We start from the raw sequence: 56388 nt of genomic DNA, 5'->3' as shown, positions 1-56388 counted from the left end.
CCGACTGCCAGCCGCGCGGTCTCCGACGCGCGCCGGAGGGCTGCGATGGAGACATCGGTGGAATGCGCGTACCCCGCCACATCGCCGTTGACCGCGCGCAGGCCAAAACCTTCGGAAGCGTCATAGCTGGCGCTGCGCAGCCGCCCGTCATCAAAGACCAGCGCCTCGGACTTGCGCCGCTCGGCGAAGATCTCGCCATCCTCCGCCCCATCCAGCGCGGCCCGCAGCAGCGGCAGCGCCTCGTCTTCCGGCAGCACAGTTTCGAAGGGGCGGAAGGCAGGGTTTTCCATGGTGCAGAGCTCCGGTTTTTTTGATCTGAGCCAAGAAAGCGACGGTTTGACGCTTGCCTGCCTCTTTATCTGTACGGAGGAATATGATTTTAAGCGCCCTCAAAGACAACGGGGCTATTGCGTTTTGCGGAATCATTGATTCCCCGCCGCGCGGTGCCGCAGTAACAATGCGATCAACCGATCAGGACAAGATATGAAGAACGCTTTGATGCTTTCGGGCCTGTTTGCCGGCCTGTCCAGCCTTCCCGCCATGGCGCAGGAAAGCCTTGAGATTATTGGCGCGCCCACGGACGGCGAAATGGGTTTTCAGCCGGCGGCGACCTCGCTGGCCGAAGGGCTTCAGCGGCTCGACTACATGATTCTGGTGATCATCACCGCAATCTGCATCTTTGTTGCCGGCCTGCTGCTGTACGCCATCGTGCGCTACAACCGCCGCGCCAACCCGACGCCGGCCAAGTACAGCCATTATACCCCGATCGAGATCGCCTGGACCGTGATCCCGATCCTGATCCTGGTGTTCATCGGCTCCTTCTCCCTGCCGCAGCTGTTTGCGCAGCAGGAAATCCCGGAAGGCGATATCAACATCAAGGTGACCGGCTACCAATGGTACTGGGGCTATGAGTACACCGACCACGAGTTCGGCTTCGAAAGCTTCCTGCTGCCCAAAGACAAGCTGGAAGAGAACGGCTACTCTCAGGACGAATACCTGCTGGCCACCGACACCGCCGTCGTCGTGCCCTCGGGCAAGACCGTGGTGATGCAGGTGACCGCGGCCGACGTGATCCATTCCTGGACCATCCCGGCGTTCGGCGTGAAGCAGGACGGCGTCCCGGGCCGTCTGGCGGAACTGTGGTTCCGGGTCGAAGAGGGCAAGGAAGGCATCTACTTCGGCCAGTGCTCCGAGCTGTGCGGCAAGGATCACGCCTACATGCCGATCACCGTGAAGGTGGTGACCCAGGCAGAATACGACGCCTGGCTGCAGGGCGCGATCGAGGAATACGCGGGCATCCCGCAGTCTTACCAGGTCGCCTCGAACTAAGACCGGCCGTGCCCGTGCCGTCTTGGCCCGGGCCAACTGCCCATGAATCTGAGGGTGCGCAGCTGCTGCGCACCCGGCTGCCGCTAAAGGGATCGAGATGAGCGACGCAAGCATCAACGCGAGCCAAGTGAGTGAAAACGAGGCCGGCTTCGGCGATTACTTCGCCCTGCTGAAGCCGCGTGTCATGTCGCTGGTCGTGTTCACCGCGCTTGTCGGCCTGCTGGCCGCACCGGTGAGCGTGCATCCGGTGATCGGCTTTGCCGCGATCCTGTTCATCGCCATCGGCGGCGGCGCCTCCGGCGCGCTCAACATGTGGTGGGACGCCGACATCGACCGGGTGATGAAGCGCACTAAATCGCGCCCGATTCCGGCCGGCAAGGTAGAGCCGGGCGAGGCGATGGTGCTGGGTCTCGCGCTCTCGGGCCTGTCGGTGATCATGCTGGCGCTGGCCGCCAACGTCTTTGCAGGTGCGTTTCTGGCCTTCACCATTTTCTTCTACGTGGTGGTCTACACAATGTGGCTGAAGCGGGCGACGCCGCAGAACATCGTGATCGGCGGCGCCGCGGGCGCCTTCCCGCCGGTGATCGGCTGGGTTGCCGCCACCGGCTCGATGGCGGTGGAGCCCTGGCTGATGTTCGCGCTTACCTTCATGTGGACGCCGCCGCATTTCTGGGCGCTGGCGCTGTTCATGCGCTCGGACTACGACGACGCGGGCGTGCCGATGCTGACCGTGACCCACGGCCGCCGCTCCACCCGCGTGCATATCCTGGTCTATACCGTGCTGCTGGCGCTGCTGGCGGTGGGCACCGCGTTTTCCGGCATCGGGGGCCCGGTCTACCTGGCCGTGGCGGTGGTGCTGAACGCGCTGTTCCTGCAGGGCGCCGTGAAGATCTGGCGCCGCAACGAGGACGACAGCGAAGCCGACAACTTCAAGGTGGAGCGCAATTTCTTCAAGCTGTCGCTGCTCTACCTGTTCCTGCACTTCGGCGCGATCCTGGCCGAAGCGCTGCTGAAGCCCTACGGGCTTGGGGGGTGGTAAGATGGCTTTGCGCAAGGACCATGACCTGCACAAGCGCCGCTTCGGCCGCAACATGGGCGTGGGCGTGCTGCTCGCTGCCTTCGTTGTGCTGATCCTGGCCCTGACCATGGTCAAGGTCACGTCGAGCGGCTTCAGTTTCCCCGGCAAAGGCGACGGCAGCGGCAGCGAAACCCGGACGGAGCAGAACTGATGGCATTCAATGCACCGCAGAAGACCGCCGCAAAGCTGGCAGGCGTCGTCGTGCTGATGGGCGGCCTCGCCTGGGCCTCGGTCCCTCTTTACGACTGGTTCTGCCGGGTAACCGGCTTCGGCGGCGTCACCGGCGTGGCCGAGCAGGGTTCGGACACGATCCTGGAGCAGACCATCAAGATCCGCTTCGACGCCTCCAAGGAGCGCGGCATGCCCTGGGAGTTCAAGCCGGTGCAGCGCGAGATGGAAGTGCGCATCGGCGAGACCGGGCTGGCCTTTTACGAGGCCTACAACCCCACCGACCGCGTGGTGGCCGGGACGGCGTCCTACAACGTGACGCCCTACCAGGCCGGCGGGTTCTTCGAGAAAATTGCCTGCTTCTGCTTCGGGGAGCAGGTGCTGCAGCCGGGCGAGCGGGTGCAGATGCCCGTGACCTTCTTTGTCGATCCGGAAATCGTCGACGACCGGGACGCCAAATATGTGCACACGATCACTCTGTCGTACACGTTTTACGAAACCGATCTGCCCGAGGGTGTTGCCGCCCTCGACGCCGGCGCGGATGCCGGCGCAGATCCAACCACGAACTAGGCCGCTAGGTAGGGACACTTAAATGGCGCACGCAAAAAATCACGATTATCACATTCTGCCGCCGTCGATCTGGCCGCTGGCCGCTTCGGCAGGCACTTTTGTCATGCTGCTGGGCGCGGTGCTCTGGATGAAGGGCATGACCGCCTGGCCGTTCTGGATCGGCTTTGTCGCAGTGCTCTACGCGGCCTTTGCCTGGTGGTCCGAAGTGGTCGCCGAAAGCCGCCAGGGCGACCACACGCCTGTCGTGCGCATCGGCCTGCGCTACGGCTTCATTCTCTTCGTGATGTCCGAGGTGATGTTCTTCTTCGCCTGGTTCTGGTCGTTCTTCAAACACGCCATGTACCCGATGGAGACCTACACCGGCAGCGAGTACATCCCGCCGGAAATCTACGCGGTCGATCCCTTCCACCTGCCGCTGATCAACACGCTGATCCTGCTGCTGTCCGGCTGTGCCGTCACCTGGGCGCACCACGCGCTGGTGCACAACAACGACCGCAAGTCGCTGATCCAGGGCCTGGCCATCGGTATCGCGCTTGGCGTCGCCTTCACCTTCCTGCAGGGCTATGAGTACGCCCACCTTCTGCACGAGGGCTGGAAGTTCGGCGAGGACGAGTTCTACTCGAACTTCTTCATGGCCACCGGCTTCCACGGCTTCCACGTCATCATCGGCACCATCTTCCTGACCGTCTGCCTGATCCGCGCGATGAAGGGCGATTTCACCCCCGAGCAGCACGTCGGCTTCGAAGCCGCCGCCTGGTACTGGCACTTCGTCGACGTGGTCTGGCTGTTCCTGTTCTTCGCCGTCTACATCTGGGGCACCTCCGGCCTGTAAGGGGCGGTTTGTACCGGGTACATGTTTGCGGTTGAATATCGGCGGACATGACGTATCACACGGGGCGCGCAGGCAAGGGCTTGCGCGCCCCAGTTCTTTCTAGCGGAGCGGCCCGGATGCGGCGTGTCATCTTCCTTCTGGTCATCGGCGGCCTGGGCCTGGCGGCGCTCCTTGGCCTCGGCGGCTGGCAGCTCCAGCGCAAGGCCTGGAAGGAAGGCATCCTCGCCACCATCGAGGCGCGCATTGCCGCCGAACCCGCCGCGGGCCTGCCCGCCGCGCTGGACCCGGAAGCGGACAAGTACACTCCGGTGCGGCTGACCGGCCAGATCGGGGAGGAGGAACTGCATGTGCTGATCTCCTTCAAGGAGGATGGCGCGGGCTACCGGGTGATCTCCCCGTTCACGCTCGAGGACGGCCGCCGCATCCTGCTGGACCGCGGCTTCATCCCGGCCGCCGCCAAGGACGCCGCCCGCCGCGCGGGCCCCGCCACGGTGGAAGCCAATCTGCACTGGCCGGACGAGACCGACAGCTACACGCCGGCGCCGGACGTGGACGGCAACATCTGGTACGCCCGCGACGCTGCCCGCATGGCTGCGGAACTGGGGACAGAGCCGGTGATGGCGGTACTGCGCAGCGCGCCGCAGTGGCAGGACGCCGCCGTGCCGGCAGGGCAGGGCGCTCCGCGTCCGGTGCCGGTCAGCACCGCCGCCATCCCCAATGACCACTTGCAATATGCGATCACCTGGTTTTCGCTGGCCTTCATCTGGGCCGCGATGACCCTCTATTTCCTGCGGCGCAGCCGCACCCAATCTTGAGAGCTGAGGCGATGAAATACATCTCGACCCGGGGCCAGGCGCCCGAGCTGACCTTCGAAGACGCCATGCTGACGGGGCTGGCCCGCGACGGCGGCCTCTACGTGCCGGCCGAAATCCCGCAGATGTCCCATGACGATATCGCCGCACTGGCCGGGCTCTCCTACGAGGAAACCGCGTTCCGGGTGATGCGCCCCTTCCTCGGCGACTGCTTCACCGATGACGAATTCCGCGGCATCATCGCCAAGGCCTACGCCCCCTTCGGCCACGCCGCCCGTGCCCCGCTGAAGCAGCTGGCGCCCAACCACTTCCTGCTGGAGCTGTTCCACGGGCCGACGCTCGCCTTCAAGGACTTCGCGATGCAGCTCATCGGCCATCTGTTCCAGGCCGCGCTCAAGCGGCGCGGCGAGCGGGTGACCATCGCGGGCGCCACCTCGGGAGACACCGGTTCCGCCGCGATCGAGGCCTTCCGCGGGCTCGATGCGGTCGACGTCTTCATCCTCTTCCCGCATGGCCGCGTTTCCGAGGTGCAGCGCCGCCAGATGACCACGCCCGAAGACGCCAACGTCCACGCGCTCGCCGTCGATGGCGATTTCGACGATTGCCAGGCCGCGGTGAAGGACATGTTCAACGACTTCGCCTTCCGCGACGAGGTGAAGCTCGCGGGCGTGAACTCGATCAACTTCGCCCGCGTGCTGGCGCAGGTGGTCTACTACTTCTCCGCCGCCGTCAGCCTCGGCGCGCCCGCCCGCAAGGTCAGCTTCACCGTGCCCACCGGCAACTTCGGCGACATCTTTGCTGGCTACATCGCCAAGCGCATGGGCCTGCCGATCGAGCAGCTGGTGGTCGCCACCAACCAGAACGACATCCTGCACCGCTGCCTCTCCGGGCAGGGCTACTTCAAGGGCGAAACCATCCCCTCGATCTCGCCCTCGATGGACATTCAGGTGTCCTCGAACTTCGAACGCGCCCTGTTCTACGCCTATGGCGAGGACGGCAGCGCGGTGGCCCAGTTGATGGACGAGCTGAAATCCGGCGGCGGCTTCAATGTCTCGCAGGGCGCTATGGAAGCCCTGCGCGAGACCTACGCCTCCGGCCGCGCCTCGGAAGAAGAAACGCTTGCCACCATCAAATCCGAGGTCGAAGCCTCGGGCGAGCTTCTGTGCCCGCATGGCGCCGTCGGCGTGAAGGTCGCGAATGAGCACCGCCATGCGGACGTCCCGATGGTGACGCTCGCCACCGCGCACCCCGCGAAATTCCCCGCCGCGGTCGAAGACGCCAGCGGCATCCATCCGCCCCTTCCCCCGCGCATGTCTGATCTGTATGAGAAGCCGGAACGGGTGACCCGGATCGCCAACGACCTGGCCGCCCTCGAGGATCACATCAGAAAGCACATCGCGCATTGACAGTACAGCAGCACACTCTCGCCAACGGCTTCCGCATCGTCTCCGAGCACATGCCGGGGCTGGAATCGGCCGCCATCGGGATCTGGGTCACCGCCGGCGGCCGCCACGAGCGGATCGAGCAGAACGGCATCGCCCATTTCCTGGAGCACATGGCGTTCAAGGGCACGAAAACCCGCACGGCACTCGAGATCGCCGAGGCGATCGAGGACGTGGGCGGCTACATCAACGCCTATACCAGCCGCGAGGTCACGGCCTATTACGCGCGGGTGCTGAAGGACGACGTGGCGCTGGCGCTCGACGTGATCGGCGACATCCTGTTGAACCCGGTCTTCGACGGCCGCGAGATCGAGGTCGAACGCGGCGTGATCCTGCAGGAGATCGGCCAGGCGCTCGACACCCCGGATGACGTGATCTTCGACTGGCTGCAGGAGGAATGCTACCGCGATCAGCCGCTCGGCCGCACCATCCTCGGCCCCGCGGAGCGCGTCAGAAGCTTCTCCCGCGAGGATCTCGAGGGCTTCGTCAAGCAGCACTACGGCCCCGGCCAGATGATCCTGTCGGCGGCCGGCGCGGTCGATCACGACGAACTGGTGAAACTGGCAGAGCGGATGTTCGGCCATCTTGAGCCGCGCCCCGGCAGCGATGCCGAAGGCGCCCGCTTCACAGGCGGCGAGGCGCGCCGCGACAAGGACCTCGAACAGGCTCATTTCGCGCTCGCCTTCGAAGGCCCGGGCTACCGGGACGATGCGGTCTACACCGCGCAGATCTACGCGGGCGCCCTTGGCGGCGGCATGTCCTCGCGGCTGTTCCAGGAGGTGCGCGAGAAGCGCGGCCTCTGCTACACGATCTTTGCCCAGGCAGGGTCTTATGCCGATACCGGCTCGGTAACGATCTATGCCGGCACCTCGGGCGAACAGCTCGGCGAGCTCGCGGGAATCACCATCGACGAGATGAAGCGCGCTGCCGGGGACATGAGTGCCGCGGAAGTTGAGCGCGCCCGCGCGCAGATGAAGGCGGGGATGCTGATGGGTCTGGAAAGCCCCTCCAACCGGGCCGAGCGGCTGGCGCGGCTGGTGCAGATCTGGGGCAAGGTGCCCGAGCTCGAGCAGACCATCGCCCGGATCGACGCGGTGAGCCTCAGGGACGTGCGCGAAATGGCCGAAGCCATGGCCGCGAGCTCCCCGGCGGCACTGGCGCTTTACGGCCCGCTTGCCAAGGCGCCCTCGCTTGCCGCTCTGCAGGAGAGGCGCACCGCCTGATGCTGCTCAGCCGTCCGAAGGTCGCCATTGAAACCGAACGCCTGACCCTCAGGCCGCCGGTGCATGGCGACTTTCACGCCTGGGCGGGCCTGCGGCTCAACAGCCAGGCGTATCTGACGCCCTGGGAGCCCGGCTGGGCCGCCGACCACCTCAGCCGCAAGTCCTTTACCAACCGCGTTTACTGGGCACGCCGCTCGGTGACCTCGGGCACGGCGCTGCCACTGTTTCTGATCCGGCGCGAGGATCAGGTGCTGGTCGGGGCAATCACCCTCGACAACATCCGCCGCGGCCCGGCACAGGCGGGCACGCTCGGCTACTGGACCGGGCAGCCCTACGCCCGACATGGCTACATGCGCGAGGCGATCGGCGCAGTGGTGCACCACGCTTTCACCAAGCTGGACCTCAGCCGGATCGAGGCCGCCTGCCTGCCGGAAAATTCCGCTTCGCGCGGTCTGCTGGAGAAATCCGGCTTTAAATACGAGGGTGTCGCGCAGAGCTATCTTCAGATCAACGGCCGCTGGCGCACCCACGTGCTCTACGCCGCGCTGCGCCACGACCGCCGCGGCCGCACCCAGGCAGGGTAGGGCAGCAGCGGCCTGCCGGGCCCGGCGGGCCCCGCATCCGCAGCGGCATCGTCCTTAATCATCCTTGTCCCGACACGCGGGTTTCCCGCGGTCAGCCCAACTTCATCGCCAGCAAGCAGGGAACCGGCCGGTCACCGTATTGGTCTGCTTCCGCTCAGGAAGAATTGGGCCTCAGGCCTGTGTTCCCCAGTGCGGGATTAGGCCTGAGGCCGCGGCGCACCCCAAGGCGGTTTGCGCCTTTGCCCCGTCAGGCAGGATGCAGCCTGCCGCCGTGCCGCCCTGCGGGCGCAGGGAAGCCTTCCCGTCCCGGCCCTCAGGCCTTTCACGTGACAGCGGGCCTTGGCGCCCTAAAACTCCTGCATGCGCCATTTCCTCTCTGCCCTCGCTCTTCTCGCCGCCGGCCTCCTCTTCACCGCCGCCGCCGCACAGGAGCGCCGCGCGAGCCATTGCATCGCCCTGGCTGGCAGCGCACCGGGGCTGCAATACCTCCGTCCCGCAAGCTGGCAGGAGCCCGTCGGCGCACACCATCTGCGCATACGCTATCTCGGCCATGCCTCTTTCCTGCTGCAGACCGAGGACGGGCTGAACATCGTCACCGACTACACCGGCTTCATCGGCACCGCGCCGGTGATCCCCGATGTGGTCACCATGAACCACGCCCATGAGACCCACTGGACGGCGCATCCCGACCCGGCAATCCCGCACGTTCTGCGCGGCTGGGGGCCGTTCGGCGAGGGGATCGAGCACCACCTCGACCTCGGCAGCGTGCTGATCCGCAATGTCTCCACCGATATCCGCTCCCGCTACGGCGGGGTGGAGCCCCTGGGCAACTCGATCTTCGTTTTCGAGGCCGCGGGGCTCTGCATCGGCCACCTCGGCCACTTGCACCACGTGCCGACGCCCGCGCAATACGCAGCCCTCGGGCGCATGGACGTGGTGATGGCGGCGGTGGATGGCGGCACCACGCTGCCGCTCGACCAGATGATGGAGGTGCTGGCCCGGCTGCGCGCCTCGGTGGTGATCCCGATGCACTGGTTCGGAGACTATACGCTGCAGCGATTCCTCAGCGAGGCGGGCGAAGTCTTTCCGGTGGTGAATGAGGGCGCCTCGGACCTGGAGATTTCTCTGCGCAGCCTGCCCGAGCGGCCGCAGATCGTGGTGCTGCGGCCCCGGTACCTCACTGCGGAGGAGTGAGGCGTCCTGTCCGGTTCTTCCCGGCGACCGCGGCGCGGCAGCTTGATTGCTGTCTCTAGCCCAAGCCTAGCCCCGCCACTTGCTGCCGTCTGCCATCCGGCAAAAGGCCCTTGGCCGGCCAGCCCTTAGCGAATGCCCCGGCGCATGCCGCCGGGTCCGGGACCGGACCAGGCCCGCATGTGCTGTCCGGTCTCCGCAGTTCTCGGCCTCAGGCCAGCCCCTTGCCAGCCGCACCGCTTTTGGCCATGGATAACCCATGACCCGCAGCCCGAAACCCTCCGCCCTCGCGAACCGCTCCGGCGCACCGGAGCCCGCAGCCCCGGCCTCCGCCCGCTCCGCCGCCCCGCCGCCGCTGAACCCGGCCGGCCCGGAGTTTGCTGCCCGCTTCTCCGGGCGCCTGCCCGAGGGCGTCCTGCGCCAGCCCGAGCCGCGCTTCCTGGAAGAGCCGCGCGGCCGCTACCGCGGCCAGGCCGGGCTCGTGGCGCTGCCGCAGACGGTGGAGCAGGCGGCACTGATCCTGCGCGAAGCCAATGCCGCGCTGGTGCCGGTGGTGCCTTACGGCGGCGGCACCGGGCTCGTCGGCGGCCAGGTGATGCCGGACGGCCCGGCGCCGCTGGTGCTGGGGCTCGAACGCATGGCGGCGATCCGCGCCGTGCACGCGCAGGAGAACGTGCTGATCGCCGAGGCCGGCGCCATCCTCGCCGATGTGCAGGCCGCCGCGGAAGCCGCAGACCGGCTGTTCCCGCTCTCGCTGGCGGCCGAGGGCTCGGCCCGGATCGGCGGCAACCTCGCGACCAACGCGGGCGGGGTGGGCGTGCTGCGCTACGGCAACGCCCGCGATCTCTGCCTCGGGCTGGAGGCGGTGCTGCCCACGGGCGATATCTGGCACGGGCTGACCCGGCTGAGAAAGGACAACACCGGCTATGACCTCAGAAACCTGCTGATCGGGTCCGAAGGCACGCTGGGGGTGATCACGGCTGCGGCGCTGAAACTCGCGCCGGTGCCGGCAGCGCAGGGCACGGCTCTGCTCGCCGTGCGCGATCCCGCAGCGGCGTTGGAGCTGCTGGCGCGCGCCCGCGATCAGCTGGGCGAGGCGGTGAGCGCCTTCGAGCTCATGCACCGCCAGGGGCTCGAGTTCCTGGCCGAGACTTTGCCGCAGGTGCGCCAGCCCTTCGCCGTAGCGCCGGAATGGTGCGTTCTGGTGGAACTGGGACTGCCGCGCGGCCTCGACCCAGAGGCGGCGCTGGCAGCGCTGTTCGAGGCGGGCGAGGCGGCGGGCCTGGTCTCGGACGGGGTGATCGCGCAATCCGGCGCCCAGCGGCAGGAGCTCTGGACGGTGCGCGAGCACATCCCGCTGGCCAACAAGGCGATCGGATCCGTGTCGAGCCACGACATCTCGCTGCCGCTGTCGGAAATCCCCGCCTTCATAGAGTCCGGCCCAAAGGCAGTGGCAGAAGTGGGAGATTTCCGCATCAACTGCTTCGGCCACCTCGGCGACGGCAACCTGCATTACAACGTCTTCCCGCCCAAGGGGCAGCGGCGTGCCGCCTGCGACCACCTGCGCGGCGCGGTGAAGCAAGCGGTGCATGACCTGGTGCGGGACTTCGGCGGCTCCTTCAGCGCCGAGCACGGGGTGGGGCGGCTCAAGACCGGCGACCTGGAGCGCTATGGCGACCCGGCGCGCCTGGCCGCGATGCGGGCGATCAAGCGGGCTCTCGACCCCAACGGGATCATGAACCCGGGCGTCATCCTGCCGCGCGGCTGATCATGCCGCGGTAAAGCGCATCTTGCCGTCCCCTGGACCTAACCAATGGGCGTAATCCGGAAGGAGTACCAAAGCCCCTGAGCGGCCAAATTTGATCCGAAGCAGTTAATCCAGAAGTGAAGTGTACTGCCCTGAATGGGTACAAAGCCTCGCCAGGGCAATATTCCTAATCCACCCGGCGTAACTCAAAGGGGCAGGGAGTAACTCCGTTCTTTACCTGTCCGGGCTGCGCCGGGCCGCCTGGCGGCATTGGGCCGGGCGCCGCGCGCACCCGCGGACCGCTTTTGCAGCTGCCTTAGGCGTGTGGAGGGCCTCGTCAAAGCGGGGCCGGCTTCTGCGCAGGCACAGGCACAGGCGCAGATCCGGCGGGCGCGCCCCGCCGGCGATTGAACTGGAAATGGCCGTAGAACGGTCAGCCGCGGGGCTCAGAGCCCCTCGAACTCGCAAAGCACATGAACATCCATGCCCATGTCCTCCAGAAGCTTGCGGCCGCCAAGTTCCGGCAGGTCAACGATGAAGGCGCAGGAGACGATCTCACCGCCGAGCCGCTGGATCAGCTTGATGCCCGCGCCCGCGGTGCCGCCGGTGGCCAGCAGGTCGTCGACCACCAGCACCTTCTCGCCCTTCTGGATCGCGTCGTCGTGGATCTCCACGATCGCCTCGCCGTATTCCAGCTTGTACTCCTGGCTGATGGTGGTGCCGGGCAGCTTGCCCTTCTTGCGGATCGGCACGAAGCCGACGCTGAGCTGATGGGCAATCGCACCGCCGAGGATGAAGCCGCGTGCCTCAAGCCCGACCACCTTGTCGATCTGCTCGCCCGCATAGGGGTGCAGCATCTGGTCGATCGCCATGCGGAAGCCGCGCGGATCGGCAAACAGCGTGGTCACGTCGCGGAACATGATGCCTTCGTGCGGGAAGTCGACGATGGTGCGGATGTAGTCCTTGACGGCGGATTTCTTCGGCATGGCGGGGCTCCTTGCGGCGGAACGGTGGACAGAAGCGGCCCCTCGGGCCGGACCCCGCGGGTTTGGCCGAAGCGGCGCGTGCTTGCAAGGGGGAAGGGGCGGCTGCGGGGCGCGCGGCCGTGATTTGCCCGGCGGCGCGGACCCGCGGCAGCTGCTCAAACCATGCGAATACCCCGCACTCTCGCGGGCCAAGGCCGCTCAGCCGCCGCGGCCCGCCGCTGGCGCGGCGGGGCGGCCGCTTCGGGCCGGGCTCAGCCCAGAACCCGGCCCGCCACCGCGTCGAGCCTGGCCAGAACGGCCGGGTCGCGTTTTTCCGGTGCGGTCATCAGCGCGTATTCCAGCGCCCGGTCGCAGCCATGCGGGCAGGGTGCGCGCTCCTTGCCCAGCAGGGACGGCAGGCGGCGCACCAGCGCGCGGGCGTTGTCGGAGTTGCCCTTGAGCGTCGCAATGATCGAGGTGATGTCCACAGCGCCGTGATCCGGGTGCCAGCTATCGTAATCGGTGACCATGGCGATCGAGGCATAGCAGAGCTCGGCCTCGCGGGCGAGCTTGGCTTCGGGCATGTTGGTCATGCCGATCACGTCGCAGCCCCATTGCTCGCGGTACATCTTCGACTCCGCCACCGAGGAGAACTGCGGCCCCTCCATGCACAGGTAGGTGCCGCCGCGGTGCACGGTGATGCCCGCGTCCTTCGCTGCCGTCTCGGCCGCATCGCTGAGGCGTTCGCAGGTCGGATGCGCGACGCTCACATGAGCCACGCAGCCGGTGCCGAAGAAGCTTTTGCTGCGGGCGAAGGTGCGGTCGATGAACTGGTCGACGATGACGAAATCGCCCGGCGCCATCTCCTCGCGGAACGAGCCGCAGGCGGAAACCGAGAATACGTCCGTCACCCCCAGCCGCTTCAGCGCGTCGATATTGGCGCGGTAAGGCACCTCGGAGGGCGAATGCACGTGGCCGCGGCCGTGGCGCGGCAGGAAGGCCATCTTCACGCCCTCCAGCGTGCCGGTGAGGATCTGGTCCGAAGGCGCCCCCCAGGGCGTCTCCACCGCCAGCCACTCGGCGCCTTCCAGCCCGTCGATCTCGTAAATGCCCGAGCCGCCGATGACGGCAATCATGGTCTCCTGGGTCACGCGTCCTGCTCCTGTCTGGTGCTGATGTTCCGGTTTGTGCCTTTGAAAGCGCGCTTTGACAAGCGCGCTGCCTCCGGCGGGAGTATTTGGGGAAAGATGAAGGGCCGCGACCACCGCAGCCTTGGCTGCTGTCCTTTGAAGGGAAGGGCAGCGGTGCTGCCCGGATGTTTCGCGCGCGAAACAATGCGGCAGCAGGGCTGACCTGTGCCGCAGGGGCGGGCACGGGCCGTACCGCGCGGGGTTTCGGGCCCCTGCGGCTTGCCCCTTCGGGGCATTTCCGCTAGGGGCGGGGCAGCGAACACTCCCCTTCGAGCACAGGTACACCCCATGAGACGCGCCGCAATGGCCCTGCTGGCCAAGCAGATATCCCCGCCCAACCTTTCCATCATGCAGGACGAGGGTTTCAGCCTGTCGCGCCTGCGCATCGAGCTTCTGTCCGGCCTTACCGTGGCGCTGGCGCTGGTGCCGGAGGCGGTGGCCTTTGCATTCGTCGCCGGTGTGCACCCGCTGGTCGGTCTGTACGCGGCCTTTCTCGTCGGTCTGATCACCGCGGTGTTCGGCGGCCGGCCCGGGATGATCTCGGGCGCGACCGGCGCGCTTGCGGTGGTGATGGTTGCGCTGGTGGCGCAGCACGGGGTCGAGTACCTCTTTGCCACCGTGGTTCTGATGGGCATCCTGCAGGTGATCGCGGGGGTGATGCACTGGGGCAAGTTCATCCGCCTGGTGCCGCACCCGGTGATGCTGGGGTTCGTGAACGGCCTTGCCATCGTGATTTTCCTTGCTCAGCTCACCCAGTTCAAGCTGCCGGGCTCGGGCGGGACGGAGTGGCTGCAGGGCACCCCGCTTTATCTGATGCTGGGGCTGGTGGCGCTCACCATGCTGATCATCTGGGGCATGCCCAAGATCACCAGCATCATCCCGGCGCCCCTTGCAGGCATCGGCATCGTCGCGATCCTGGTGATCGCGCTGGGGCTCGATGTGCCGCGCGTCGGCGACATGGCCTCGATCGAAGGCGGCTTGCCGTCCTTCCACATCCCGATGGTGCCGCTCAATTGGGAAACCTTTGAGATCATCCTGCCCTACGCGGTGATCCTTGCTGCCATCGGCCTGATTGAGAGCCTCCTGACCCTGAACCTGGTGGGTGAGATCACCAACAAGCGCGGCGGGGCGTCGCAGGAGTGCATCGCACAGGGTGCTGCCAACGTGGTCACTGGTTTCTTCGGCGGCATGGGGGGCTGCGCGATGATCGGGCAGTCGATGATCAACGTGAAATCGGGCGGGCGGACCCGGATTGCGGGCATCGCCGCAGCGCTGTTCCTCCTGCTGTTCATCGTCGTCGCCTCGCCGCTGATCGAGCAGATCCCGCTCGCGGCGCTGGTCGGCGTGATGTTCATGGTGGTGATCGGCACCTTCGCGTGGAACTCGCTCAAGATCATGACCAAGGTGCCGCCGATGGATGCCTTTGTGATCGTTCTCGTGACTGTGGTCACAGTGATGACCGACCTCGCGATTGCGGTGGTCGTGGGCGTCATCGTCTCGGCGCTGGCCTATGCCTGGAACAACGCCCGCCGCATCCGCGCCACCACGCGCGAGTCGGCGACCGACAAGGGCGCCAAGGTTTACGAGATCGAAGGCCCGCTGTTCTTCGGTTCCACCGACGGCTTCATCGAGCTGTTCGACGTGGCAGGCGACCCCAAGCGGGTGATCGTCGACTTCGCCCGCAGCCGGGTGGTGGACCAGTCGGCGCTGCAGGCGATCGAGACGCTGGCGGCCAAGTATGAAGACGCAGGCAAGGTGCTCGTGCTGCGCCACCTGAGCCGCGACTGTCATCAGCTTCTGGCCAAGGCAGGCCACCTGATGATCGACAGCGACGATGACCCGGAATACGGCGTCGCGGTGGATTACACGGTGAGGACCGGGATCCTCGGCGGGCACTGAGCCGGGAGGAGGAGATAAGGAAACCCGCGGATCTGGCAATCCGCGGGTTTTTTCACATTTGGGCGGCGGACCGGTTTGGATTGATGCCGTTTGTTCCCTTGCGCTGGACAAGGCCGGTGGCCGCCGCACATCGCCGGCGCGTCCCACGCGCCAGCGGCTTGGCAGAGGCTGGGCGGCCCCCCCCCCCCCGAAATCACATGCGAACCTGGCGGGAATAAATTGCCGGTCTCGCACCGGTGGATCGCCTCCGCGCGCGCCGCATTCGCGCGGCTTGGCACTCCGGGGCAGGGCTCAGTCCGGAGCGAGGGTTTCCAGCATGTCCAGATCACCGGACAGCAGCGCCGGTTCGGCGCGGGCGATCAGCTCGGGCGGCCAGTCCCACCAATTCAAGGCCAGCAGGCGCGCGATCTGCGGCTTGGAAAAGCGGTAGCTGTGCACCGTGCCCGGATTGCCGGTGACGATCGCATAGGGCGGCACCGTGCCGCGCACCGCGGCGCCTGCGCCGATGATCGCGCCGTCGCCGATCCGCGCGCCGGGCAGGATCAGCGCGCCATAGCCGATCCAGACGTCGTTCCCCACCACGGTGTCGCGGGTGTCGGGCTGGAACCCTCCCATCTGCGCCGGGTCGAACACCGGGAAGGGATAGCAGCTCAAGCCCTCCTGCGCGTGGTTGGCCGAGGCGGTGATGAAGCGCGCCCCATGCGCGATCTGGCAGAAGCGGCCGATCACCAGCCGCTCGCGCGCACCGGGGAAGAGATAGGGCGCAAGGTGCTGCGCCCAGTCCTGCGGCGGGTCGAAATCCGAGGCGTAGCTGTAGGCGCCCGCCTGGATGTTCGGATGGTCCAGCACTTCGGAGAGCATCACGGTGCCCGCGTGCGGTGTGCCGTCCGGGAGGATCACCGGGTGCTTGAGGGAGGGATCGGGCAGCGGCATCGCGGGCCTCAGTCGCCGGGGCGGGCGAGGGAGAACAGGTCGCGCACCACCGAGTAGTCGCGGTAGCCAAGACGCGCCAGCGGCTGGAAGCTGGTGACGTCGAACTGGCCGTCCCTCAGGCACTCGTCACGCATGTGCACGCCGGTGACTTCGCCAAAGACGACGCGGTTGGCCTCGCCCGGCAGGGTCACGATCTCGGTCAGGCGGCATTCCAGTGCTGCCGGGGCGGCGGCAACGCGGGCGCAGGGGATGGTCTCGCACTCCACCGGCTCGAGACCCGCGTGCAAAAATTCGTCCGTCTCCTTCGGCAGCGGGCCGGAAGTGGCATTCATCGCATCGCGCAGGGCGTAGGAGACCACGTTCACACAGAAAACGCCGGTTTCCTCGATGTTGGCGACGCTGTCCTTGGTGCCGGGCTGGTCCGGCTTGGCGCTGGTGGAGGCGAACATCACCTGCGGCGGGGTGTAGGCCACCGCGTTGAAGAAGGAATAGGGCGCGAGGTTGTTGATGCCCGCGGCCGAGCGGGTCGAGATCCAGCCGATCGGGCGCGGCGTCACGATGGCGTTGAACGGGTTGTGCGGCAGGCCGTGGCCGTCCTCGGGGCGGTAGAACATCTGCGTCTCCGTCTGTTTGTCATATGTTTGCCCAAGGCTTACGCGCGTGCTAGGGCGAATGCCAGCCTGCAGGGGATATTGCGGAGACGGGGCAGCGTGATCGAATTGACAGCGGAACAGCCGGAAGACCGGTGGGAGGTCGAGGCGCTTTACGACCTGTGCTTTGCCCCTGGCCGCGAGGCCTTGTCCTCCTACCGCCTGCGCGAAGGCGTGCCGCCGGTCGCGGGCCTCAGCCAAGTGGCGCGCGACAGCGACGGCATCCTCGCGGCCGCGATCCGATTCTGGCCGGTGCTCGCGGGCGGGGTTCCTGCGCTGCTCCTCGGGCCGGTTGCGGTGCACCCCACCCGCCAGGGCGAGGGGCTGGGCGGCTCCCTGATTCGCGACAGCCTCGCGAAGGCGGCGGAGACCGGCTGGGCGCGGGTCCTCCTCGTGGGCGATGCGCCCTATTACCGCCGTTTCGGCTTCATCCGGCTCGAGGGCGTGGAGATGCCGCCGCCGACCAACCCGGACCGGGTGCTGGGACTCGAGCTTGCGGCGGGCGCCTGGGCGGGCGTGGCCGGGCCGGTCACACGCTGGGAAGGCGCATCCCTCTGATATCTCTCCTTCGGGACCCGCCGCGCTCTTGAAAAGCCGCCCCGGCCTGCCAATTTGCTGAGAACGGAATAGGAGGCGGCAATTGACGGATATCCTGCCCGAGACACGCGTGCTGACGGCTCAGGAAGTGGAGGCGGAGCTTGACGCCCTGGCGCAGCGCTACCGCGCCGCCGGCGGCAGGGGCGTGGCGCTGCTGAACCGGCTTGGCAGCAGTGGTGAGACGCTGCTGGAGCGGCTGCCTGCGCCGGTGCGTGCGGGCCTCACCGAGGCCACCGCGGCGGGGCTGCGGCTGGCGCTCGAGGGTGCCGGGCAGTCCCGCCGCCTGGTGCCGGATCAGGACCCTGCGCTCGACCGGCTGGTGAGCGCCGCGATGGGGGCGGCGGGCGGCGCTGCGGGCCTGCCCGGCGCGCTGGTCGAGCTGCCGGCTACTACCGCTTTTCTGCTGCGCGGCATCCAGGGCGCGGCAGCGGCCGAGGGCTTCGATCCGGAGGCCGAGAGCGTGAAGTTCGACTGCATCCAGGTGTTCTCCGCCGCAGGCCCCCTCGGGAATGACGATGGCGCCGACCTCGGCTTTGCCGCACTCAGGCTGAGCCTTCCGGGCAGCATCCACAAGCTGATCGCCCAGGTGGCGCCGCGGCTCGGCGTGGTGCTGGGCCAGAAGCTCGCAGCCCAAGCGGTGCCGGTGGCGGGCGCCTTTGCAGGCGCCGCGGTGAATTATGTCTTCTCGGGCTATTACCGGGAGATGGCGCATGTGCACTTCAGACTGCGCCGGCTCGCGGTGGAAGCCGATGCCGCGCCGGAGGAGCTGGTGCGGAAACTGCGCGCGCGGCTGCCCGGCTGAGCGGCTTGCGGCATTTGCGGCGCAGATCAGGGCAAGCCGGGCACAGCGCGCGCGCGGGGCCTTGCACTCGGCGGCCCGGCGTATTTAATCGCCTGCAGTTGCTGGAAGGGATGTGATGATACACTACAGCCTCAGATGCGCCGAAGGCCACAGCTTCGACAGCTGGTTCCAATCGGCCGCGGCTTTCGACAAGCTGGCGGCAGCGGGGATGGTGGCCTGTGCGGTCTGCGGCAGCAGCAATGTCGAAAAGGCACTGATGGCCCCGCGCGTGCGCCCGGCCCGCAGCGCTGCGAAGGGCGGGGGGGAAGCGGCTGCTCAGCCGCAAACCGCGAAAACCTCCGGCCAGCCCGGACATCAGGTTCCCGCGGTCCAGGCGGCCCGCGGCGGAGAGACTCCGGGCCGCGGCCTGCTGAGCCAGCCCTCCGGAGCGCTGGAAAAGGCCATCGCCGAGCTGCGCAGCAAGGTGGAGGCCAATTCAGATTACGTGGGCAAGGATTTCGCCGCCGAGGCGCGCGCGATGCACTTGGGCGAGGTGCCGGAACGCCCGATCCACGGCGAGGCCCGCCCGGACGAAGCCCGCGCCCTGATCGAGGAGGGCGTGCCGGTTCTGCCGCTGCCCTTCCGGCCCGGCCGCAAGAGCAACTGAGAGGTGCGCCAGGCATGCATGTGGTCGTGACAGGATCCAGCCGCGGCATCGGCAAGGAACTGGCAAAGCAGCTCGCCGCGGCGGGGCACGAGGTCACCGGGACTTCGCGCGACCATTCCTCGGGCGTGCGGCTGGACGTGACCGATCCGGGCCAGCAGGCGCGCTTCGCCGCGCAGCTGAAGGGACGGCCGGTGGACCTCCTCGTCTGCAACGCCGGGGTCTATCTCGACAAGGCGATGGCGCTGGAGGACTACACCGCCGAGGTCTGGGCCAAGACGCTTGCGGCCAATGTGACCGGTGTGTTCCTGACCGTGCAGGCGCTGCTGCCGAACCTGCGGCTGGCAGAGGCGCCGCGGATCGCGATCATCTCTTCGCAAATGGCGAGCCAGGTGCGGGCGCAAGGCGGCAGCTACGCCTACCGCGCCTCCAAGGCGGCGGCGCTCAATATCGGGCGCAACCTGGCCACGGATCTCAAGCCTGAAGGTATCGCAGTGGGCATTTACCATCCCGGCTGGGTGCGTACCGGCATGGGCGGCGATGAGGGCGAGATTTCGGTGGCGGAATCGGCGGCCGGGCTGATGCACGAGTTCGAGATGCTGTGCCTCGATACCACCGGCTGCTTCCATACATGGGACGGGCGCATTCACTCGTTCTGAGCGGCTGTGCCAGCCACCGGTCTCCGGAATTCTCCAGAGGAAACTTCCTCCGCCGCGGGCGGGCTCCCGCGCCCGCGCATGCCCGGCGGCGCCGGGCCTGCTGGCGGATTTGGGCCGCGCGCCGCGCAAGCGCGGCGCGGGCACATTTGGCGGCGTGTCCCGTGAGCTTCGGCGGGGTCAGTCCCAGCAGCTCACCAGCACAGTCATGCCGGTGGCGTGGCGCAGCATCGCCTCGCTGGGCAGGTCTGCCTGGCCGGTGGCCTCGGCCGGAGCGATCCCGGCTTCGGAGAGCGCCGCCCTCAGCGCCGCGGCATCGGTGGCGAAATGCACCTCTTCGGGCAGCTGGCGGCTGCCCTCGGGCCGGGGCAGCAGCATGCCCACTACCGCGCCCGTGCCGTCCAGCACCGGGCCGCCGGCATCGCCGGGCTGGGCCGGCAGCGTGAGGCGGGAGCGGTTCGCGCCGCCATCCAGGCCTTCGAGGCCGGCCACTTCGCCCCAGGTCAGGCTCGGCGCGCCCAGGATGCCCTCGTAGGAGAAGCCGGCCACCGCGATCCGCGACTGCAGACGCGGCGCGTCCGCGCCGAACCCGGCCACCGCGGGCGGCGCCAGCGGCTCGGCCGGGCGCAGGACGGCAATGCCTGCGTCGGCACTGTCGAAGGCAACCTTGGCTTCGTAACCGTGGTCCAGCGTCACCCGCGAACACCCCGTCACCGCGTCCGAAGCGGTCAGCACGCTGCCGTTCTCGTCCACATAGAACCCCGAGCGCGACAACCGCGGCTTGCGCACTTCCAGCCCCGCGACCAGGTCAATGTCCTGGGTGGTCTCAGAGCCGGTGCCAGGGTCCAGCACGCCGCCGAGCCGGGTGAAGCTGTCCTGCATCGCGGCGAGCACCCGGGTGCGGCGGTCCTCGTCACCGGCGGGCCAGACCAGGGTGAAGCCCTTGATCTCGCCGCCCTCGAGCCGCGCCTCGGTGTAGGAGACGATCTGATCGTTGCGCCCTTCGATGGTGAAACTCTGGGAGCCGCGCTGGCGCGGGCCGTCGAGCGGCACGATCCGCAGCGACTGCATGATGTCATAAAGCCCATGCAGCGTGCGCTGGCTGCCGGGCTGGCTGATCAGCAGCACCTGCGCGCCGAGATCGCCGCTGCTGGTGTAATGGGCGAAGGGCGACTCGTAGCGGTCGAAGGCGACTTCACCGGCCGGGATCTGGAGTGCGATGCCCGCCTTCAGATCCTCGACGCGGGTCATGCCCACCGAATTGAGCGGCTCGTTGTATTCCGCCATCAGCGCTTCACGCTGGGCGGTGGTGAGAATGCCGGTGGGTTCATAGCCGCGGGCCGCCTGCCAGCCGCTCATCGAGGCGCGGGTGCCGCGGCCGAAGGCGCCGTCGATGGCGGCGTCGTAGAAGCCTGAGGCCTTCAGCGCGACCTGCAGCTGCATGCGCTCCTCGCGGCTGAGACGGGCTTCGCTGCGCCGCGCCTCTGCCGGGCTTTCATCGGGCAGCGTGCTGAGCGCGGTTTCCACCCCGGATTCGTCCGCGGCAGGCTGCTGCGGCGCGGGCGGCTCCGGCTGCGGCTCGGCGGCGGCTTGCGGTGCGGGCTCCGGGCTCGTGCTGCTGCCCGCGGCCACCGGGTAGAACTGGCCGCGCAGGTTGCGCGAAAAGGCGATGAAGCTATCGCGCGGGATCTGGTTCTCGGCGCGGTAGACCTGCAGCACCCGCTCGGCATCGCTGCGCGTGTAGGGTCCGATCAGCACTCCGTACCAGCCGCCACCGAGCGCGAAACCAGCGACGTCCGGCAGTTTGGCCGCGAACTTGCGCGCCTCGGCCTCGGCTGCGCGCAGAGTGGGGCGTGCGGCGATCTGGATCCAGACCCCGTCACGGCTGCTCTGCGCCGCGGCGGGAGAGGAAATGGCCAGCGCGGCCCCCATCGCCAGCGCGATCAGCGGCAGCAGCAGGGCGGTAAACAGTTTTTTCATTAAAGGACCTCACTCCCGGACAGCTCTTGTGGTTGCGGCGCGAGGTTAATCATGTTGCGGCGGGGAAGGAAACGCCCTTCGCCACACCACGCAGGGGGAATTTTGCGGTTGCGGCGCCTGCGCCGCAGGGGCACGCGCCGCTGCCCGCGCAGTGCTTTCCGCCGCGCTCCCGGCCGCTCCCCGCGCAGAGGGCGTTGACCCTGCCCGGAGCCTTGCATAGGAAGATGCCCGCATGTGCTGCCGGTGCATGCAGGCCCGGAGGCCATCCGCCGCCGAGCCGGTAAACGCTGCCCCAAGAGGGATGAGAGATGACCCAGACCAATGGCGCGCCGCGCTCCTTCCAAGAGATTATCCTGAGGCTCCAGAGCTATTGGGCATCCAAGGGCTGTGCAGTGATGCAGCCCTACGACATGGAAGTCGGGGCGGGCACCTTCCATCCCGCAACCACCCTGAGGGCACTCGGCAGCAAGCCCTGGGCCGCGGCCTACGTCCAGCCCTCGCGCCGCCCGACCGACGGGCGTTACGGCGAGAACCCGAACCGGCTGCAGCACTATTACCAGTACCAGGTGCTGATCAAACCCTCCCCGCCCAACCTGCAGGAGCTGTACCTCGGCTCGCTGGAGGCCATCGGCATCGACATGGCGCTGCACGACATCCGCTTTGTCGAGGACGACTGGGAAAGCCCGACGCTGGGCGCCTGGGGCTTGGGCTGGGAAGTCTGGTGCGACGGCATGGAAGTCAGCCAGTTCACCTATTTCCAGCAGGTCGGCGGCCATGACTGCCACCCTGTGTCAGGGGAACTCACCTACGGGCTGGAGCGCCTCGCGATGTATGTGCTGGGCGTCGACCACGTGATGGAGATGCCGTTCAACGACCCGGACGCGCCGATCCCGCTCTCCTATGGCGATGTCTTCAAGCAGACCGAGGAAGAATACGCCCGCTGGAACTTCGACGTGGCCAACACCGAGGTGCTCTTGCGCCACTTCGAGGAAGCCGAGGCCGAATGCGCCCTGATCCTGGCGCAGGAGCATGAAGACCCGAAGACCGGCAAGCGCATCGTCATGGCGCATCCGGCGTATGATCAGTGCATCAAGGCAAGCCACATCTTCAACCTGCTGGATGCCCGCGGGGTGATCTCGGTCACTGAACGCCAGGCCTATATCGGCCGTGTCCGCGCGCTGGCCAAGCAATGCGCCGATGCCTTCGTGCAAACGGACGCAGGCGGCCAGGCCGCCGCGGCAGGCGCCTGAGCGGGGGAGAGGCGGCATGGGCAAGTTTCTCGCGCTCGTCCTGGTGCTCTCCGGCCTCGCGGCCGGGGCGGCGATGTATTACCTGCAGGTCTACGGTTACTACGAGGACGTGGCGGCCCAGCCCGGCCAGGACGTGCGTCTGGTTCCGCTTGACGGCGGCGACCCGCAGCCCATCGCTTACACCAACTTCGAAGCAATCGACGCGGGCAGCTCTCCGATCCGCTACCGCGCCTGTTTCGAGACCGCGCTGAAGCCCGACCAGCTCTCCCAGGTCTTCACCCTCTCGGACCAGGTGGAGCCGCGCAACGCGCCGGGCTGGTTCGGCTGTTTCGACGCCGCCGCCATCGGAGCCCAGCTCGCCGACGGCTCCGCCACTGCGTTCCTTTCGGAAAAGAACATCTCCTATGGCGTCGACCGCATCGCCGCCATCACCGACGACGGCCGCGGCTATGTCTGGCACGAGCTGAACAACTGCGGCAAGAAAGCCTATGACGGCACCGTGGTGGGCGAGGAATGCCCGCCCCGCCCGGATGCAGGCGAGGGCGGCTGACGCCCGCGCCCGCTGCCACCTGTCACGAACTCCCGCCGCGCCCGCTGTGCGCGGCCCCCGCTTGAGGACCCCCGATGCCCGATCTGCTGATTGAACTCTTCTCCGAGGAAATTCCCGCCCGCATGCAGGCGCGCGCGGCCGACGACCTGAAGAAACGCATCACCGGCGGCCTGGTGGAGGCGGGGCTGACCTATGCCGGCGCCCACGCGCTGGCAGGCCCGCGGCGGCTGACGCTGGCGGTCGAGGGCCTCCTGGCCGAAAGCCCCACCATCCGCGAGGAGCGCAAGGGCCCCAAGGTGGGCGCGCCCGACAAGGCCATCGAAGGCTTCCTGCGCGGCGCAGGGCTCAGCCGAGAGCAGCTCGAGGAGCGCGAGACGCCGAAGGGCGCGGTCTATTTCGCGCTGATCGAGAAGCCGGGCCGCCCGGCCGCGGAAATCATCGCCGAAGTGCTCGAGGACACCATCCGCAACTTCCCCTGGCCCAAGTCGATGCGCTGGGGCGCGGGCTCCCTGCGCTGGGTGCGGCCGCTGCACTCGATCCTCTGCATACTCTCGGACGAGAACGGCGCTTCGGTTGTGGACATGGAAGTGGACGGCATCAAGGCGGGCAACAGCACCCGCGGCCACCGCTTCATGGCGCCGGAGGAGATCACCGTCACCGGTTTTGACGACTACGCCGCGAAACTGAAGCGCGCCAACGTTCTCTTGGACCCGGCCGAGCGCCAGGCCGCGATCTGGCAGGAGGCCACCAACCAGGCCTTCGCCAGCGGGCTGGAAGTGGTCGAGGACAAGGGCCTCCTGGCCGAGGTCGCGGGGCTTGCGGAATGGCCGGTGGTGCTGATGGGCACCATCGACGCCGAGTTCCTGGAACTGCCGCCGGAGGTGCTGCAGACCTCGATGAAGGAGCACCAGAAGTTCTTCTCGGTCAAGAACCCCAAGACCGGCCGCATCGAGGGCTTCATCACCGTCGCCAACCGCGAAACCGCGGACAATGGCGCGACGATCCTCGCGGGCAACCAGAAGGTGCTGAGCGCGCGTCTGGCCGATGCCAAGTTCTTCTGGGAGAACGACCTGCGCACCGCGACGTCCGGCACCGGCATGACGGCCTGGGTCGCGCACCTCGGCAACGTGACCTTCCACAACAAGCTCGGCACCCAGGGCGAACGCATCGCCCGCATCGCCGCATTGGCCCGCGAGATCGCGCCCGTCGTCGGCGCCGATGCCGATCTGGCGGAGCAGGCCGCGAAGGTCGCGAAGGCCGATCTGTCGTCGGAGATGGTCTATGAATTCCCCGAGCTGCAGGGCCTGATGGGCCGCTACTACGCCGAGGCTGCGGGCCTGCCGCAGGAGGTTGCCAACGCCTGCGAACAGCACTATTCGCCGCTCGGGCCGAGCGACGACGTGCCGTCGGAAAAGGTCTCAGTTGCCGTCGCGCTCGCCGACAAGCTCGACACGCTGACCGGCTTCTGGGCCATCGATGAAAAGCCCACCGGCTCCAAGGACCCCTTCGCCCTGCGCCGCGCCGCCCTGGGGGTGATCCGGCTGGTGCTGGAGAATGATGTGCGAGTTGGGCTCACCAAATTGTTTGAGAATTCTATATTCCGGCTGTTTGATAATCACGATTATTCGCGGTGGAACGCATTTCATAGTGCGATTTCAGGGTTTGGCGACATCGAGTTTCAAGAAGGGGTCGCAACTGGGCTTTTGAACGATAACTTTCTTTTGGGTTACTCGGAAAACCGAGGCGACGATGTCCGCCCTTACCTGCATGACCTATTAGCTGCCGTGAAACGAGCCTCTAGTGGTTCGATGTCCCGTGAAGAGGTCGAAAGGCTGGGAAGTTCTTTTGCGACTAGGGCTAATGAGCATTTTCATGCGCTAGCTGACCTCTGGATGGTTCACGATCTAGAGAAGAGCCACCCAATAGAAGAGGAGAGAAACCCGGAGGAGAAAAAAGAGAGAGAGAAGACAAAAGAGAGGGTCTTGTCGCATTACCGTCTGCTCGCTTCCGACCTCCTCGCCTTCTTCCACGACCGCCTGAAGGTCTTCCTGCGCGACCAGGGCATCCGCCACGACGTGATCGACGCCTGCGTCGCGATGCCGGGCAGCGACGACCTCACCCTCCTGGTGAAACGCGCCCGCGCGCTGGAGGACTTCCTGAAGACCGAGGACGGCGAAAACCTCCTGCTGGGCTTCAAGCGCGCCAACAACATCCTCACCCAGGCAGAGGAGAAGGACGGCGTGGAATACTCCTTCGGCGCCGACCGCAAGTTTGCCGAGGACCCGACTGAGACCGCACTGTTCGACGCGCTGGAAACTGGCAAGGGAGCGATCTCTTCCGCCATCGAGGCGGAAGATTTCGCGGCCGCCATGGGCGGCATGGCAGCGCTGCGGGGCCCGCTCGATGCCTTTTTCGAGGCGGTGCAGGTGAACTCCGACAACGCGGTGCTGCGCCGCAACCGGCTGAACCTGCTGAGCCAGATCCGCCAGACCTGCGCCCAGGCCGCCGACCTCACCCGGGTCGAGGGCTAAGGCGGCCCTGCGCCTCTTTCTGACCGCGAGTACCACCGCCGGAGGCCCCGGCCTTTCCCCTGGAAAGGCCGGTTTTTTCTTTCCCCGAAGCCACTTGAGCCGCAACTTCCGCGACAAGAAGCTTGCGCCGCTGTAACATCGGCTTATTCTGCCGTGCAAAGAAAGGACGCTGCAGTGCAGAAAGACTTCGGACCGATCCCGACCGCCGCGCTGATCACCGCCACCGCGCCGATTGCCAACGCGACCCACGGCGGGCGCGCCAAGTGCCTGCAGCGGCTGGTGCGGCTGGAGCTGCCGGTGCCGCGCACCGTGGCCCTGTCCTTCGACGCGGTGCATGGGATTGCCGAGGGCAGGATGCCGGACCTCGCGGCGGTTCTGCGCGAATTTACCGCCGATGCGCTGCTTTGCGTGCGGCCCTCCTCGGAAGACCCGGACTGGGGCGGGCCGGGGGCGATCCTCAATATCGGCATGAACGATGCGCGCTACGTCGAACTGTGCGACAGCCTCGGCCGCCAGGCGGCGGCGGCGCTTTACCTGCGTTTCGTGCAGGCCTATGCGGTGCATGTGGCGCGGCTCGACCCGGATGTCTTCGACGATGTCGAGGACGGCGGCCCGGAGGCTCTGAGCGAGATCCTGCACGCCTACGAGGCGGAGACCGACGAGCCCTTCCCTCAGGACCCAGAAGAGCAGCTCGCGGAAGTGCTGCGCTCGATGGCGCGGGCGTGGGAGGGCACCTCGGCGCGGCTTTTGCGCCAGGCCAAGGGGGCGCCCGCGGATGCCGGCCTCGGCCTCGTGGTGCAGGAGATGGTACCCGGGGTCGGCCAGGGCGAATGCGGCTCGGGTGTGCTGCAGCTGGTGAACTCGGTCACCGGCGAGCCGCAGCTCACCGGGCGCTATCTGAGCCAGAGCCAGGGCCGCGATGCGCTGGGCGCAGCCACCGGCGCGCTGTTCCTGGAGAAGGACCCGCGCGGCCCCTCGCTGGAAGACTTCGCGCCGCAGGCCTTTGCCGACCTCAAGGCCCACGCCGCCCTGATGCGGGCGCGCCTGCGCGAGGAGATGCAAGTGGAATTCGTGATCGAGAACGGCCGCGTGCATATCCTCGACGGGGTGCGCGTCACCCGTTCGGCGCAGGCGGCGGTGCGCATCGCGGTGGCGCTGGCCGAGGATGGCATTATCCCGCGGCAGGAGGCGGTGATGCGGGTCGATGCCCATATCCTGAACGAGCTTCTGCACCGCCAGGTCGCCCCCGGCGCCAGGCGCGATGTGATCGGCCGCGGCATTGCGGCAAGCCCCGGGGCAGCCACCGGGCGGCTGGTCTTCACCGCGGCGGAAGCCCAGGCCAGTGCGGCACGCGGCGAGCCCTGCATTCTGGTGCGGCGGGAAACCTCCCCCGAGGACGTGCGCGGCATGCATGCGGCGGTGGGCGTGCTGACCGAACGCGGCGGCATCACCAGCCACGCCGCGGTGATCGGCCGGGGGCTGGGCCTGCCCTGCATCGTCGGCGCCACCAACATGAAATTTCACAGCAAGCGCCGGATGCTGGTTGGCCGGGGCGACCGCATCTTCAAACGCGGCGACATCATCACTATCGACGGCAGCAGCGGCGAGGTGCTGGCGGGCGAGCCGGAGATGCTGGAGGCGGCGCAGGACGGCGCGGTGCAGACCCTGCTGACCTGGGCCGACGAGGCCCGCGACATCGGCATCCGCGCCAATGCCGACACGCCCGAGGACGCCGAGACCGCGCGCAAGTTCAACGCCGAGGGCATCGGCCTCTGCCGTACCGAGCACATGTTCTTCGACCCGGGCCGCCTCACGGTGATGCGGGAGATGATTTTTGCCGAAACCTCGGAAGGGCGTGCGGCAGTGCTCGCGCGGCTCCTGCCGATGCAGCGCGCCGACTTCCACGCGCTGTTCCGCATCATGGAAGGGCTGCCGGTCTGCATCCGCCTGTTCGACCCGCCGCTGCACGAGTTCCTGCCGACCTCCACCAGCGGCCAGCGCGAATTGTCCGAAGCGCTGGGCATACCGGTCAGCGATGTCACCCGCCGGGTCGAGGAAATGGGCGAATACAACCCTATGCTGGGCCTGCGCGGCGTGCGGCTGGGGGTGACGGTGCCGGAAATCTACGACATGCAGGCGCGCGCCATCTTCGAGGCCACACTGGACGCCTCCCGGGAAGGTGACCCGGTGGTGCCGGAGATCATGATCCCGCTGGTATCGGCCAAGCGCGAAGTGGAGCTGGTGAAAGCCCGCATCGACGCGGTGGCGGCGGCGGTGAAATACGAGCGCGGCCGCAGCTTCACCTACCGGTTGGGGGTGATGGTGGAGACGCCGCGGGCAGCGCTCAGAGCCGGGGAGATCTCACCCCATACGGCCTTCCTCAGCTTCGGCACGAACGACCTCACCCAGATGACCTACGGCATGTCGCGTGACGACGCCGGGCGGTTCATGTCGGTATACGTGAACCAGGGCGTCTTTCCCGAAGATCCTTTCCACGTGCTCGACACCGACGGAGTGGGGGAACTGCTGAAACTGGGGGTGCAGCGCGGCCGCACGGAGAACGAAAATATCACTTTGTCGATCTGCGGCGAGCACGGCGGCAACCCCGAATCGATAGCTTTCTGCCGCGATGCGGGCTTTGACTACGTTTCCTGCTCGCCGTTCCGGGTTCCCGTTGCGCGGTTAGCCGCCGCTCAGCTGGCGATCGCGGAACAGACCGGGCAGGTGGCTCCAACATACGCAAAATATTAAGAAATTGATGGTTTCTGCGGCGCAGCCAGCGCGCCGCGGGGGCCCGTTCCGGGCCTCGGCGGCCGGGGAGCGCGCCCCCGCGGCTGGACGCAAAGTGCCATTTCCTTTAAGGGATGCCCCCGCGTGAGAATGGGGAGGCCGGGCGCAAGCTTTAGGACGAGGGAACCCTGGATGAAATTGTTGACTTTTTTTGCCGTGGTGGCCGCATCCATCACGATCGGTAAGGGTGTTGCTGCCGACACGGGGCTGGACGAGCTGATCCAGCAGGAACAGGCAGGATTGAATGCGGTCTCATCGCGGAAGATGAACGGTTACTTCAACTTCGGCTCGAAGCGGCCGAAGGCGCGGGAGCTGGATGTGGCCTACACCAAGGACTGGCTGGATTCGCGGCCCGCGGCCACGGGCGGCGAACAGTTCGAATGCCTGGCCGAGGCGCTTTACTTCGAGGCGCGCGGCGAGACGGTGAAGGGCCAGTTCGCGGTCGCAGAGGTAATCCTGAACCGGGTGAAAAGCGCCCAGTTTCCGAATTCGCTCTGCGGCGTCATCAAGCAGGGCACCGGGCGCAAGTACCAGTGCCAGTTCACCTACACCTGTGACGGCTACAAGGAAGTCATCAACGAGAAGCGCGCCTACCAGCGGGTCTCCAAGGTGGCGCGGGCGGTGCTGGACGGGCTCAAGACCGAGCTCACGGGCGGCGCGACCTACTACCACACCACCGCGGTGAAACCGCGCTGGAGCCGGACCTTCACAAACACAACGCGCATCGGGACGCACCTGTTCTACCGGGACGACCGCTACCGCACCGCGCTCAACGACTGACGGTTCGAATGCGGCGCCTGGTGCGCCGTTTTCTGCCTCTGGCGCGGCGTATGCGGGACTGTTAAGCGGATGGGCAGACAGTATGGTAGGGACCCAGCACCTGCCAACCGCCAGCCAAGCAAGGGCCAGACCGCCATGCCGACAGAAATCCGACTTGCCTTTGCGCATCCCTCTGAACGTTCCGCCGCCACCGCGGGCCCCGGACCGCTGGACCGCATCTCCCTGCGCGACCACATCGTCGAGGTGGAGATCGGCGCCTTCCAGGCTGAGCGCGGCACCACCCAGCGGATCTGCTTCAACGTGGTGGTCGAGGTCGCCCCTCTGCCAAAGGATCTGGATGACGATGTGGACCGGATCCTCTCCTACGACAAGGTGACGGAAGCGATTGCCTACGAGCTCTCGGCGGAGCGGCTGAACCTGCTGGAAACCCTCGCCGAGCGCGTCGCCGAGCGTATTCTGCTCGAGCATCAGGCGGTGCGCGCCTTCGTGCGGATCGAAAAGCTGGACCGCGGCCCTGGCGCGCTGGGGGTGGAGATCGTGCGCTCCAAAGACCAGATGAGCCCCGGCACGGAGAATGGCGAACGGCCGCATCCGCGGCTGATGTTTCTCTCCAACGAGGCAATCGACAGCCCCTGCCTCACCGGCTGGATCGACCAGATGGAATGCCGCAAGCGGCCGCTGATCCTCTGCGTTGGCACCCACCCGCTGGCGGTTCCCACCACCGGGCACAAGTGGACCCAGCGCCGCATCGACCTGCTGGCGATCGAGCAGAACGCCTGGAGGCTCGCCGCCAAGGACGACCGCTGCGTCGTGGTCTCCACCAGGACCGAGCTGGACTGGGCGATGAAGAACCGCCAGATCTGCGTCTGGGCGCCCTCCAAGATCGTGCTCGACGCGGTCGAGGGCCCCTCGGCGCCGCCGTCGAACTCGATTGCGCTGGCGGCCTGGTTCGCCGCCACCTTTGAGGCCGGCGAAATGGTTGTGATCGGCGGCGAGCTGCCCGATAATCCCGGCGTGCCGCTGCGGGCAGTCGATGTGGAGCAATCGCAACTGTGACATACTACCGGCCTCTGGTTCAGCATGGGGAGACCCGTCCCGAAGGTGCCCTGGCGCTGGCGGGCGGGTCCTTGTGGTTTACCCAGGTCGAAGTCCTGAGCCGCGATGCGCCGCCGCGGCGCCAGCCCGCGGGCCTGCTGCCGGAACTGGAGCGGCGGCGGCTGAGCGCGCGCCGCGCCACCATTGCCGGTCTGGACATGACCCAGCCGCAGGTCATGGGCATCCTGAATGTTACCCCCGACAGTTTCTCCGACGGCGGCCGCCACGCTGGGGTCGAGGCCGCGCGCGATGCGGCGCTGCGGATGGCGGCCGAAGGCGCAAGCATCATCGATGTGGGCGGGGAATCCACCCGTCCCGGTGCCCTGGAAGTGGACGAGGCGGAGGAGATCGCCCGCACCGCTCCGGTGATTGCGGCAATCCGTGCCGCCAGCAGCGTGCCGGTCTCCATCGACACCCGCAAGGCGACCGTTGGCCTTGAAGCCCTGGAGGCGGGGGCGGACCTGCTGAACGATGTCTCGGGCTTCACTTTCGACGCGGCGCTGGCGCCGCTTGCGGCACAGGCCAGCGTGCCGGTCTGCGTGATGCATGCCCAGGGCGACCCCGCCACCATGCAGGACAATCCGCAGTACGGTAACGTGCTGCTGGACGTGTACGATTACCTCTCAGACCAGGTCGACCGGCTGGAGGCCACCGGCGTCGTGCGCGAGCAGATCGTGATCGATCCCGGCATCGGCTTCGGCAAGACGCTGGAGCATAACCTCACGCTTCTGCGCAACATCAGCCTGTTCCACGCGCTCGGCTGCCCGGTCCTGCTGGGCGTCTCGCGCAAGGGCTTCATCGGCACGCTTGGCAACGCGCCGAAGGCAGAGGACCGGACCCCCGGCTCCATCGCGGTGGGGCTTGCAGCCGTGTCCCAAGGCGTGCAATTTCTCAGAGTGCATGACGTGGCCGAAACGGTACAGGCGCTGCGCCTCTGGCAGGCCGTCCGCTGAGGCCCGCAGGCGGCGCGGCCCGTGGCGGGGCATGGCGGCATGCGCGCTGAATCAACTGGACAGGACCGGCTGGACCGGCAGGAACGGGGCAGAATGCGTAAACTCTTTGGCACCGACGGCGTGCGCGGCACCGCCAACATTCATCCCATGACCGCCGAAATGGCGCTGCGCATCGGCACCGCCGCCGGGCGTTACTTCCGCCGCGACGGCACCGGCGTGCACCGGGTGGTAATCGGCAAGGACACCCGGCTGTCGGGCTACATGTTCGAAAACGCACTCACCGCCGGGCTGACCTCCACCGGCATGAACGTGCTGCTTCTGGGGCCGGTGCCGACGCCTGCGGTGGGGCTGATGACGCGTTCGATGAGGGCGGATCTCGGCGTGATGATCTCGGCCAGCCACAACCCCTCCGAAGATAACGGCATCAAGTTCTTCGGCCCCGACGGCTTTAAACTCTCCGACGCCGCAGAGGCCGAGATCGAGGCGCTGGTCGAAGCCGGCGTCGAGCCCGCCCAGGCATCCAGCATCGGCCGCGCCAAGCGGATCGACGATGCCCGCTTCCGCTATGGCGAGCGGGTCAAAAGCTCGCTGCCGCGCAACCTGCGGCTGAACGGGCTGAAAGTGGTGATCGACTGCGCCAACGGCGCCGCCCACCGGGCCGCGCCCGAAGTCCTGTGGGAGCTGGGCGCCGATGTGATTCCGGTCGGCACCTCGCCGGACGGGCTCAACATCAACCGCGGATGCGGCTCCACCCAGCCGCAGCATGCGGCGGAGACAGTGGTGGCGCATGGCGCCCACGTCGGCATCTGCCTCGACGGCGACGCCGACCGGGTGATCCTGATCGACGAGACCGGCACGGTGGCGGACGGCGACCAGCTGATGGCGCTTCTGGCCGCGCGCTGGGCCGAGGACGGCCGCCTCACTGGCGGTGCGCTGGTGGCCACGGTAATGTCGAACCTCGGGCTCGAACGCTTCCTCGAGGGCAAGGGCCTGGGGCTGGAGCGCACCGCAGTTGGTGACCGCTACGTGGTGGAGCGGATGCGCGAAGGCGGCTTCAACCTCGGCGGCGAGCAGTCCGGCCACATCGTGATGAGCGACTATGCCACCACCGGCGACGGGCTGATGGCGGGGCTGCAGTTCATGGCCGAGATGGTGCAGACCGGCCGCAAGGCGTCGGACCTCGCGCATCAGTTCGACACCGTGCCGCAGCGGCTGCGCAACGTGCGCTACCAGCCGGGCCAGGCGCCGCTGGAGGATGCCCGCGTGCAAGAGGCCATCGCCGCCGCCGAAACCGCGCTGGCGGGGCAGGGGCGGCTGCTGATCCGCAAGTCCGGCACCGAGCCGCTGGTGCGGGTGATGGCGGAATGCGAGGACGCCGGCCTGATGGCCCTCACCGTGGACAGCGTGGTTGCCGCGCTGGAAGCCGCGGTCGCGGAGTGAGGCGGGCGGGCCGCGGCCTCAGGCCGGGCGCCGCCGCGCACCGCGGCCCAGAAGCAGCCCGGTGAGGATCAGCGCCAGCGCGGCAAAGAGCTGCGGCGGCAGCGCTTCGTCCAGGAGGGCGGCCCCGAACAGCACCGACCAGACCGGCACTTGGTAGTTCACCGTTGACAGAAAGGCAGGCCCGGCGCTGCGGGCGATCTGCACCAGCAGCACCTGCGCCAGCGCCGTTGGCAGCAGCCCGAGATAGACCACCGCCGCCAGCGGCACCGGCCCGGGCAGCGCGGGCACGCCTTCGGCCCAGAGCGCCAGCGGCAGCATCAGCGCGGCGCCGCAGATCAGCGCTGCCGCCGACAGCGCCAGGAGGTTCACCGCCGGGCAAAGCCGGGTGATGATCGACCCCGCCGCATAGCACAGCGCCGCCCCGAGACAGGCCAGCCGCGCGAGCGATTCAAGATCGCTGCCCGCGGTGCGCAGCGCATCCAGCCCGATCAGCACCACCACCCCGGCAAAGCCGGTCAGGAAGCCGGCCGTGCGCCACGCGGTCATCCGCTCTCCCGGCACCAGCAGATGCGCCAGCGGAAGCACGAAGAGCGGCACCACGGCCATGGACACGCCGGCAAACCCGCTGGCGACATAGGTCTGTCCCCAGCTGAGCAGGGTGAAAGGCAGGGCGCCGGAAAACACGCCCATGCCAAGCGCGCATGCCCAGATGATGCGCCCCTCGCGGTCCCGCAGCGGCGGCAGGGGGATCCCGAGGGCGCGCAGGACCGCGAGGAGGCACAGCGCCGCCAGGCTGATCCTGAGCGCGGCAATGGTCATCGGCGGGACGTTTTCCAGCGCCAGCGACACCGCCATGAAGGAAGCGCCCCAGATCACGCCGAGGCACAGAAGCTTGGCCCAGTTGGCCGCACCGGGTGTATTGGGCATGACGACGAAACCTGTTGAAATACCGATATGAAAAAGGGCGCCCCGGTATGGGGCGCCCTGCAGAGGAAAAAGGCTGCGGAGGTCGTCCGCGGGCGCCTTAGTTCTTTTCCTTGTCGACCATCTTGCCGGCCGAGATCCAGGGCATCATGGCGCGCAGCTTGGCGCCGGTTTCCTCGATCATGTGCTCGTCGTTGGCCCGGCGCGACGCCTTGATTGTGGGCTGGCCCACGGCATTCTCCAGCATGAAATCGCGCACGAACTTGCCCTGCTGGATGTCTTCCAGAACGGCCTTCATGCGGGCCTTGGTCTCGTCGTACTTCAGGATGCGCGGGCCGGTCACGTACTGGCCGTATTCCGCGGTGTTGGAGATCGAGTAGTCCATGTTGGCGATGCCGCCTTCATAGATCAGGTCGACGATCAGCTTCACCTCGTGCAGGCACTCGAAATAGGCCATTTCGGGGGCGTAGCCGGCTTCCACCAGGGTCTCGAAGCCGCAGCGGATCAGCTCGACCAGACCGCCGCAGAGCACCGCCTGCTCGCCGAACAGGTCGGTTTCGCATTCCTCGCGGAAGTTGGTCTCGATGATGCCCGAACGGCCGCCGCCGATCGCGGAGCAGTAGGAGAGCGCGGTTTCCAGCGCCTTGCCGGAAGCATCGTTGTGCACCGCGACCAGGCAGGGCACGCCGCCGCCCTTGGTGTATTCGCCGCGCACGGTGTGGCCCGGGCCCTTCGGCGCCATCATGATGACGTCGACGCCTTCCTTCGGCTCGATCAGGCCGAAGTGCACGTTCAGGCCGTGCGCGAATGCGATGGCCGAGCCGGGCTTGATGTTGTCGTGGACGTATTTCTTGTAGGTCTCGGCCTGCAGCTCGTCGGGCATGGTGAACATGATCACGTCGCACCAGGCCGCAGCTTCGGCGATGCCCATGACCTGCAGGCCTTCGCCTTCGGCTTTCTTCGCCGAGGCGGAGCCTTCGCGCAGCGCCACGACCAGGTTCTTGGCGCCCGAGTCGCGCAGGTTCAGCGCGTGGGCATGGCCCTGGGAGCCATAGCCCAGGATCGCCACTTTCTTGTCCTTGATCAGGTTCACATCGCAATCGCGGTCGTAATAAACGCGCATGATCCACGTCCTTTCCGTTGGTGTTTGAAGGCATCATAGGCAAGCGGGCCGGGAAAGCGACGGGGTGCGGGCGTGAATTTCCGTGAGTTTTCGCGGTAGTCATTCGCCAATCTTCATGATAGCGACAAATTCATGCTTGATGATCTCGACCGGCGCATTCTCCGCCACCTCCAGGGCGACCCGGCGCAATCGATTCCGGACCTGGCCGACCGGCTTGGCCTCACCGCTTCGCGGCTTGCCCGGCGGCTGGAGAAGCTGCGCGAAGGGGGCGTGATCCTCGGGCAGCGCGCGGTGATCGACTGGCGCGCTCTGGGCTACGCTGTCGAGGTCTCGCTCCGGGTCACGCTCGACAAGACCAACCCGCGCGCCTTCGACGAGTTCATCGCTGCCGCCCGCGAGATCCCCGAAGTGCTGGAGATCCAGACCTTCCTCGGCCAGGTCGACGTGCGGCTTTCGGTGATCGCGCGGGACATGCCGCACTATCAGGACATCTACCGGAGCCGCATCCTGACCCTGCCGCATATCGCCGATATCGAGGCGCTGATGCATGTGGCGCGCATCAAATCCGATGAGGCGCTGCCGCTATGACCCAGCCCGATGACCTCGACTTCGCGATCCTGAAGGCGCTGGCGCAGGACGCGACTGTATCGGCGGGCGCGCTCGGCCGCCGGCTTGGCCTCAGCCAGCCCGCCGCCTGGCGCCGTATCAGGCGGCTGCAGGAGGCGGGCATCCTTGCTGGCCGCAAGCTCGACCTCGACAAGGAGAAGCTGGGCTTCGGCGTCACAGTTTTCCTTGGGGTGAAACTCGCCACCAAGGGCCGCGTGAGCCTGGAGGATTTCGAGCGCGCGGTCTCCGCCATCCCGGAGGTGCAGACGGTCGAGCATGTGCTGGGCATGTATGACTACCGCCTGCGGGTGACGGCGCGCGACATCTCCGACTTCGAACGGGTGCTGCGCCGCCGCATCATGACGCTGCCGGGCGCAGGCAATGTGGAGGCCAACGTGCTCCTGAGCGAAGAACGCCGCCCCGGCCCGCTGGGCTGAAGGCCGGGGCGGGGCAGGGCCGCAGCCTCCCCGGCAGCCTGCTGGCGCAAAACCGGATATTTTCTGCCGTTCCGGGGCTGTCTTTTCCCTCCCGCTCCGCCAATATCGCCGCGAACGCCCGGCCGCCGCCAAGCGGCCCGCAGAAAAGACAGGACAAAGGAGGCCGCAATGGCATTGCTGGACACAGTGGACCCGGAAGGTCTGGAAGAATTCTCGGTGGTTTTCACCGACCGCTCGCTCAACCACATGTCGAAAGCTTTCCAGGCGGTGATGCTCGACATCAACGCAATGCTGAAGGAGGTCTACACCGCCGACGCGGTAGCGCTGGTGCCCGGCGGCGGCACGTATGCGATGGAGGCGGTGGCGCGCCAATTCGCGCGCGGCAAATCGGCCCTGGTGGTGCGCAACGGCTGGTTTTCCTACCGCTGGAGCCAGATTTTCGAGACCGGCGGACTCACTTCTTCCTCTACGGTGATGAAGGCGCGCCAGACCGGCAACGAAAGCCCGGCCCCCTTCGCGCCCGCACCGATCGAGGACGTGGTCGCCGCGATCAGGGAGCAGAAGCCGGATATCGTCTTTGCCCCGCATGTGGAGACCGCAGCGGGCGTGATCCTGCCCGACGATTACGTGCGTGCCATGGCGAAGGCGGCGCATGAGGCAGGCGCGCTGATGGTGCTCGACTGCATCGCCTCCGGCTGCGCCTGGATCGACATGGCGGCCACCGGCGTCGATGTGCTGATCTCGGCGCCGCAGAAGGGCTGGAGCGCCTCGCCCTCGGCGGGCCTGGTGATGTTCTCGGACCGTGCCATCAAGCGGCTGGACGAGACCGCGTCGGACAGCTTTGCCCTCAACCTCAAGCAATGGCGCGCGATCATGCAGGCCTACGAGGACGGCGGCCATGCCTATCACGCCACCATGCCCACGGACGCGCTGCGCGCCTTCCGCGACACCATGCTGGAAACCAAGGAGTACGGCTTCGAACGCCTGCGCGAGGCGCAGTGGAAGCTCGGCAATGGCGTGCGCATGATGCTGAAGGAGAAAGGCGTCACCTCGGTCGCCGCCGATGGTTTCGGCGCGCCGGGCGTGGTGGTGAGCTACACCAGCGACCCGGACATCCAGAACGGCAGCAAGTTCGCGGCCGAGGGCCTGCAGATCGCCGCAGGCGTGCCGCTGCAGTGTGATGAGCCCGCCGGCTTCCGCACCTTCCGCCTCGGCCTCTTCGGCCTCGACAAGCTCTACGACGTGGACGCCACGCTGGCCCGCCTCAAAGCGGCCATCGACAAGGTGCTATAATCCAAGGGCCGCTTTCCGACCGGCAATACCCCCGCCGAGGGCATGGGCTTTCCCGCAAGGGGAAGGCCCAATTTTTTTATGTGCCAGACGCAGGAGTTAGCCGCGCATTGCCGGCGCGCGCGGAGGCGATCCAACGCAAGTGACTGGCAGTTTATCCCGGCGAAGTCCGCGGACCCTCTCGAGGACACCCCCAGCCCCGGCCAAATCGCCGCCGCGTGGGGGCGCGACGGCAATGCGCGGCGGCCTTCGGCCTTGTCCCGCGCGGGGGGGGTCACTTCACGCCCAGACCCATCTGCATCAGTGTCCGGCGGACCGGCGCCAGCGAATAAAGCGCGTTGAGACCAAAGGCGCGCAGGTCGCGCAGGGGGCGCGGGGAGAGCATCGAGGTGCGGTTCAGAAGGTCGATGCCCTTCACCCGCATCAGAATGTCCCGGTGGCGGGCGCGGTGGTAGGCCTCCAGCATCTGCGCATCGCCGAGACCTTCGGGGCGGGCCTCTGCCAGCTCCAGCAGGCAGCGCAGATCGCTCAGCGACATGTTGAGCCCCTGCGCGCCGATCGGCGGCACCACATGGGCGGCCTCCGCCATCAGCGCCAGCCGCTCGCCATTGAGCCGCGCCGCTGACTGGCTGATGATCGGCCAGATGGTCCGGCGCGAAGCCAGTTTCAGTTCCCCCAGCACGCCGCAGCTGCGCCGGGTGATCGCGGCCTCGAACTCCTCCACCGGCATCTCCAGCAGCGCCTCGGCCCTTGCACTGCGCTCCATCCAGACAATCGCCGAAGACGGCCGGCCATCGTGATCGGGCAGCGGCACCAGCGTGAAAGGCCCGCCGGTGCGGTGGATTTCGGTCGACACATTCTCATGCGGCACCGGGTGGGTCACCGCAAATGCCAGCGCCTTCTGGCCGTAGCGGGTGGTCTTCACGGGGATGCCCGCGGCCTCCCGCATCGGCGAGTTGCGACCGTCGCAGGCCACCACCAGCCGCGCCTGGACGAAGGCGCCACTGCTCAGGGCGACCCTCGCTTCGCCGGTGCGGGTGAACAGCCCGGTGGCGGCAGTGCCGAGCCGCAGGTCCGCGCCCGGCAGCTCCTTGAGCCGGCCCAGCAGCTCGCGCCGCAGAAGCCAGTTCGGCAGGTTCCACCCGAAGGGCTGGCCGGAGATGTCGGCGGCGTTGAAATCCTTCACCACCCGCAGCTCCGGCACCTCGCCGCCGGCATCACCGATGCGCATTACTTGCAGCGGCGCCGCATGCGGCGCAAGCCGGGGCCAGAGGCTGCAGCGCTCCAGGAGCGTGCGGGCGGGCTGAAGCACGGCGGTGGTGCGCAGGTCCGCGCCCTCGGCGTCGCGCGTGGTCACCGGCTTGGCAGGGTCGGCGCAGATCACGCTGAAACCCGCGGAGGCAAAGGCGGCCGCCGCGGTCAGCCCCGCGATACCGCCGCCGGAAATGAAGATGTCGCAGCTGTCGCCCATGTCTCTGCCCTTTCGTTCCGGGTCAAGAGATAGGCCCGCTGCCCCGGCAATGACAAGCGGCAACCGGCCGCGCCGGGCCTTTGAGGCAGCGGGCAAGGCCGCGCCGCCCGCGCTGCGGAGAGTTCAGATGATCCGGGCGAGGAAGCCCGCGAGGTCGTCGGAATGGTGGTGGATATGCGCGGCCTCAAAGGGCTCCGGCGCCACATGCACGGTGCGCATTCCCATTTCGTGCGGCGCGGCGAGGTTGCGCGGGTCATCCTCGAACATCGCGGCCTTGCCCGGGGTGATCCCGGCCTGCGCAAACACCCGGTCAAAGGCGCGCCGCTCGGGCTTGGGGTGGTAATCCGCATGTTCCACACCGAAGATGCCGTCGAACAGCCCCTCCAGCCCGCGCGCCTTCAGCACCCGCTCGGCATAGGGCGCAGAGCCGTTGGTATAGACGATCTTTTGCCCCGGCAGGCTGCGGATGCCCCGGGCCAGCGCCATATCCTCTTTCAGGTGGTCGAGAGTGATGTCGTGCACCGCCTCCATATAGGGCACCGGGTCGATCCCGTGCTCGCGCATCAGCCCTGCGAGCGTGGTGCCATGCTTGCGCCAGTAGTGCGCGCGCAGCCGGTTTGCCTCGCCGCGGTCCACCTTCAGCGCCTCCATCACGTAGCCGGTCATCTTCGCCTCGATCTGATCGAAGAGACGGGCCGAGGGCGGGTAGAGGGTGTTGTCCAGATCGAACACCCATTGGCTGACGTGGGAGAAAGACTGTTTGACCATGGCTTGCGGTGTAAGGGCGCGGCGCCGGATTGGCAATCCGCGGTGCGCAGACGCGCCGGGAAGCGTGCGCAATTGTCCCAGCGGGCTTGATTGGCGGAAACCAGCCTGTAGGAATGGGCGGACGCATGATGACAGGACCCTCCATGAACCAGAGCCGCAGCAGCCAGACCGACGCCTATGCCCTGATCCTCGAAGCGATCGACACCGGGGTCTACAAACCGGGCGACCGGCTGGTGGAAAGCGACCTGGCGGAGCGCTTCGGGGTGTCGCGCACGCCGATCCGCGAGGCGCTGCAGCGGCTGGAGACGCAGTCGCTGCTGGAACGCGACGGGCGCTCGCTGATCGTGGCCTCGCTCGACCACAACCAGATGGCGGAGCTTTACGTGGTCCGGCGCGAGCTGGAGGGGCTGGCGGCGCGGCTGGCGGCGCGCCACGCCACCGAGGAGGAGATCCGGGTGCTGCAGGACATGGTGGAGGCCGACGACAAGCTGATCGGCAACCCGGCAGAGCTTGCCCGCGCCAACCGCCGCTTCCACGAGCAGATCCACCTCGCTTCGCACAACCGCTATCTGGTGCAGCAGCTCGACCTCGTGCACCGGACCATGGCACTGATGGCGACCACCTCGCTTGCCGCGGAGGGGCGCAGCGAGATCGCCCAGTCCGAGCACAAGGGCATCGTCGACGCCATCACCCGCCGCGACGAGCAGGCCGCGAGCCAGGCGCTGAAAGAGCATATCTCCATCGCCTTCATGACCCGGCTGAAGCAGGACGCAGGCGGGCGCGGGCGGCGCTGAAGCGGCGGGGCCGCCGTTTCCTCCCTGCCAGCGGCAGCCCATGCGCGGTCTTGTCCCAGAAGAAGGGGCAGGCCAGCAGTTCGTAAGCCGCCTTCATCACCGCCACCGCGCCAAGCGGAAAATAGAGCAAGAGCGCCGGCGCCCAGATGGCTAGCCACGGCCGCCGGGAAATGCAGGCCGCGGTCACGGCGATGGCCATTCCCAGAAGCTCGAAGGCCACCAGCGCCAGCGCCGCAAGCGTGAGCAGCGCGGGCGGCACCACCCCGGCGCTCGGATGCGGCAGCCCGGCGGCGATCAGCCAGAAGGACCACAGGAAGGGCGCAAACAGGAACTGCCCCACCGTGCCCAGGAAAAACGCCTGAAACCCCAGGAAGCGGCGCCAGCCCAGATCCCGCAGCAGCCGGCCCGGCGCGCGCATGTGCACCAGATAGGTGATCATGAAGCCCTTCAGCCAGCGCGAGCGTTGCTTGATCCAGGGCCAGGGGCGGTAATTGGCCTCCTCGAAGGTGGCGGAGGGGAGCATCCCGGTGCGGTAACCCGCACGGCAGAGCCGCACGCCAAGGTCTGCGTCCTCGGTCACATTGTGGGCGTCCCAGCCGCCAAGCTCCTCCAGCACTTCGCGGCGGATGAACATCGTGGTGCCGCCCAAGGGCACCACCAGCCCCAGCTGCGCGATTCCCTGCAGCACTATGCGGAACCAGCTTGCGTATTCCAGCGTGAAGCAGCGCGCGATCCAGTTGGCGTGGGGATTGTAGTAGTCGAGCACTCCCTGGAAGCAGGCGGTCCGCTCCGGGGCGCCGGCAAAGGCCCGCGCCACCGCGCGCAGCTGGCCGGGTTCCGGGGCGTCCTCGGCGTCCCAGACCCCGATGATGCTGCCACGGCAGAAGTCCAGCGCATAGTTCAGCGCCCGCGGCTTGGTGGTCAGCCCGCCGCAGCCCGGCACCTCGATCACCCGCACCCAGGGCGGCAGCTCCGCCCCCTCCAGCGCGCGCCGGGTCACGGAGTCATGGGCCTCCAGCACCAGGATCACATCCATCAGTGCGGGCGGGTACTCAATCTGCCTCAGCCGCGCCACCAGCGCCTTGCTGATGCGGGCTTCCTCGTAGAGCGGCACCAGGATCGAGATCAGCGGCAGCGCGTCCTCCCGGAGCGCGGCGCTCCTGGTTCCGGGGCCTGGTCCGCGTGTCACGGCCGCAGCCAGCCCTGCCGCCTTCAGGAGCGAAAACAGCAGCACCGAGACCAGCGCCAGCGCGCTCATTCCGGTAAAGGCGAGCGCCGGGAAATGCCAGGCCGCCAGCAGCACGGGCAAGAGGCTCGCCGCCGCCAACGGCTGCCAGCGCTCCAGCGGCAGGCTGCGGCAGCTGAGCCTGGGCGGCACCCGGCAGTTGGCCTGCCGCGCCAGCCCGGCGCCGAACTGCCGGGCCAGCAGCGCGGTGATCTGCGCCTCGCTCGCCAGCACCGGCACCACGCTGGAAAAACTGTCCCGCAAATCCTCCCGCAGCGCATCGAGGCGGCCGGGGCGGGCGGTGGCGATGGTGACAGACGGGCCAATCTGCGACAGCGGCACCGCAGAGTGGTGCAGCCAGAACTGCGGCGGGCGGCGCAAGAGCAGGCGGCGCGGCGGGGTCTGGCCGGTGAGATCGGCGCGCGGCAGCCCGTAGTGCCGGGCCTGGGAGGCAAGAATCTCGCCGGCGCTGGCATGACCGCCCGCGAGCAGCGCGCGGCCCGCATCCTGCTTGCCGTGCCGCCGCAGCACAAGCGCCCTCAGCGCCGCGGCCCCCGCGCTTTCCCCGGTGCCGGGGCCGACACCGGCCCGGGCGTTTGGCCCGGCCCGTTTTCCGGTCCCTCCGCGGGCGGTGAAGCCAGGCTGCAGCTGGGCGGTGTCCCGGAGTTTTGCCAGGTCGTTCTGCTGCATAGGTCGGCCAGCCCCGGAAAGATGCTCTCCGGGACAGGGTTGCGGGGCCGGCTTAAGGAGTGGTTAATGCGCTGTTAACCATCCATCAAATCGGCGCGGGCCGGGGCAATCTTTACGCGGGGTTGCGCTCCGCCATCGCCTCGGCAAAGCGTTCAAACAGGTAGAAGCTGTCCTGCGGGCCGGGGCTGGCCTCCGGATGGTGCTGCACCGAATAGACCGGGCGGCCGGACAGGCGGATGCCGCAGTTGGAACCGTCGAACAGGGAGACATGGGTCTCCTCGACGCCCTCCGGCAGGCTCTGCGCATCCACCGCGAAGCCGTGGTTCATGGAGGTGATCTCCACCTTGCCGGTCGCGTGCTCCTTGACCGGGTGGTTGGCGCCGTGGTGGCCGTGGTTCATCTTCACGGTCCGGGCACCCAGCGCCAGCGCCAGCATCTGGTGGCCAAGGCAGATGCCAAAGACGGGCATGCCTGTCTTCAGCACCTCCTGGATCATCGGCACCGCATATTCGCCGGTTGCGGCGGGGTCGCCCGGGCCGTTCGACAGGAACAGCCCGTCGGGGTTATGCGCCAGAACCTCTTCGGCGGTCGCGGTGGCGGGCAGCACGGTCACGTCGCAGCCGGCCGAGGCGAGGCAGCGCAGGATATTGCGCTTGGCGCCATAATCCACCGCGACGACCTTGTGCCTGGGTGCTTCCTGGCGGGTGTAGCCTTCCGGCCAGGCCCAGCGCATCTCATCCCAGCGGTAGCTTTGCGTGCAGGAGACCTCCTTGGCCAGGTCGAGGCCGACCAGACCGGACCAGCCGCGCGCCTTGGCCACCAGCGCCTCAATGTCGAAATTGCCCTCCGGGTCATGCGCCAGCGCCACATGCGGCGCGCCCTGCTGGCGGATCGCCCGGGTCAGGCGGCGGGTGTCGACGCCGCCGATGGCAATGCGGCCGGTGCGCGCGAGCCATTCCTTCAGCTCTTCGGTGGCGCGCCAGTTGGAGGCCAGCGTCGGGTCCCATTTCACCACCATGCCCGCCGCAACCGGATCACCGGTTTCGTCATCCTCCGGCGTGGTGCCGGTGTTGCCGATATGCGGGAAGGTGAAGGTGACGATCTGGCCCGCGTAGGAAGGATCGGTCATGATCTCCTGATAGCCGGTCATCGCGGTGTTGAAGCAGAGCTCGGCCACGGTCTCGCCGGTGGCGCCGAAGCCGGTGCCGTAAAAGACGGTGCCATCGGCGAGCGCCAGGCAGGCGGTGGGCTTGGACGGGGCAGATGCGGCCATTGCGCGAGTCTCCATGCGGGTGAAATTCACCGGCTTTTAGGGGGCGGGCTGGCGCGGGTCAAGCCTGCGGCTTTGCGGCCCGCGGGACGGGAAGAAGGCAGGAAGCGGCGGGGCGGCCGGGCCGGAACACCATGAATTTTTGCTGGCTTGACGCAGGGTTCGCGGGGCCTGCGCGGCGGTGAACTTGCACTGAGGGGCCAAAATGGCTAACCATCGGTGTCCGGCAACCACGAGGATGCTCAGAAAGATGGATACGCAAACCCGGGTCAACCAGGCCCTGAAGCAGGCGATGAAGGAGAAGGCGGCGGACCGGCTGTGTACGCTGCGGCTCATCAACGCAGCGATCAAGGACCGGGAAATCGCGGCCCGCGCTGACGGCGAAGAGGGCGGCATCGGGGACGAGGAAATCCTTGCCATTCTTGGCAAGATGACCAAGCAGCGCAAGGAAAGCGCGCGCGCCTATGAGGAGGGCGGGCGGCTGGACCTGGCCGAGCAGGAACTCGGCGAGATCGCCATCATCGAGGAGTTCCTGCCCAAGCAGCTGAGCGACGAGGAAGTCGAAGGCGCGGTAAAGGCGGCGGTGGAGGAAACCGGCGCCGAGTCGATTCGCGATATGGGCAAGGTCATGGCCGCGCTGAAAGCGAAATACACCGGCCAGATGGATTTCGCCAAGGCAGGCCCGCTGGTGAAAGACCAGCTCTGCACCCAGGGCGGCTGCTGACCCCGGGCCGGACGCCGGGCTCAGCCTGCCTTCGGCGCGGGTATTCTCAATCAGGACGTGGCACATGCCCCGCGCCCCCCGCGCGGGGTTTTTCGTGTTGCGGCGCCCGCAGCCAGGCTTTGGCCGGATATCCCCGGGAGGGCAGGGGCCTGGCGCCGGGCCTTGCGTTTCCCGCGCGGCCATCTGCCGCTGCGGTGCATCCGCGGGAAGCGGGATTAGCGGGCAAAGGCGGCCTTGAGATCTTCGTATAGCGCGAGACGCTCTTCCTCGCAGAGGAAGGCGCCGATCTCGACCTCGCGGCCGCACCCCTTCAGGGTCACGTAATTTGGCACCGGGCCGTTGTCACGATACAGCTCGACAGTGGCCCAGTAGCGGTTGCACTGCCAGTTCTGCGTGCCCCGCGCTGTCGAGCGCTCAAGCCGCGCCTCGCGCGGGCTGAGGGTGAGCACTTCAAGGATCTGCCGGTCGCGGCGGCTTTGGTCGAGCGCGAATTTCATTCCGAACAGCGCCAGCAGCACGAAGGGCAGCAGACCCCAGAGCACCACTGAACCCAGGACCGCCATCAGCGGCACGCAGGCAAGCGCCGCTGTGGCGCCGAGGAAGCGCACGTAGCCCTGCGGCGGCAGGGACTGGTGCGGCCACAGGTGCAATTCGCGTTCGCTGCCCGGCTGCGGGCGGATCCAGTTGTAGGGCATGGCGGTCGGCGTCCGTAGCGTAAGTCCTGTCTGAAAAAATGTGGCGGCGGGGCGCGAAGTCCACTGCCCTTTGGCAGTCAAAAAAGGCCCCGGAGCTTTCGCGCCGGGGCCATTTCTCATGTCAGGGGCTCACGCCGCTCAGTGGGAGTGCGAACGGTCCCAGTCTTCCTGCTTGGGCAGGATTTCGAAGGTATGCTCGGGCGGCGGCGAAGGCAGGGTCCATTCCAGCGTGTCCGCGTATTCGTTCCAGTAGTTGTTCTGGGTGACGCGGGCGCCGCGCAGCAGCGAGTAGATCACCACGCCGAAGAACAGCAGGAACGAGGCGAAGGAGATGAACGCGCCGATCGAGGAGATCTTGTTCCAGAAGGCAAAGCCGTCCGGGTAGTCGATGTAGCGGCGCGGCATGCCCTGGCGGCCCAGGAAGTGCTGCGGGAAGAACGTCAGGTTGGCGCCGATGAAGAACAGCCAGAAGTGGATCTGGGCACCCAGCTCGTTGTACTGGCGGCCGGTCATCTTGCCGAAGTAGAAGTAGACGCCCGCGAAAATCGCAAACACCGCGCCAAGCGACATCACGTAGTGGAAGTGGGCCACAACGTAATAGGTGTCGTGATAGGCACGGTCCACCGCGGCCTGGCTCAGCACCACGCCGGTCACGCCGCCGACGGTGAACAGGAACAGGAAGCCGAAGGCGAACATCATCGGTGCCTTGAACTCGATCGAGCCGCCCCACATCGTGGCGATCCAGGAGAACACCTTCACGCCGGTCGGAACCGCAATCACCATGGTGGCGAGCATGAAGTAGGCCTGCTGGTTCAGCGACATGCCGACGGTGTACATGTGGTGCGCCCAGACCACGAAGCCGAGCACGCCGATCGCGATGATCGCCCAGACCATCGGCAGGTAGCCGAAGATCGGCTTGCGCGCGAAGGTGGCGATCACGTGGGAGATGATGCCGAAGCCGGGCAGGATCACGATGTAGACTTCCGGGTGGCCGAAGAACCACAGGATGTGCTGGTACAGGATCGGATCGCCGCCGCCGGCCGCGTCAAAGAAGGTGAAGCCGAAGTTACGGTCCATCAGCAGCATGGTGATGGCACCGGCCAGAACCGGCAGCGACAGCAGGATCAGCCAGGAGGTGACGAAGATCGACCAGGAGAACAGCGGCACCTTGAACAGGGTCATGCCCGGCGCGCGCATGTTCAGGAAGGTCGTGATCATGTTGATCGCGCCGAGGATCGAGGAGGCCCCCGAGACGTGCACGGCGAAGATCGCCAGGTCCATCGAGTAGCCGCCTTCGTTCACGGACAGCGGCGGATACAGAACCCAGCCGACGCCGGAACCCAGCTGGTCGTTGCCGCCCGGGGAGACAACCGAGAGAACCGCCAGCGAGGTGCCTGCAACATACATCCAGAACGACAGGTTGTTCATGCGCGGGAACGCCATGTCCGGCGCGCCGATCTGCAGCGGCATGAAATAGTTGCCGAAACCGCCGAACAGCGCCGGGATCACCACGAAGAACATCATCAGGATGCCGTGGGCGGTGATCATCACGTTCCAGAGGTGCCCGTTCGGGGTGCATTCCGCGGAGGCATCCGCGATCAGCCGCGCGCCCTCCAGGCACATGTACTGAACACCGGGATCCATCAGCTCCAGCCGCATGTAAACGGTGAAGATGACGGAAATGAGACCTGCGACCGCCGAGACGATCAGGTAGAGAATGCCAATATCCTTGTGGTTCGTGCTCATGAACCAGCGGGTGAAAAAGCCGCGGTCGTCCTCGTGGCCGTGACCATGAATGGCTGCGTCTGCCATTTAGGTGCCTCCTGTTGCATAAACGAAAGGCCACGGGGAGGAACTCCGGGCGGCCTTAGACTCAACGGGCGTTTTAGAGCGGGGGGCGGAGGCCTTCAATGCCGGAGTTTGATCTGGGTCAAGAATAATTGCCGCAGGAGGGGCAGGGCCACAGGGCGCGCGAAGGGAACGCCCGGGCGGCCGCCGCGCTTGACCTTCGGGCAGCCGCCGCGCACAACCGGAAGCAATGGCCGGGCGCCGCGCAGCCCGGCGCCTGCTGACCGGAACGGAGACAGACCAATGACCGCCTATGATCCCGACAACATTTTCGCCAAGATCCTGCGCGGGGAGATCCCCTCGGAAACCGTTTACGAGGACGGCGCCACGATGGCCTTCATGGACATCATGCCCCGTGCCGATGGCCATTTGCTGGTGATCCCAAAGACGCCCTGCCGCAACCTGCTCGATGCCAGCCCGGAGCAGATCTCGGCGGTGATGGCGACGGCGCAGAAGATGGCGCGCGCGGTGCAGCGGGCCTTTGGCGCGCCCGGCGTCACCCTTCAGCAGTTCAACGAGGCGGCGGGCGGCCAGGAGGTGTTCCACCTGCATGTGCACGTTCTGCCGCGCCGGGAAGGCGACAAGCTGCGCCCGCCGGGGCAGATGGGGGACATGGAGCAGATCCGGCAGCAGGCGGCGCAGATCCGCGCGGCGCTGGCAGACGTCGGGGGGCAGGGCTGACCCGCGGGGACGGGCAGTCCGCGGTTCAGCGGGCTGCATCCATTTAGGGTTGTATTAATGTATCGTATTTTGTACCAGTGGTTGAAATTGCCTGAATTTGAAAAAAATATGTCTCTTCCTTCCTGTTGGCGGCTTCACCCGCTGGCGGGCAAACCCGAACCGGTCTTGACGCTTATGTGCAAGTCCGGCGGGCGGTGTATTTTATCCGTATCCATGTTCCAGCCGGAATAGCCCCGCTTCCCGGGCCAGGCAGGCGGATGCCTGGGGGCGGCGGGCGGCCAGCCCTGCCCGGCACGGGCCGGACGGAGCCGCGGGAAGGCGGTTGAAACATTTGGGGGCACCTGTGCCGCATTTTAGTCCCGCTGCCGCACTGTCCCAGGACCAGGTGGCCGCTGCCATCTACGAAACCATGATCCGGCCCGAGCAGTACGACCGCTTCTCTCCGTTCCAGCAGCCGGGCGGCTTCAATACCTGCGGCGGCTGGCGGGCCGCGCCGCGGGTGCCGGCTCCGGCGCCTGGCCTGCAGGCGCATTTCGGCCGCGCCCGCGAAATCCAGGACCGGCAGTGGGTTCGCTCCGGGCGGCCGCATCCATGCGGCTTTTATGACGATAATGCCCGGGCCTGGCTGCTGGCGGACGCCCGCGGCCGCCTGTTGCGGGTGTCGCGCCAGGCGCAGCAGATTTTGGGGGGGACCTGCAGCCCCGGCGCTGTCATGCAGCTGACCGCGGGCAGCCGCCGCCGCTGGGAGGGTTTTCTGGAGAAGCTGCGCAGCAGGGCCTTCGACTGGAACGAGGTCCTGGTCCTGGAAACCGCAGAGCCTCAGCGCAAGCTGCTGTGCCGTCCGGTATGGACCGGTGCCGGGGAAGGGGTGCCGGTGGCCGCGATGGCGGAACTGCTGGAGTTCGAGTGGCAGTCCGCCGCGGCGGCGCGGGTGGCCGGCGCCTTTGGTGTGGGCGAAACCGGATTGACGCCCCTGCGCGGATTGATGGCGGGGGCGGAGGCGCCTTGCCCCGAGGCCCTGGCGGCGCTGGACCGCATCGCCGCACTGGCCGGGGCGCCGGGAATTGCCGAGCTGGTGCGGCTGGTGGCCTTCCTGCTGCAGGAGCAGGCAGACGACCTTGCCATCGCCCGCGGCGAGCGCCTGCCGCCAAGCCGCGAACTCCTCGGCACGGGCGGCCGGCGCACCCAGTATTTCCGCCTCGGCGCCGACACCGGGCGGCCGGTGGTTTTTGTGCACGGGCTGATGGACGTGATTGCGCCGGTGCAGCGGCTGCAGCCGCATTTGCGGCACCTCGGCCTGCGGGTCTATGCCCCGCTGCGCGGCGGCTACGGCGCCTCCAGCCCGGTGCCCTGCGGTCAGCGCCCGGTGGAGGCCTTCATGCAGCAGATTAAGGCGCTGATCCTGGAGGAAAACCTGCAGCGGCCGATCCTGCTGGCCCATCGCGGCGGCGCGCCGTTTGCCCGTGCTGCGGCCGAACGGCTGCGGGGCCGGGTGCCGGGTATGGTGGTTGCGGCGGCCACCGGGCCCATGCTGCCGGAACAGCCGCCGCCGGATTTGAAGGGGGTCAACCGCGCCGCTGCACTCCTTGCAGACCGTGCGCCCCGGCTGCTGCCGCTGCTGGTCAGCAGCTGGCCCGGCGGCTGCGCGGCGCTTCTGCACGCCCAGTCGGCCCCGGGCAGCCGCGAGCGGCACCTGCTGGGGCAGCTCGACCTGCGCGGGGTCCTGGGGCTTAGCCAGGAACTGTTCCTGGCCCAGAAAGGCGCCGGGTTCGCGGCCGATCTCGCAGTGCTGCGCCAGGGATGGCGCGGCAGCAGTGGCAAAGGTGCGGGAGCGGGCGATGGCGTGCGCTCGGTTTACCTGCACGGCGGCGACGACCGCACCACGCCGCTGCACCGGATGCGCGAGGCGGTGGCCGCGGAGGAGGGGAGCCAGCTCAGGGTCTGCCGGGACGCAGGCACGCTGCTGCTCTACACCTTTCCCGAACTGATCCTGGAGGCGCTCAGCGGTTTTGCCGCGCCGGAAAGAGGGTAAGCCGCGCCTGCGCCGCGCCCTGGCCAGGTCACTCCGGCCCGAAGACCTGCGCAAAGCTGCGCTTCAGCGCCACGTCCACATCCGCCAGCGTCACCGGCAGGCCGAGGTCGACCAGGCTGGTCACCCCGTGCTCCCGGATGCCGCAGGGCACGATGCCGGTGAAATGCGACAGATCCGGCTCCACGTTGATCGAGATCCCGTGGAAGCTCACCCATTTCCGCAGGCGGATGCCGATTGCAGCAATCTTGTCCTCGGCCACAGCGCCGGAGGCCGTGCGCGGCTTCTCCGGCCGCTCGACCCAGACGCCGACCCGGCCCTCGCGAATGTGGCCCTGCACGTTGAACTCCGCCAGCGCCGCGATCACCCATTCCTCCAGCTGCGCCACGAAACGCCGCACGTCGCGCCCGCGGGCGCCGGCGTCGAGCATCACATAGACCACCCTCTGTCCCGGGCCGTGATAGGTGTACTGCCCGCCGCGCTTGGTCTCAAAGACCGGGAAGCGGTCCGGATCGGTCAGGTCCTCGTGCCGCGCCGAGGTGCCGGCGGTGTAGAGCGGCGGGTGCTCGAGCAGCCAGATGCATTCCGGCGCGGTGCCCGCCGCGATGGCGGCGGCGCGCGCCTCCATGAAGGCGACCGCCTCCTCGTAGCCGACCGGTGCCTCCGACGTGATCCATTCCACCATGGCTGCTGCTGTCCTTTTTCTATCCCTGCGGGCGGCGGCGGGCGGAAACTACCGTGAAAAACCTAGGTCCCGGCCGTTCCTGTGGAGTATCCTGATTCCACAGTTTGTTTCCATAGGAGCGAGTATCATGTTTACCAAGCCGCTCAAGCCGGCCGTGGCTGCCGCATTCCTGGCATCCTCGGCCGCGGGACCTTCCGTTGCCGATGAACTGGGCGCCGCAATCGTGGGAGGCGTTATTGGCGGTGTCATTGTCAACGAGATCCACAAGAACAAGCAGCGCCAGCGCGCGCCGGTCCAGCGGACCTACCGCAAGGCGCCCGCCTATTCCGCCGAGCGCGCCGAGAACCGCGAAACCCAGGTGGCGCTGAATTATTTCGGTTTCCCGGCTGGCACCGCCGACGGCATCCTCGGCCGCCGCTCGCGCGCCGCCATCGCCCAGTATCAGGGGCACATGGGCTTTCCCGCCACCGGGCAGCTTTCGCCCTACGAGCGTGACTTCCTGGTCACTTCCTACAACCGGGCCCAGATCGGCGGCCCGCAGGTGATGCAGGCGATGCAGGCTCCCGCCGGCGTGCGCAGCCTGCTGCACCGCTGGCGCAGCGAATCCGCGGGCGGCCACGGCGGCGTGGCGGCAGGCTACGGCGCCGGGGCGGGCTATGGCGGCTTGCCGGTGGAGGTCAGCCAGGCAGTGGACGAAATCGCCGCCAGCAGCGAACCCAGCGCCCAGCAGCTCTTGCAGCGCAGCGGCTTTCTGCAGCTTGCCGACCTCAACGGCGACGGCCGCAACGACTACCTGATCGACACCTCCGCCTCCGGCAGTTCGTTCTGGTGCGGCGCCTCGGCCTGTTCGGTGATGGTCTTTGCCTCCACCCCGCAGGGCTACCAGCGCAACGACTTCCTCGGCCACGATGTGACGCTGGCCGATTTCGCCTGCGAGCGCGGCAACTGCCGGATGCAGCGGAGCGGCGCGGGAGAGGAGCAGTTTGCCTTCGCCGCGCCGTCCGGCCCTGAAGGCACAATACCGTCCGCGCCTGTGGGCGCGGCTGCCGCAGCCGCGCCCCAGGCCGAAGCCCTTCCGGGCGCCCCCGCGCCGGGCACTCCGGTGCAGGAGGCTTCCGCTCTGAACAGGCCAGATATTGGCATACCGCTTCCTGGCGGCACCTCCCAGGGCTTCACCGAACCAGGCACCAGCGGGCAGGGCAGTTTCCAGGAGGCCAGCACTGGCCCGGCGGCAACCGCGCCCTCCGGCAGTCTCAGCGGCATCACTCTCTTTGCGCCGCCCGCCAGCCAGCCCGCGCCCGCCGCCTCGCTCACCAGCCATTGCGGCAAGGTGAACCTGGTCACGGCCACCAACGGCGGCTTCGTGACCGCGGCCGCCATGACCGATCCGGAACTGGCGCTGGGCGAGCAGTTCTGCCTTGCCCGCTCTTACGCGCTGAGCCAGGGCGAAGCACTGGCCGCAAAGGTCCTGGGGCTGGATCAGGCCCATACCGATACCCAATGCGACGCCTTCGGCCCGGCCCTGGAGCCGGTGCTGGCAAGGCTTCACAGCGCAGACAGCGCAGCGGTGATGCAGGAAGTGCAGGTCATCGTGCAGCGGGCCCGGATTCCGGCGCAGCAGCTTGCGCATACTGCCGCGATCTGCCTGTTCTCGGGCTACCGGCGTGACGACATGGGGGTGGCGCTGGCAGCGGCGCTGCTGCTCGCGGCCACCGGCCAGCCTCCCTATGGCGAGCTGGTCGGCCACCACCTTGCGCTGGGCTTCGGCACGCCGAAATCCGCCAGCAGGGCGGGCGAGTGGTACGCCATGGTTCAAGCCGCGCTGGATAGCGGCGCCGAGCCGGTTTTCGCCCCTGGCCAGCCCGAGCGCAGCGGCGTAATCCGGGCCGCCTCCGCGGCGCTGGCAGGCACCGCGCCGGTGCAGCCGGTCCCGGCCGCAAGCCAGGGTGCCCTCCCGGCGCCTGCTCAGGCCGAGGCGGCAAATCCCGGCACCGCCGGTTTGCCCGCCGCGGACTGAACCCGGCGGCCTTGCCGCGCGCCGCATGTTTCCCTGCTACCGCTTCCGGTCCCACGGGAGCGGCACCGCGGCTGGCGTTTTCCTTATGGCCAGATCCCGGTGCGAATGCCGCATTGTCCGCCTGCGGCCGCCCCGCGCTTCCTGGCCCGTAACCGGCGGAAATCCTGCCGGATTTCCCCGGCTTGCAGCCGGCCGCCGCCGCGCTTCCGGATTCTTGAAAAAAATTCTGATTACATCTTCACATCCCCAGCGGGCTGGTCTATACGCCGCTACACCAAGCCTGAGACAGTGCGGTCGTGGCGGAATTGGTAGACGCGCAGCGTTGAGGTCGCTGTTCCTTAACCGGAGTGGAAGTTCGAGTCTTCTCGACCGCACCATCACTTTCCCTTTGAAAGTAAAGAAAATAAAGAAAGCCAAGCCCTTGGGCTTGAAAAACGTCACACAAAACGTCACACAGTTGTGTGTGACGATTCCATTTGTGAGGTGACGGCATGGCGCTGCCGAAGGTCGAGGGGACCATCCAGAAAAACGGTAGGTATCACTCGAATATCCGGGTGCCCGAGCCGATCCGGAAACTGTACGGCGGCAAAGAAATGCTGCGCCGCAGCCTCAAGACTGCAGATCCCCGCACCGCTGAAAAAGAGGTCCGGGCGCTTCGTGCAATCATGGATGCGCAGCTAGATCAGGCGAAGGCTGAAGAGGGCTGGCGGGCGCTGGCCCGGCACCTGCCGCCAGACCAAAGGGCGCTTCTTGATGCGGCAGGCGGCTTGTCCGGGCTTCTGAAGCAGTTCGAGGCGGGCAAGGCGTCGCTCACATTTCTGGAGGCTGGCGCACCTGCTGACCCAGGCCCCATCGAGATCGATGACGGGCCAAGCGGAGCGCCTGTCAAAGTGGTGACTGGCAACGTCGCTGACACCGAAGAACTGCAAGTCGAAGCGGCAGAGCACCGTGGGCGCCTCAGCGCCGTACGGGGGCAGACCAATGCGCGAGGGCGGGCGCTGCGGGGTGTCGGTAAGGATGTCGAGTTAGTCGGGGACGTTTTCAGCCTCCGTGATTTGGTGGAGGACTGGGCGCCGGGAGTTGATATGCATACTGCGGAAAATGCCCGGACCTACGTCAAGCGCTTTGGTGAGCTTCACGGCGAGATTGCGCTTGCCGACCTCACAGGCGCGCACCTGCGCGAGTTCACCGACGCATTGAAGGGTCTTCCGAAGGTCCAGAGCGGCAAGCGGCGTCAAATGACCCTGCCCGAACTGCTGGAAGACGCGAGGAAAGCCGACGCCGAGACTATCGGCTGCACCACGCAAAAAAAGTACTTCGATATGCTGAAAGGCCTCATGTCTCACGCAGTGGGGCGGCGGTTCCTAGAGGCGGACCCGTGGGCCGGGATGAAGCTGGTAAAGCCGAAGCGAAAGCACAGCGCCGAAGCGCCGCGCCGCCCGTTCACCGCGAAAGAGGTTCGGCAGATTCTCGACTATGTGAAGGGGTCCAATGCGCCGCAGTTCGGAGACTCCACCGTGGATCGCTGGGCGCCGTGGATCGCGGCGCATCATGGCCTGCGCCTTCAAGAAGTTTGCCAACTTCGGACGTCCGATTTTAAGGAAGTCGGCGGCGTCTGGTCCATGAGGATCACTGACGAAGGTGAGGACCAAAAAACGAAGAACGCGGCCTCTGTGCGGTGGGTCCCGGTTCACCCGGCTCTTATTTCGGCTGGCCTGCGCAGAGTTGTCGAGGTGCGCCCGGCGGACGCCTTCGCATTCAATCAGTACGGGCGCTATAGTAAGAAGCTGGAAGAACTGACGCCGGACGCCCGGGGGCGCGTCAGCGCGGACTATGGCAAACGGTTCGGGTATCTGCTGCGGTCTAAGATCGGTATCAAGGATTCCAAGGCGGTATTTCATTCCTTCAGGCATCGGTTCCAAGATGCCTGCGATAATGCCAGTATCTCGGACTCGCATCGCCGGTATCTCGCCGGGCGGGCAAATTCCAATGCGGCGGAGGGCGGTTATGGTGAAGGTGCCGCCATGCAGTACCTGCTGGAGTCGCTGGCGAAGGTTGACCCGCTGCGCGAGTGACGCGCTGTTATATCTGATACGGTGGGTGCCCGCGTCAGCGGGCCTCTTTCTTGACCGGGTCAAAGTTTGACCCGTTTTGACCCGGTCCTTTGACAAGTGATTCGTCTGGCGTTATTCTGGGTCCAGAAAAATAGACCATTGTCAATCACAAAATAGCAGGCGACGGCGAGTACCGCTACGGGTGGGAAACGGTCTGCATCCCCTGAAAAAGGAAGGTCACTTTGACCTTTGTTATCGACGCGCTGGAGGCGCGTACCGCCATCGGCGCGTCCCGTGCGTCGTGGAAGCGGTGGACCCGTCACTTGCCATCTGAGCGGACGTTCTTCGGTATCCCGAAAGGCGGCGGCTCGACATTTAAGCATTATCGCCTTGGCGACGTGGTCGTCGCCCTGAGACAGAGGCGCAAGCGCGGGCTAACCGGCTCCGATTTGCGCGCACTGGTGGACGTGGTAGGCGCTCCCTGCGACCCGTCCTCTTATCTGGGCGACGACGCCCGCGAGCGTGCCGCCGAAATGTTGGCGCACTTGTCGCCGGAAGAGGCGGAGCGCTTCGCCCGGGTGAAGAAGTGGGCGGGGCAGGGCGCGGTCTACGCCCTCTGGGGGCGTGCCCATCAAGCGGACCTTCCGGCCAATCTTGACCTTCTTGTCCTCCGCCCTGCGGTACTGACCTACGTTCTTGCCGCCCAGCGGACCGACGATTTCCCGACCACGCGAGACGCGTGGGGCGACTACGTCGCGCAGCACATTGCGGCGGTCGCCCTTCCCGACACCATCCAAAATATTACAGAAAAAGGATCATATTATGAGCAGTAACCCCGGAGGGCTGGAGGCCCTTCTAGCCAACCTTTCACCGGCGCAGGGCGCGCGGCTGATGACGGTGGCCCACCAGATCAGCGCTGCCGCCCGTGCCGAATATGGGGTGGAGGTCCCGCTGGAGGCCGTCGCGGGTCTCGTTCAGGTGCGCGACGCTGTGTTTCACACTGAGGGCGGGCTGGACGCCGTGGACATGTCCAATGCCCTCTTCAACCTTCGCCAATGTGAAGCGGTGCGCATGAAGCTCGCCGCCGACGAGGCTCGCGCGGCGGGCGTCGAACCGATCGGCGAGGAAGGTCAACTAACATACGAAGACCTCGCGCGGTTCGGTCCCTCCACGCGGATCGCGCTGGCGCGCAAGCTGGGCCTCGACGGCCCGCAACTGCCGCAAGAAGTGCGCGGACCTTCTAGCCTAGAAGCGCGCCCAGATCGCGAGATTGCAGCCTATCAGGCGAGCAAGCCGCTGGAGCAGATGACGCCAGCGGAGCGGATAACCCATGCCCGGAAGAGCGGAGGGCAAGGCTGATGACGTGGCAAACTGACTTTAAGGCGGCGACTGCAGATCAGCGCCGGTCGAAACAGCGGATCAAAGAGCGCGAGCACCGGTGGCGGCGCGCCCATGCGCTGCGGGCGGAGATGTCCGACGATGACCGCCGGGCAGAAGAGGCGCGTCTAGTGCAAAAAGCTGCTGAACTGGCAGAGGCCAAGGGCCTCAACGCGGATGGCATTGGGCGCCGATGGAACAAGCGCGGCCTCCAGATCGACCTACACTCCGACGGCGTAGACAGCGAAGGGGCGGCAGTATGACGGCGGAAGAACTAGCAGCCAAGCTCCGCGAAGGCCTCGACCTCACTGGCGAAGAAAATGGCATAACAGTTGTGAGTGTTTATGCCCACGACGTTCGCGACCGGTACAAGGTCCGCCCCCCCGTCGTGGGCAAAGCCCTCCGGCTGGCTGGCTTCTGGCGCCACGACGAAAGTGCAATTTGGTTCGCCATCGCGGGCGCGCCGCATGTCCGCCTCTTCGACGAATCGCCCGCTAGTTGATTCTCTCTCCGATCAACCAGCGGGCCGGTGGCGGCGGAAATTGCTCCTCCGCTGCCACCTCAAATAACGTTTTGCGCACATGTGATCTGCAGTAATGGATAAAGTTACTGGAGATAACAATTCGCTGATTCCTTTCGTCCGAATTGAAAATATTATCGTCAAGGGCAATTCTGTCATTTACTTCTGTTCGGAAAAGTCTCGCTTATGGCGACATTACCCCGTGAGAAAAAGGAAATAATTCCGATGAATAAGGCAATCGAGGCAAGCATCGCGCAGCAAATGGAACTGGCGGAAGAACTGGGCGGTCTGGTTCTACTCAATCCAGACATGCAGATCGCGAAGCGCAAGAAAGAGGTGCTGGCACAACTCGCCGCGCTGGTCGAGCAGGAGGTAGCCGCCGCAGAAATGGCCTGACGAACTTATCGCCTTAATGACCCAAGTCACTGTAAAATAGCATTTTCCTTGACTTTTCAGGCTTCCTCCGCTAACGTGCGGGCA

General features: G+C 67.0%; 51 protein-coding genes, 1 tRNA gene and 3 pseudogenes (1 of these 55 only partly in view). 40 read left to right on the top strand and 15 right to left on the bottom strand.

All coding sequences use genetic code 11. The features are described from left to right. Positions 1-290, bottom strand: the 5' end (the start) of a protein-coding gene (gene tldD, locus ACOHWE_RS12455; protein WP_420666769.1) for a metalloprotease TldD. 1132 nt of this gene lie to the left of the window's left edge; 290 of the gene's 1422 nt are visible here — the first part of the coding sequence; its start codon is at positions 288-290; the stop codon falls past the left edge of the window. Positions 291-483: 193 nt separating this feature from the next. On the opposite strand from tldD, the gene coxB reads away from it, so the two are divergent. The 11 genes from coxB (at position 484) to ACOHWE_RS12400 (ending at position 10997) form a co-directional block, all read left to right on the top strand. After that, positions 484-1329 carry a cytochrome c oxidase subunit II gene (gene coxB, locus ACOHWE_RS12450; RefSeq protein ID WP_420666767.1) on the top strand — a complete coding sequence of 282 codons (846 nt, stop codon included), beginning with the start codon at positions 484-486 and terminating at the stop codon, positions 1327-1329. A gap of 97 nt (positions 1330-1426) precedes the next feature. Continuing rightward, positions 1427-2368 (top strand): heme o synthase, encoded by a 942-nt coding sequence (cyoE, locus tag ACOHWE_RS12445; RefSeq protein WP_420666766.1) that lies wholly within the window; start codon positions 1427-1429, stop codon positions 2366-2368. Between the two features lies 1 nt (position 2369). Continuing rightward, entirely contained in the window at positions 2370-2558 is a 189-nt protein-coding gene (locus tag ACOHWE_RS12440) for a cytochrome C oxidase assembly protein (RefSeq protein WP_420666765.1), read from the top strand. After that, positions 2558-3145: a cytochrome c oxidase assembly protein gene (locus tag ACOHWE_RS12435; protein ID WP_420666763.1), complete on the top strand. Its 588-nt coding sequence runs from the start codon at positions 2558-2560 to the stop codon at positions 3143-3145. The genes ACOHWE_RS12440 and ACOHWE_RS12435 overlap by 1 nt, the downstream gene beginning before the upstream one ends. A 22-nt stretch (positions 3146-3167) precedes the next feature. Beyond that, on the top strand, positions 3168-3977 hold the full coding sequence (locus tag ACOHWE_RS12430) for a cytochrome c oxidase subunit 3 (RefSeq protein ID WP_420666761.1): 810 nt from the start codon (positions 3168-3170) through the stop codon (positions 3975-3977). A gap of 116 nt (positions 3978-4093) precedes the next feature. Then, entirely contained in the window at positions 4094-4792 is a 699-nt protein-coding gene (locus tag ACOHWE_RS12425; RefSeq protein ID WP_420666759.1) for an SURF1 family protein, read from the top strand. A gap of 11 nt (positions 4793-4803) precedes the next feature. After that, on the top strand, positions 4804-6195 hold the full coding sequence (gene thrC / locus ACOHWE_RS12420) for a threonine synthase (protein WP_420666757.1): 1392 nt from the start codon (positions 4804-4806) through the stop codon (positions 6193-6195). Next, positions 6192-7454: a M16 family metallopeptidase gene (locus tag ACOHWE_RS12415; protein WP_420666756.1), complete on the top strand. Its 1263-nt coding sequence runs from the start codon at positions 6192-6194 to the stop codon at positions 7452-7454. Before thrC ends, ACOHWE_RS12415 begins: the two co-directional genes overlap by 4 nt. Further along, on the top strand, positions 7454-8038 hold the full coding sequence (locus tag ACOHWE_RS12410) for a GNAT family N-acetyltransferase (RefSeq protein ID WP_420666754.1): 585 nt from the start codon (positions 7454-7456) through the stop codon (positions 8036-8038). The genes ACOHWE_RS12415 and ACOHWE_RS12410 overlap by 1 nt, the downstream gene beginning before the upstream one ends. 360 nt (positions 8039-8398) lie before the next feature. Beyond that, on the top strand, positions 8399-9232 hold the full coding sequence (locus ACOHWE_RS12405) for an MBL fold metallo-hydrolase (RefSeq protein WP_420666753.1): 834 nt from the start codon (positions 8399-8401) through the stop codon (positions 9230-9232). A gap of 256 nt (positions 9233-9488) precedes the next feature. Continuing rightward, positions 9489-10997 carry an FAD-binding oxidoreductase gene (locus ACOHWE_RS12400; RefSeq protein ID WP_420666751.1) on the top strand — a complete coding sequence of 503 codons (1509 nt, stop codon included), beginning with the start codon at positions 9489-9491 and terminating at the stop codon, positions 10995-10997. Positions 10998-11422: 425 nt separating this feature from the next. On the opposite strand, the gene ACOHWE_RS12395 is transcribed toward ACOHWE_RS12400, so the two are convergent. Together ACOHWE_RS12395 and ACOHWE_RS12390 are read right to left on the bottom strand one after the other, a co-directional pair. Further along, the gene (locus ACOHWE_RS12395; RefSeq protein ID WP_420666749.1) at positions 11423-11962 is read right to left on the bottom strand and encodes an adenine phosphoribosyltransferase; all 540 of its coding nucleotides are present in this window, start codon (positions 11960-11962) and stop codon (positions 11423-11425) included. Between the two features lie 251 nt (positions 11963-12213). After that, on the bottom strand, positions 12214-13077 hold the full coding sequence (locus ACOHWE_RS12390) for an S-methyl-5'-thioadenosine phosphorylase (RefSeq protein ID WP_420666796.1): 864 nt from the start codon (positions 13075-13077) through the stop codon (positions 12214-12216). Positions 13078-13419: 342 nt separating this feature from the next. Between ACOHWE_RS12390 and ACOHWE_RS12385 the strand changes: the two genes are divergently transcribed. After that, a complete protein-coding gene (locus tag ACOHWE_RS12385; protein ID WP_420666748.1) occupies positions 13420-15030 on the top strand; it encodes a SulP family inorganic anion transporter in 1611 nt (536 codons plus the stop codon). A 291-nt stretch (positions 15031-15321) separates the two neighbouring features. Here ACOHWE_RS12385 and ACOHWE_RS12380 read toward each other — a convergent pair whose 3' ends face one another. Next, positions 15322-15963, bottom strand: coding sequence for a CatB-related O-acetyltransferase (locus tag ACOHWE_RS12380; protein ID WP_420666746.1), 642 nt, complete (start codon positions 15961-15963; stop codon positions 15322-15324). Between the two features lie 8 nt (positions 15964-15971). Next, positions 15972-16577 carry a flavin reductase family protein gene (locus ACOHWE_RS12375; RefSeq protein ID WP_420666744.1) on the bottom strand — a complete coding sequence of 202 codons (606 nt, stop codon included), beginning with the start codon at positions 16575-16577 and terminating at the stop codon, positions 15972-15974. Positions 16578-16673: 96 nt separating this feature from the next. Between ACOHWE_RS12375 and ACOHWE_RS12370 the strand changes: the two genes are divergently transcribed. The 4 genes from ACOHWE_RS12370 to ACOHWE_RS12355 all read left to right on the top strand — a co-directional run bounded on the left by ACOHWE_RS12370 (position 16674) and on the right by ACOHWE_RS12355 (position 19314). After that, on the top strand, positions 16674-17171 hold the full coding sequence (locus tag ACOHWE_RS12370) for a GNAT family N-acetyltransferase (RefSeq protein WP_420666743.1): 498 nt from the start codon (positions 16674-16676) through the stop codon (positions 17169-17171). Between the two features lie 82 nt (positions 17172-17253). Next, positions 17254-18012 carry an EcsC family protein gene (locus ACOHWE_RS12365; RefSeq protein ID WP_420666742.1) on the top strand — a complete coding sequence of 253 codons (759 nt, stop codon included), beginning with the start codon at positions 17254-17256 and terminating at the stop codon, positions 18010-18012. Positions 18013-18127: 115 nt separating this feature from the next. Then, entirely contained in the window at positions 18128-18658 is a 531-nt protein-coding gene (locus ACOHWE_RS12360) for a DUF1178 family protein (RefSeq protein WP_420666740.1), read from the top strand. Between the two features lie 14 nt (positions 18659-18672). After that, positions 18673-19314 carry an SDR family oxidoreductase gene (locus ACOHWE_RS12355; RefSeq protein ID WP_420666738.1) on the top strand — a complete coding sequence of 214 codons (642 nt, stop codon included), beginning with the start codon at positions 18673-18675 and terminating at the stop codon, positions 19312-19314. A 177-nt stretch (positions 19315-19491) separates the two neighbouring features. Here the strand turns inward: ACOHWE_RS12355 and ACOHWE_RS12350 are convergent, their stop codons facing one another. Further along, a complete protein-coding gene (locus ACOHWE_RS12350) occupies positions 19492-21291 on the bottom strand; it encodes a trypsin-like peptidase domain-containing protein (RefSeq protein WP_420666737.1) in 1800 nt (599 codons plus the stop codon). A 308-nt stretch (positions 21292-21599) separates the two neighbouring features. Between ACOHWE_RS12350 and ACOHWE_RS12345 the strand changes: the two genes are divergently transcribed. The 9 genes and pseudogenes from ACOHWE_RS12345 (at position 21600) to glmM (ending at position 32680) form a co-directional block, all read left to right on the top strand. Then, complete coding sequence (locus tag ACOHWE_RS12345) at positions 21600-22541, top strand: glycine--tRNA ligase subunit alpha (protein ID WP_420666735.1); 942 nt, start codon at positions 21600-21602, stop codon at positions 22539-22541. Between the two features lie 16 nt (positions 22542-22557). Further along, entirely contained in the window at positions 22558-23091 is a 534-nt protein-coding gene (locus ACOHWE_RS12340; protein WP_420666734.1) for a DUF6446 family protein, read from the top strand. A 74-nt stretch (positions 23092-23165) separates the two neighbouring features. After that, positions 23166-24677 (top strand): annotated as a pseudogene (glyS, locus tag ACOHWE_RS12335) (glycine--tRNA ligase subunit beta); the annotation flags it as partial. Between the two features lie 420 nt (positions 24678-25097). Next, a pseudogene (locus ACOHWE_RS12330) lies at positions 25098-25622 on the top strand (DALR anticodon-binding domain-containing protein); the annotation flags it as partial. Positions 25623-25796: 174 nt separating this feature from the next. After that, a complete protein-coding gene (locus ACOHWE_RS12325; protein ID WP_420666732.1) occupies positions 25797-28373 on the top strand; it encodes a putative PEP-binding protein in 2577 nt (858 codons plus the stop codon). Between the two features lie 171 nt (positions 28374-28544). Next, positions 28545-29192, top strand: coding sequence for a cell wall hydrolase (locus ACOHWE_RS12320; RefSeq protein ID WP_420666730.1), 648 nt, complete (start codon positions 28545-28547; stop codon positions 29190-29192). Positions 29193-29327: 135 nt separating this feature from the next. Then, positions 29328-30248: a dihydroneopterin aldolase gene (locus tag ACOHWE_RS12315; protein WP_420666728.1), complete on the top strand. Its 921-nt coding sequence runs from the start codon at positions 29328-29330 to the stop codon at positions 30246-30248. Further along, on the top strand, positions 30245-31240 hold the full coding sequence (folP, locus tag ACOHWE_RS12310) for a dihydropteroate synthase (RefSeq protein ID WP_420666726.1): 996 nt from the start codon (positions 30245-30247) through the stop codon (positions 31238-31240). The genes ACOHWE_RS12315 and folP overlap by 4 nt, the downstream gene beginning before the upstream one ends. Before the next feature lie 93 nt (positions 31241-31333). Further along, positions 31334-32680: a phosphoglucosamine mutase gene (glmM, locus tag ACOHWE_RS12305; RefSeq protein WP_420666725.1), complete on the top strand. Its 1347-nt coding sequence runs from the start codon at positions 31334-31336 to the stop codon at positions 32678-32680. An 18-nt stretch (positions 32681-32698) separates the two neighbouring features. On the opposite strand, the gene ACOHWE_RS12300 is transcribed toward glmM, so the two are convergent. Together ACOHWE_RS12300 and ilvC are read right to left on the bottom strand one after the other, a co-directional pair. Further along, positions 32699-33607: a DMT family transporter gene (locus ACOHWE_RS12300; protein ID WP_420666724.1), complete on the bottom strand. Its 909-nt coding sequence runs from the start codon at positions 33605-33607 to the stop codon at positions 32699-32701. A gap of 97 nt (positions 33608-33704) precedes the next feature. Next, on the bottom strand, positions 33705-34727 hold the full coding sequence (ilvC, locus tag ACOHWE_RS12295) for a ketol-acid reductoisomerase (protein ID WP_420666723.1): 1023 nt from the start codon (positions 34725-34727) through the stop codon (positions 33705-33707). Positions 34728-34859: 132 nt separating this feature from the next. Here ilvC and ACOHWE_RS12290 point away from each other — a divergent pair, with 132 nt between their 5' ends. The 3 genes from ACOHWE_RS12290 to ACOHWE_RS12280 all read left to right on the top strand — a co-directional run bounded on the left by ACOHWE_RS12290 (position 34860) and on the right by ACOHWE_RS12280 (position 37063). Continuing rightward, entirely contained in the window at positions 34860-35315 is a 456-nt protein-coding gene (locus ACOHWE_RS12290) for an Lrp/AsnC family transcriptional regulator (RefSeq protein ID WP_420666722.1), read from the top strand. Continuing rightward, positions 35312-35770 (top strand): Lrp/AsnC family transcriptional regulator, encoded by a 459-nt coding sequence (locus tag ACOHWE_RS12285; protein WP_420666721.1) that lies wholly within the window; start codon positions 35312-35314, stop codon positions 35768-35770. The genes ACOHWE_RS12290 and ACOHWE_RS12285 overlap by 4 nt, the downstream gene beginning before the upstream one ends. 168 nt (positions 35771-35938) lie before the next feature. Further along, positions 35939-37063, top strand: coding sequence for an aminotransferase class V-fold PLP-dependent enzyme (locus ACOHWE_RS12280; RefSeq protein WP_420666719.1), 1125 nt, complete (start codon positions 35939-35941; stop codon positions 37061-37063). 271 nt (positions 37064-37334) lie between these two features. On the opposite strand, the gene ACOHWE_RS12275 is transcribed toward ACOHWE_RS12280, so the two are convergent. Both ACOHWE_RS12275 and ACOHWE_RS12270 read right to left on the bottom strand, forming a co-directional pair. Further along, positions 37335-38531, bottom strand: a complete 1197-nt coding sequence (locus ACOHWE_RS12275; protein ID WP_420666718.1) for a UbiH/UbiF family hydroxylase — start codon at positions 38529-38531, stop codon at positions 37335-37337. A gap of 123 nt (positions 38532-38654) precedes the next feature. After that, entirely contained in the window at positions 38655-39299 is a 645-nt protein-coding gene (locus ACOHWE_RS12270) for a pyrimidine 5'-nucleotidase (RefSeq protein ID WP_420666716.1), read from the bottom strand. Positions 39300-39442: 143 nt separating this feature from the next. Here ACOHWE_RS12270 and ACOHWE_RS12265 point away from each other — a divergent pair, with 143 nt between their 5' ends. Continuing rightward, entirely contained in the window at positions 39443-40093 is a 651-nt protein-coding gene (locus tag ACOHWE_RS12265; protein ID WP_420666794.1) for a GntR family transcriptional regulator, read from the top strand. On the opposite strand, the gene ACOHWE_RS12260 is transcribed toward ACOHWE_RS12265, so the two are convergent. Together ACOHWE_RS12260 and carA are read right to left on the bottom strand one after the other, a co-directional pair. Continuing rightward, on the bottom strand, positions 40047-42008 hold the full coding sequence (locus ACOHWE_RS12260) for a glycosyltransferase (RefSeq protein ID WP_420666715.1): 1962 nt from the start codon (positions 42006-42008) through the stop codon (positions 40047-40049). The two genes, ACOHWE_RS12265 and ACOHWE_RS12260, sit on opposite strands and share 47 nt — an antisense overlap. Positions 42009-42120: 112 nt before the next feature. Continuing rightward, positions 42121-43281: a glutamine-hydrolyzing carbamoyl-phosphate synthase small subunit gene (gene carA, locus ACOHWE_RS12255; protein ID WP_420666714.1), complete on the bottom strand. Its 1161-nt coding sequence runs from the start codon at positions 43279-43281 to the stop codon at positions 42121-42123. A 247-nt stretch (positions 43282-43528) separates the two neighbouring features. Here carA and ACOHWE_RS12250 point away from each other — a divergent pair, with 247 nt between their 5' ends. After that, the gene (locus tag ACOHWE_RS12250) at positions 43529-44002 is read left to right on the top strand and encodes a GatB/YqeY domain-containing protein (protein WP_420666712.1); all 474 of its coding nucleotides are present in this window, start codon (positions 43529-43531) and stop codon (positions 44000-44002) included. Positions 44003-44217: 215 nt separating this feature from the next. On the opposite strand, the gene ACOHWE_RS12245 is transcribed toward ACOHWE_RS12250, so the two are convergent. Then, a complete protein-coding gene (locus ACOHWE_RS12245) occupies positions 44218-44697 on the bottom strand; it encodes a DUF2244 domain-containing protein (RefSeq protein WP_420666710.1) in 480 nt (159 codons plus the stop codon). Between the two features lie 138 nt (positions 44698-44835). Next, on the bottom strand, positions 44836-46509 hold the full coding sequence (ctaD, locus tag ACOHWE_RS12240) for a cytochrome c oxidase subunit I (protein ID WP_420666708.1): 1674 nt from the start codon (positions 46507-46509) through the stop codon (positions 44836-44838). 279 nt (positions 46510-46788) lie between these two features. Here ctaD and ACOHWE_RS12235 point away from each other — a divergent pair, with 279 nt between their 5' ends. Both ACOHWE_RS12235 and ACOHWE_RS12230 read left to right on the top strand, forming a co-directional pair. Then, entirely contained in the window at positions 46789-47226 is a 438-nt protein-coding gene (locus ACOHWE_RS12235; RefSeq protein WP_420666707.1) for an HIT family protein, read from the top strand. Positions 47227-47569: 343 nt separating this feature from the next. Continuing rightward, the gene (locus tag ACOHWE_RS12230) at positions 47570-49258 is read left to right on the top strand and encodes an alpha/beta fold hydrolase (protein ID WP_420666705.1); all 1689 of its coding nucleotides are present in this window, start codon (positions 47570-47572) and stop codon (positions 49256-49258) included. Positions 49259-49286: 28 nt separating this feature from the next. On the opposite strand, the pseudogene lipB reads toward ACOHWE_RS12230, so the two are convergent. Next, a pseudogene (gene lipB / locus ACOHWE_RS12225) lies at positions 49287-49949 on the bottom strand (lipoyl(octanoyl) transferase LipB); the annotation flags it as partial. Between the two features lie 118 nt (positions 49950-50067). On the opposite strand from lipB, the gene ACOHWE_RS12220 reads away from it, so the two are divergent. From ACOHWE_RS12220 to ACOHWE_RS12185, 8 genes are all read left to right on the top strand, one after another. Continuing rightward, entirely contained in the window at positions 50068-51957 is a 1890-nt protein-coding gene (locus ACOHWE_RS12220; RefSeq protein ID WP_420666703.1) for a peptidoglycan-binding domain-containing protein, read from the top strand. A 290-nt stretch (positions 51958-52247) separates the two neighbouring features. Beyond that, a tRNA-Leu gene (locus ACOHWE_RS12215) sits at positions 52248-52334 on the top strand. Positions 52335-52448: 114 nt separating this feature from the next. Further along, positions 52449-54032 carry a DUF6538 domain-containing protein gene (locus ACOHWE_RS12210; RefSeq protein WP_420666701.1) on the top strand — a complete coding sequence of 528 codons (1584 nt, stop codon included), beginning with the start codon at positions 52449-52451 and terminating at the stop codon, positions 54030-54032. Positions 54033-54253: 221 nt separating this feature from the next. Beyond that, a complete protein-coding gene (locus ACOHWE_RS12205; RefSeq protein WP_420666699.1) occupies positions 54254-54844 on the top strand; it encodes a hypothetical protein in 591 nt (196 codons plus the stop codon). After that, positions 54834-55370, top strand: a complete 537-nt coding sequence (locus ACOHWE_RS12200) for an amidohydrolase family protein (RefSeq protein ID WP_420666698.1) — start codon at positions 54834-54836, stop codon at positions 55368-55370. Before ACOHWE_RS12205 ends, ACOHWE_RS12200 begins: the two co-directional genes overlap by 11 nt. Beyond that, complete coding sequence (locus ACOHWE_RS12195; protein WP_420666697.1) at positions 55370-55651, top strand: hypothetical protein; 282 nt, start codon at positions 55370-55372, stop codon at positions 55649-55651. Before ACOHWE_RS12200 ends, ACOHWE_RS12195 begins: the two co-directional genes overlap by 1 nt. Further along, positions 55648-55890 (top strand): hypothetical protein, encoded by a 243-nt coding sequence (locus ACOHWE_RS12190; protein WP_420666696.1) that lies wholly within the window; start codon positions 55648-55650, stop codon positions 55888-55890. The genes ACOHWE_RS12195 and ACOHWE_RS12190 overlap by 4 nt, the downstream gene beginning before the upstream one ends. Before the next feature lie 243 nt (positions 55891-56133). Further along, positions 56134-56304, top strand: a complete 171-nt coding sequence (locus tag ACOHWE_RS12185) for a hypothetical protein (protein WP_420666695.1) — start codon at positions 56134-56136, stop codon at positions 56302-56304. Positions 56305-56388: the final 84 nt, after the last annotated feature.

The sequence above is a fragment of the Cribrihabitans neustonicus genome, assembly GCF_048820895.1.
Taxonomy (GTDB): Bacteria; Pseudomonadota; Alphaproteobacteria; order Rhodobacterales; family Rhodobacteraceae; genus Cribrihabitans_A; species Cribrihabitans_A neustonicus.
This window is presented reverse-complemented; position numbering and strand designations above follow the sequence as displayed.

Coding starts and splice junctions, on each gene's coding strand:
- coxB (WP_420666767.1), top strand. CDS start 484: ATGAAGAACGCTTTGATGCTTTCGGGCCTGTTTGCCGGCCTGTCCAGC.
- cyoE (WP_420666766.1), top strand. CDS start 1,427: ATGAGCGACGCAAGCATCAACGCGAGCCAAGTGAGTGAAAACGAGGCC.
- ACOHWE_RS12440 (WP_420666765.1), top strand. CDS start 2,370: ATGGCTTTGCGCAAGGACCATGACCTGCACAAGCGCCGCTTCGGCCGC.
- ACOHWE_RS12435 (WP_420666763.1), top strand. CDS start 2,558: ATGGCATTCAATGCACCGCAGAAGACCGCCGCAAAGCTGGCAGGCGTC.
- ACOHWE_RS12430 (WP_420666761.1), top strand. CDS start 3,168: ATGGCGCACGCAAAAAATCACGATTATCACATTCTGCCGCCGTCGATC.
- ACOHWE_RS12425 (WP_420666759.1), top strand. CDS start 4,094: ATGCGGCGTGTCATCTTCCTTCTGGTCATCGGCGGCCTGGGCCTGGCG.
- thrC (WP_420666757.1), top strand. CDS start 4,804: ATGAAATACATCTCGACCCGGGGCCAGGCGCCCGAGCTGACCTTCGAA.
- ACOHWE_RS12410 (WP_420666754.1), top strand. CDS start 7,454: ATGCTGCTCAGCCGTCCGAAGGTCGCCATTGAAACCGAACGCCTGACC.
- ACOHWE_RS12405 (WP_420666753.1), top strand. CDS start 8,399: ATGCGCCATTTCCTCTCTGCCCTCGCTCTTCTCGCCGCCGGCCTCCTC.
- ACOHWE_RS12400 (WP_420666751.1), top strand. CDS start 9,489: ATGACCCGCAGCCCGAAACCCTCCGCCCTCGCGAACCGCTCCGGCGCA.
- ACOHWE_RS12395 (WP_420666749.1), bottom strand. CDS start 11,962: ATGCCGAAGAAATCCGCCGTCAAGGACTACATCCGCACCATCGTCGAC.
- ACOHWE_RS12390 (WP_420666796.1), bottom strand. CDS start 13,077: ATGATTGCCGTCATCGGCGGCTCGGGCATTTACGAGATCGACGGGCTG.
- ACOHWE_RS12385 (WP_420666748.1), top strand. CDS start 13,420: ATGAGACGCGCCGCAATGGCCCTGCTGGCCAAGCAGATATCCCCGCCC.
- ACOHWE_RS12380 (WP_420666746.1), bottom strand. CDS start 15,963: ATGCCGCTGCCCGATCCCTCCCTCAAGCACCCGGTGATCCTCCCGGAC.
- ACOHWE_RS12375 (WP_420666744.1), bottom strand. CDS start 16,577: ATGTTCTACCGCCCCGAGGACGGCCACGGCCTGCCGCACAACCCGTTC.
- ACOHWE_RS12360 (WP_420666740.1), top strand. CDS start 18,128: ATGATACACTACAGCCTCAGATGCGCCGAAGGCCACAGCTTCGACAGC.
- ACOHWE_RS12355 (WP_420666738.1), top strand. CDS start 18,673: ATGCATGTGGTCGTGACAGGATCCAGCCGCGGCATCGGCAAGGAACTG.
- ACOHWE_RS12350 (WP_420666737.1), bottom strand. CDS start 21,291: ATGAAAAAACTGTTTACCGCCCTGCTGCTGCCGCTGATCGCGCTGGCG.
- ACOHWE_RS12345 (WP_420666735.1), top strand. CDS start 21,600: ATGACCCAGACCAATGGCGCGCCGCGCTCCTTCCAAGAGATTATCCTG.
- ACOHWE_RS12340 (WP_420666734.1), top strand. CDS start 22,558: ATGGGCAAGTTTCTCGCGCTCGTCCTGGTGCTCTCCGGCCTCGCGGCC.
- ACOHWE_RS12320 (WP_420666730.1), top strand. CDS start 28,545: ATGAAATTGTTGACTTTTTTTGCCGTGGTGGCCGCATCCATCACGATC.
- ACOHWE_RS12315 (WP_420666728.1), top strand. CDS start 29,328: ATGCCGACAGAAATCCGACTTGCCTTTGCGCATCCCTCTGAACGTTCC.
- glmM (WP_420666725.1), top strand. CDS start 31,334: ATGCGTAAACTCTTTGGCACCGACGGCGTGCGCGGCACCGCCAACATT.
- ACOHWE_RS12300 (WP_420666724.1), bottom strand. CDS start 33,607: ATGCCCAATACACCCGGTGCGGCCAACTGGGCCAAGCTTCTGTGCCTC.
- ilvC (WP_420666723.1), bottom strand. CDS start 34,727: ATGCGCGTTTATTACGACCGCGATTGCGATGTGAACCTGATCAAGGAC.
- ACOHWE_RS12290 (WP_420666722.1), top strand. CDS start 34,860: ATGCTTGATGATCTCGACCGGCGCATTCTCCGCCACCTCCAGGGCGAC.
- ACOHWE_RS12285 (WP_420666721.1), top strand. CDS start 35,312: ATGACCCAGCCCGATGACCTCGACTTCGCGATCCTGAAGGCGCTGGCG.
- ACOHWE_RS12280 (WP_420666719.1), top strand. CDS start 35,939: ATGGCATTGCTGGACACAGTGGACCCGGAAGGTCTGGAAGAATTCTCG.
- ACOHWE_RS12275 (WP_420666718.1), bottom strand. CDS start 38,531: ATGGGCGACAGCTGCGACATCTTCATTTCCGGCGGCGGTATCGCGGGG.
- ACOHWE_RS12270 (WP_420666716.1), bottom strand. CDS start 39,299: ATGGTCAAACAGTCTTTCTCCCACGTCAGCCAATGGGTGTTCGATCTG.
- ACOHWE_RS12265 (WP_420666794.1), top strand. CDS start 39,443: ATGAACCAGAGCCGCAGCAGCCAGACCGACGCCTATGCCCTGATCCTC.
- ACOHWE_RS12260 (WP_420666715.1), bottom strand. CDS start 42,008: ATGCAGCAGAACGACCTGGCAAAACTCCGGGACACCGCCCAGCTGCAG.
- carA (WP_420666714.1), bottom strand. CDS start 43,281: ATGGCCGCATCTGCCCCGTCCAAGCCCACCGCCTGCCTGGCGCTCGCC.
- ACOHWE_RS12250 (WP_420666712.1), top strand. CDS start 43,529: ATGGATACGCAAACCCGGGTCAACCAGGCCCTGAAGCAGGCGATGAAG.
- ACOHWE_RS12245 (WP_420666710.1), bottom strand. CDS start 44,697: ATGCCCTACAACTGGATCCGCCCGCAGCCGGGCAGCGAACGCGAATTG.
- ctaD (WP_420666708.1), bottom strand. CDS start 46,509: ATGGCAGACGCAGCCATTCATGGTCACGGCCACGAGGACGACCGCGGC.
- ACOHWE_RS12235 (WP_420666707.1), top strand. CDS start 46,789: ATGACCGCCTATGATCCCGACAACATTTTCGCCAAGATCCTGCGCGGG.
- ACOHWE_RS12220 (WP_420666703.1), top strand. CDS start 50,068: ATGTTTACCAAGCCGCTCAAGCCGGCCGTGGCTGCCGCATTCCTGGCA.
- ACOHWE_RS12210 (WP_420666701.1), top strand. CDS start 52,449: ATGGCGCTGCCGAAGGTCGAGGGGACCATCCAGAAAAACGGTAGGTAT.
- ACOHWE_RS12200 (WP_420666698.1), top strand. CDS start 54,834: ATGAGCAGTAACCCCGGAGGGCTGGAGGCCCTTCTAGCCAACCTTTCA.
- ACOHWE_RS12195 (WP_420666697.1), top strand. CDS start 55,370: ATGACGTGGCAAACTGACTTTAAGGCGGCGACTGCAGATCAGCGCCGG.
- ACOHWE_RS12190 (WP_420666696.1), top strand. CDS start 55,648: ATGACGGCGGAAGAACTAGCAGCCAAGCTCCGCGAAGGCCTCGACCTC.
- ACOHWE_RS12185 (WP_420666695.1), top strand. CDS start 56,134: ATGAATAAGGCAATCGAGGCAAGCATCGCGCAGCAAATGGAACTGGCG.